55 protein-coding genes and 2 tRNA genes (2 of these 57 running past the window's edge) are annotated in these 56985 nt (G+C 54.7%); 31 read left to right on the top strand and 26 right to left on the bottom strand.

Features of this window, described 5'->3' with window-relative positions:
- Both ACOTXR_RS06385 and ACOTXR_RS06380 read left to right on the top strand, forming a co-directional pair.
- Positions 1–1331 carry the 3' portion of a fimbrial biogenesis usher protein gene (locus ACOTXR_RS06385; RefSeq protein ID WP_078309665.1) on the top strand. Its footprint begins 1090 nt before the window's first position, so only the last 1331 of its 2421 coding nucleotides appear in the window; its start codon lies off the left edge, out of view; the stop codon is at positions 1329–1331.
- The gene (locus tag ACOTXR_RS06380; RefSeq protein ID WP_032635417.1) at positions 1328–1888 is read left to right on the top strand and encodes a hypothetical protein; all 561 of its coding nucleotides are present in this window, start codon (positions 1328–1330) and stop codon (positions 1886–1888) included. The genes ACOTXR_RS06385 and ACOTXR_RS06380 overlap by 4 nt, the downstream gene beginning before the upstream one ends.
- A gap of 114 nt (positions 1889–2002) precedes the next feature.
- On the opposite strand, the gene gltD is transcribed toward ACOTXR_RS06380, so the two are convergent.
- Both gltD and gltB read right to left on the bottom strand, forming a co-directional pair.
- Positions 2003–3421: a glutamate synthase subunit GltD gene (gltD, locus tag ACOTXR_RS06375; protein WP_045134760.1), complete on the bottom strand. Its 1419-nt coding sequence runs from the start codon at positions 3419–3421 to the stop codon at positions 2003–2005.
- Between the two features lie 9 nt (positions 3422–3430).
- Complete coding sequence (gltB, locus tag ACOTXR_RS06370) at positions 3431–7891, bottom strand: glutamate synthase large subunit (RefSeq protein WP_014885411.1); 4461 nt, start codon at positions 7889–7891, stop codon at positions 3431–3433.
- Positions 7892–7962: 71 nt separating this feature from the next.
- Here gltB and ACOTXR_RS06365 point away from each other — a divergent pair, with 71 nt between their 5' ends.
- Both ACOTXR_RS06365 and ACOTXR_RS06360 read left to right on the top strand, forming a co-directional pair.
- Positions 7963–8259 (top strand): hypothetical protein, encoded by a 297-nt coding sequence (locus tag ACOTXR_RS06365; RefSeq protein WP_127341145.1) that lies wholly within the window; start codon positions 7963–7965, stop codon positions 8257–8259.
- A gap of 318 nt (positions 8260–8577) precedes the next feature.
- A complete protein-coding gene (locus ACOTXR_RS06360; RefSeq protein ID WP_139153105.1) occupies positions 8578–9519 on the top strand; it encodes a TIGR01212 family radical SAM protein in 942 nt (313 codons plus the stop codon).
- Here the strand turns inward: ACOTXR_RS06360 and ACOTXR_RS06355 are convergent.
- Positions 9499–11001 carry a helicase HerA-like C-terminal domain-containing protein gene (locus ACOTXR_RS06355; protein WP_200923721.1) on the bottom strand — a complete coding sequence of 501 codons (1503 nt, stop codon included), beginning with the start codon at positions 10999–11001 and terminating at the stop codon, positions 9499–9501. The two genes, ACOTXR_RS06360 and ACOTXR_RS06355, sit on opposite strands and share 21 nt — an antisense overlap.
- Positions 11002–11138: 137 nt before the next feature.
- On the opposite strand from ACOTXR_RS06355, the gene ACOTXR_RS06350 reads away from it, so the two are divergent.
- The gene (locus ACOTXR_RS06350; RefSeq protein WP_200923720.1) at positions 11139–12779 is read left to right on the top strand and encodes a dihydroxyacetone kinase subunit DhaK; all 1641 of its coding nucleotides are present in this window, start codon (positions 11139–11141) and stop codon (positions 12777–12779) included.
- 43 nt (positions 12780–12822) lie between these two features.
- On the opposite strand, the gene ahr is transcribed toward ACOTXR_RS06350, so the two are convergent.
- The 5 genes from ahr to pepA all read right to left on the bottom strand — a co-directional run bounded on the left by ahr (position 12823) and on the right by pepA (position 19481).
- A complete protein-coding gene (gene ahr, locus ACOTXR_RS06345; RefSeq protein ID WP_014885407.1) occupies positions 12823–13842 on the bottom strand; it encodes an NADPH-dependent aldehyde reductase Ahr in 1020 nt (339 codons plus the stop codon).
- 83 nt (positions 13843–13925) lie between these two features.
- Positions 13926–14429 (bottom strand): GNAT family N-acetyltransferase, encoded by a 504-nt coding sequence (locus tag ACOTXR_RS06340; protein ID WP_014885406.1) that lies wholly within the window; start codon positions 14427–14429, stop codon positions 13926–13928.
- A 123-nt stretch (positions 14430–14552) separates the two neighbouring features.
- Complete coding sequence (locus ACOTXR_RS06335) at positions 14553–17408, bottom strand: valine--tRNA ligase (protein ID WP_014885405.1); 2856 nt, start codon at positions 17406–17408, stop codon at positions 14553–14555.
- Positions 17408–17851, bottom strand: coding sequence for a DNA polymerase III subunit chi (gene holC / locus ACOTXR_RS06330; protein WP_014885404.1), 444 nt, complete (start codon positions 17849–17851; stop codon positions 17408–17410). Before holC ends, ACOTXR_RS06335 begins: the two co-directional genes overlap by 1 nt.
- 118 nt (positions 17852–17969) lie before the next feature.
- A complete protein-coding gene (gene pepA / locus ACOTXR_RS06325; protein ID WP_014885403.1) occupies positions 17970–19481 on the bottom strand; it encodes a leucyl aminopeptidase in 1512 nt (503 codons plus the stop codon).
- Between the two features lie 266 nt (positions 19482–19747).
- On the opposite strand from pepA, the gene lptF reads away from it, so the two are divergent.
- From lptF to mtgA, 5 genes are all read left to right on the top strand, one after another.
- Complete coding sequence (gene lptF, locus ACOTXR_RS06320) at positions 19748–20848, top strand: LPS export ABC transporter permease LptF (protein WP_014885402.1); 1101 nt, start codon at positions 19748–19750, stop codon at positions 20846–20848.
- A complete protein-coding gene (gene lptG, locus ACOTXR_RS06315; protein ID WP_014885401.1) occupies positions 20848–21930 on the top strand; it encodes an LPS export ABC transporter permease LptG in 1083 nt (360 codons plus the stop codon). Before lptF ends, lptG begins: the two co-directional genes overlap by 1 nt.
- A 135-nt stretch (positions 21931–22065) precedes the next feature.
- Entirely contained in the window at positions 22066–24399 is a 2334-nt protein-coding gene (arcB, locus tag ACOTXR_RS06310; RefSeq protein WP_014885400.1) for an aerobic respiration two-component sensor histidine kinase ArcB, read from the top strand.
- A gap of 232 nt (positions 24400–24631) precedes the next feature.
- The gene (gene elbB / locus ACOTXR_RS06305) at positions 24632–25285 is read left to right on the top strand and encodes an isoprenoid biosynthesis glyoxalase ElbB (RefSeq protein ID WP_058690887.1); all 654 of its coding nucleotides are present in this window, start codon (positions 24632–24634) and stop codon (positions 25283–25285) included.
- Positions 25282–26007 carry a monofunctional biosynthetic peptidoglycan transglycosylase gene (gene mtgA, locus ACOTXR_RS06300; RefSeq protein ID WP_058690888.1) on the top strand — a complete coding sequence of 242 codons (726 nt, stop codon included), beginning with the start codon at positions 25282–25284 and terminating at the stop codon, positions 26005–26007. Before elbB ends, mtgA begins: the two co-directional genes overlap by 4 nt.
- Positions 26008–26045: 38 nt before the next feature.
- On the opposite strand, the gene npr is transcribed toward mtgA, so the two are convergent.
- The 11 genes from npr to ACOTXR_RS06245 all read right to left on the bottom strand — a co-directional run bounded on the left by npr (position 26046) and on the right by ACOTXR_RS06245 (position 33965).
- Positions 26046–26318 carry a PTS phosphocarrier protein NPr gene (npr, locus tag ACOTXR_RS06295; protein WP_003861872.1) on the bottom strand — a complete coding sequence of 91 codons (273 nt, stop codon included), beginning with the start codon at positions 26316–26318 and terminating at the stop codon, positions 26046–26048.
- Positions 26315–27169 carry an RNase adapter RapZ gene (gene rapZ, locus ACOTXR_RS06290; RefSeq protein ID WP_014885397.1) on the bottom strand — a complete coding sequence of 285 codons (855 nt, stop codon included), beginning with the start codon at positions 27167–27169 and terminating at the stop codon, positions 26315–26317. Before rapZ ends, npr begins: the two co-directional genes overlap by 4 nt.
- Positions 27170–27214: 45 nt before the next feature.
- Positions 27215–27706: a PTS IIA-like nitrogen regulatory protein PtsN gene (ptsN, locus tag ACOTXR_RS06285; RefSeq protein WP_008501443.1), complete on the bottom strand. Its 492-nt coding sequence runs from the start codon at positions 27704–27706 to the stop codon at positions 27215–27217.
- 82 nt (positions 27707–27788) lie between these two features.
- Complete coding sequence (gene hpf, locus ACOTXR_RS06280) at positions 27789–28076, bottom strand: ribosome hibernation promoting factor (RefSeq protein WP_014171818.1); 288 nt, start codon at positions 28074–28076, stop codon at positions 27789–27791.
- Positions 28077–28098: 22 nt separating this feature from the next.
- Positions 28099–29532, bottom strand: a complete 1434-nt coding sequence (rpoN, locus tag ACOTXR_RS06275) for an RNA polymerase factor sigma-54 (RefSeq protein WP_014885396.1) — start codon at positions 29530–29532, stop codon at positions 28099–28101.
- A gap of 47 nt (positions 29533–29579) precedes the next feature.
- Positions 29580–30305 (bottom strand): LPS export ABC transporter ATP-binding protein, encoded by a 726-nt coding sequence (gene lptB, locus ACOTXR_RS06270; RefSeq protein ID WP_014885395.1) that lies wholly within the window; start codon positions 30303–30305, stop codon positions 29580–29582.
- A 6-nt stretch (positions 30306–30311) separates the two neighbouring features.
- Entirely contained in the window at positions 30312–30866 is a 555-nt protein-coding gene (gene lptA, locus ACOTXR_RS06265) for a lipopolysaccharide ABC transporter substrate-binding protein LptA (RefSeq protein WP_058690890.1), read from the bottom strand.
- Entirely contained in the window at positions 30835–31410 is a 576-nt protein-coding gene (gene lptC / locus ACOTXR_RS06260; protein WP_014885393.1) for an LPS export ABC transporter periplasmic protein LptC, read from the bottom strand. The genes lptA and lptC overlap by 32 nt, the downstream gene beginning before the upstream one ends.
- Positions 31407–31973 (bottom strand): 3-deoxy-manno-octulosonate-8-phosphatase KdsC, encoded by a 567-nt coding sequence (gene kdsC, locus ACOTXR_RS06255; protein WP_023331400.1) that lies wholly within the window; start codon positions 31971–31973, stop codon positions 31407–31409. Before kdsC ends, lptC begins: the two co-directional genes overlap by 4 nt.
- A 14-nt stretch (positions 31974–31987) precedes the next feature.
- Positions 31988–32974 (bottom strand): arabinose-5-phosphate isomerase KdsD, encoded by a 987-nt coding sequence (kdsD, locus tag ACOTXR_RS06250; RefSeq protein ID WP_014885391.1) that lies wholly within the window; start codon positions 32972–32974, stop codon positions 31988–31990.
- Positions 32975–32987: 13 nt separating this feature from the next.
- Entirely contained in the window at positions 32988–33965 is a 978-nt protein-coding gene (locus ACOTXR_RS06245; protein WP_045134767.1) for a calcium/sodium antiporter, read from the bottom strand.
- A 227-nt stretch (positions 33966–34192) separates the two neighbouring features.
- Between ACOTXR_RS06245 and mlaF the strand changes: the two genes are divergently transcribed.
- The 7 genes from mlaF (at position 34193) to murA (ending at position 38985) form a co-directional block, all read left to right on the top strand.
- Entirely contained in the window at positions 34193–35005 is an 813-nt protein-coding gene (gene mlaF, locus ACOTXR_RS06240; RefSeq protein ID WP_014885389.1) for a phospholipid ABC transporter ATP-binding protein MlaF, read from the top strand.
- 7 nt (positions 35006–35012) lie between these two features.
- Positions 35013–35795 (top strand): lipid asymmetry maintenance ABC transporter permease subunit MlaE, encoded by a 783-nt coding sequence (gene mlaE / locus ACOTXR_RS06235; RefSeq protein WP_010436044.1) that lies wholly within the window; start codon positions 35013–35015, stop codon positions 35793–35795.
- A 4-nt stretch (positions 35796–35799) separates the two neighbouring features.
- Positions 35800–36348, top strand: a complete 549-nt coding sequence (mlaD, locus tag ACOTXR_RS06230) for an outer membrane lipid asymmetry maintenance protein MlaD (RefSeq protein ID WP_014885388.1) — start codon at positions 35800–35802, stop codon at positions 36346–36348.
- A gap of 17 nt (positions 36349–36365) precedes the next feature.
- Positions 36366–37001, top strand: coding sequence for a phospholipid-binding protein MlaC (gene mlaC, locus ACOTXR_RS06225; RefSeq protein WP_014885387.1), 636 nt, complete (start codon positions 36366–36368; stop codon positions 36999–37001).
- Positions 37001–37294 (top strand): lipid asymmetry maintenance protein MlaB, encoded by a 294-nt coding sequence (gene mlaB / locus ACOTXR_RS06220; RefSeq protein WP_014885386.1) that lies wholly within the window; start codon positions 37001–37003, stop codon positions 37292–37294. The genes mlaC and mlaB overlap by 1 nt, the downstream gene beginning before the upstream one ends.
- Positions 37295–37420: 126 nt before the next feature.
- On the top strand, positions 37421–37675 hold the full coding sequence (ibaG, locus tag ACOTXR_RS06215; protein ID WP_008501458.1) for a BolA family iron metabolism protein IbaG: 255 nt from the start codon (positions 37421–37423) through the stop codon (positions 37673–37675).
- Between the two features lie 50 nt (positions 37676–37725).
- On the top strand, positions 37726–38985 hold the full coding sequence (gene murA, locus ACOTXR_RS06210) for a UDP-N-acetylglucosamine 1-carboxyvinyltransferase (RefSeq protein WP_032635434.1): 1260 nt from the start codon (positions 37726–37728) through the stop codon (positions 38983–38985).
- Positions 38986–39046: 61 nt separating this feature from the next.
- Here the strand turns inward: murA and sfsB are convergent, their stop codons facing one another.
- Together sfsB and ispB are read right to left on the bottom strand one after the other, a co-directional pair.
- Complete coding sequence (sfsB, locus tag ACOTXR_RS06205) at positions 39047–39334, bottom strand: DNA-binding transcriptional regulator SfsB (protein WP_014885384.1); 288 nt, start codon at positions 39332–39334, stop codon at positions 39047–39049.
- Positions 39335–39563: 229 nt separating this feature from the next.
- A complete protein-coding gene (gene ispB, locus ACOTXR_RS06200) occupies positions 39564–40535 on the bottom strand; it encodes an octaprenyl diphosphate synthase (protein WP_014885383.1) in 972 nt (323 codons plus the stop codon).
- A 257-nt stretch (positions 40536–40792) separates the two neighbouring features.
- On the opposite strand from ispB, the gene rplU reads away from it, so the two are divergent.
- From rplU to cgtA, 4 genes are all read left to right on the top strand, one after another.
- A complete protein-coding gene (gene rplU / locus ACOTXR_RS06195; RefSeq protein ID WP_003025032.1) occupies positions 40793–41104 on the top strand; it encodes a 50S ribosomal protein L21 in 312 nt (103 codons plus the stop codon).
- A 19-nt stretch (positions 41105–41123) separates the two neighbouring features.
- On the top strand, positions 41124–41381 hold the full coding sequence (rpmA, locus tag ACOTXR_RS06190; protein WP_004385076.1) for a 50S ribosomal protein L27: 258 nt from the start codon (positions 41124–41126) through the stop codon (positions 41379–41381).
- Positions 41382–41476: 95 nt separating this feature from the next.
- On the top strand, positions 41477–42451 hold the full coding sequence (locus ACOTXR_RS06185) for a DMT family transporter (RefSeq protein ID WP_014885382.1): 975 nt from the start codon (positions 41477–41479) through the stop codon (positions 42449–42451).
- Positions 42448–43620: an Obg family GTPase CgtA gene (gene cgtA, locus ACOTXR_RS06180; RefSeq protein WP_014885381.1), complete on the top strand. Its 1173-nt coding sequence runs from the start codon at positions 42448–42450 to the stop codon at positions 43618–43620. The genes ACOTXR_RS06185 and cgtA overlap by 4 nt, the downstream gene beginning before the upstream one ends.
- A 34-nt stretch (positions 43621–43654) precedes the next feature.
- On the opposite strand, the gene pmrB is transcribed toward cgtA, so the two are convergent.
- From pmrB to dacB, 3 genes are read right to left on the bottom strand one after another with little or no spacing between them, the layout of a single operon-like run.
- Positions 43655–44698 carry a two-component system sensor histidine kinase PmrB gene (gene pmrB / locus ACOTXR_RS06175; protein ID WP_023331397.1) on the bottom strand — a complete coding sequence of 348 codons (1044 nt, stop codon included), beginning with the start codon at positions 44696–44698 and terminating at the stop codon, positions 43655–43657.
- Positions 44695–45357: a two-component system response regulator PmrA gene (pmrA, locus tag ACOTXR_RS06170; protein ID WP_014885379.1), complete on the bottom strand. Its 663-nt coding sequence runs from the start codon at positions 45355–45357 to the stop codon at positions 44695–44697. The genes pmrB and pmrA overlap by 4 nt, the downstream gene beginning before the upstream one ends.
- A 2-nt stretch (positions 45358–45359) precedes the next feature.
- Positions 45360–46793: a serine-type D-Ala-D-Ala carboxypeptidase gene (gene dacB / locus ACOTXR_RS06165; RefSeq protein WP_014885378.1), complete on the bottom strand. Its 1434-nt coding sequence runs from the start codon at positions 46791–46793 to the stop codon at positions 45360–45362.
- Positions 46794–47021: 228 nt separating this feature from the next.
- Between dacB and greA the strand changes: the two genes are divergently transcribed.
- Positions 47022–47498 (top strand): transcription elongation factor GreA, encoded by a 477-nt coding sequence (gene greA, locus ACOTXR_RS06160; RefSeq protein WP_014171793.1) that lies wholly within the window; start codon positions 47022–47024, stop codon positions 47496–47498.
- A gap of 151 nt (positions 47499–47649) precedes the next feature.
- Here the strand turns inward: greA and yhbY are convergent, their stop codons facing one another.
- A complete protein-coding gene (yhbY, locus tag ACOTXR_RS06155) occupies positions 47650–47943 on the bottom strand; it encodes a ribosome assembly RNA-binding protein YhbY (RefSeq protein WP_003861814.1) in 294 nt (97 codons plus the stop codon).
- A gap of 127 nt (positions 47944–48070) precedes the next feature.
- On the opposite strand from yhbY, the gene rlmE reads away from it, so the two are divergent.
- The 6 genes from rlmE to ACOTXR_RS06125 all read left to right on the top strand — a co-directional run bounded on the left by rlmE (position 48071) and on the right by ACOTXR_RS06125 (position 53662).
- Entirely contained in the window at positions 48071–48697 is a 627-nt protein-coding gene (gene rlmE / locus ACOTXR_RS06150; protein WP_003861812.1) for a 23S rRNA (uridine(2552)-2'-O)-methyltransferase RlmE, read from the top strand.
- Between the two features lie 102 nt (positions 48698–48799).
- Complete coding sequence (gene ftsH / locus ACOTXR_RS06145; RefSeq protein ID WP_013098921.1) at positions 48800–50734, top strand: ATP-dependent zinc metalloprotease FtsH; 1935 nt, start codon at positions 48800–48802, stop codon at positions 50732–50734.
- A 98-nt stretch (positions 50735–50832) separates the two neighbouring features.
- Positions 50833–51681, top strand: a complete 849-nt coding sequence (gene folP, locus ACOTXR_RS06140; RefSeq protein WP_014885377.1) for a dihydropteroate synthase — start codon at positions 50833–50835, stop codon at positions 51679–51681.
- Complete coding sequence (gene glmM / locus ACOTXR_RS06135; RefSeq protein WP_058690891.1) at positions 51674–53011, top strand: phosphoglucosamine mutase; 1338 nt, start codon at positions 51674–51676, stop codon at positions 53009–53011. Before folP ends, glmM begins: the two co-directional genes overlap by 8 nt.
- A 222-nt stretch (positions 53012–53233) precedes the next feature.
- The gene (gene secG / locus ACOTXR_RS06130) at positions 53234–53566 is read left to right on the top strand and encodes a preprotein translocase subunit SecG (protein ID WP_003861803.1); all 333 of its coding nucleotides are present in this window, start codon (positions 53234–53236) and stop codon (positions 53564–53566) included.
- 9 nt (positions 53567–53575) lie between these two features.
- Positions 53576–53662 (top strand) — tRNA-Leu (locus ACOTXR_RS06125).
- Between the two features lie 179 nt (positions 53663–53841).
- On the opposite strand, the gene argG is transcribed toward ACOTXR_RS06125, so the two are convergent.
- A complete protein-coding gene (argG, locus tag ACOTXR_RS06120; RefSeq protein ID WP_014885375.1) occupies positions 53842–55188 on the bottom strand; it encodes an argininosuccinate synthase in 1347 nt (448 codons plus the stop codon).
- A 287-nt stretch (positions 55189–55475) separates the two neighbouring features.
- Between argG and ACOTXR_RS06115 the strand changes: the two genes are divergently transcribed.
- The 3 genes from ACOTXR_RS06115 to nusA form a co-directional block, all read left to right on the top strand.
- Positions 55476–55552: transfer RNA gene (locus ACOTXR_RS06115), tRNA-Met, on the top strand.
- A gap of 207 nt (positions 55553–55759) precedes the next feature.
- Complete coding sequence (gene rimP / locus ACOTXR_RS06110; RefSeq protein WP_014833432.1) at positions 55760–56212, top strand: ribosome maturation factor RimP; 453 nt, start codon at positions 55760–55762, stop codon at positions 56210–56212.
- A gap of 28 nt (positions 56213–56240) precedes the next feature.
- Positions 56241–56985: the start of a transcription termination factor NusA gene (nusA, locus tag ACOTXR_RS06105; protein WP_014885374.1), read on the top strand. It continues 758 nt past the right edge of the window; the window shows 745 of its 1503 coding nt (coding positions 1–745); the start codon lies at positions 56241–56243; its stop codon lies beyond the right edge, outside the window.

The raw sequence follows: 56985 nt of genomic DNA, 5'->3' as shown, positions 1-56985 counted from the left end.
TGAACATTTCTGACGGCTGGCGCATCTCACCGTGGATGAATCTCCTGGCTTCTGGTGCAGCTGCGGAAAACTACCAGGCAGCAGGCGGCAGAACAGAGTTCCTGATAAACGATGACTGGACTCTTTCAACGGGCGCAGCAGTCAGCAGTGCGAACTTTAGTGACAGCAGCAGCGGAGTAAAAACCGATCTGCAAAGTGATTATATCCTGAACGAGTATGTCGGTCTTTCAGGCAGTGCGACGCATTACAGCGGCGAGTACCGCGAAATGGCTGACGCAATGGATGACGATTATCAGGGATATGACAATACCTATTCTGGCAACGTTCGTTTCTCCTCCCTTCTGGCGGGGGTATTTAGCGCAGGGTTCAACTACAACCAGACCAATGGTGGTAGGGATGACTCACGTTATCTCCTGCTGTCCTGGGGCAAGACCTTTTCGTACGCGTCAGTGTCCATGAACTGGCAAAGTGCGGTCGGTAATGTCGATGACGATCAGGACAATGAGATGTTCTACGTCAACGTGAGCATCCCACTCGGTGGCAGTCAGTCGATCAGCTCCTATATGCGTAAACAGGGTGATAGCACCACCTATGGCGTGTCTAACAGCGGCTCGCTGGGAGACAATACGCACTATTACATCTCAGCCGATCGCGATCAGGATACCAAAGACAACAGCTTCAATGGCAACATCAACACTAACCTCCACTATACGCAGCTAAGCGTGGGGGGCGGAACCAGTGGTGATAATCAGCGGAACTACAGTGCGACATTGTCGGGCGGCGTGGCCATGCATAAAGAGGGCGTGACTTTCTCGCCGTATTCGATTCAGGATACCTTCGCGATTGCCAGACTGAGCGAGAAGAAGAGCGGCGTTGAAATTTCCACTCCGCAAGGCACCGTCTGGACCGATCCATGGGGCCAGGCCGTGGTGCCTTCTCTCAACGAATGGCATAACTCCCGCATAGAAATTGATGCTAACAAGCTGCCGCAGAGTATGACGCTGGCTAACGGCACGAAATATATCGCCGCAGGCCATGCTTCGGTCAGCGAGATTGATTTCAAAGTACTCAACAGCCGCCGCGTCATGCTGAGCGTAAAGCAGGCTAACGGTCAGCCCCTGAATAAAGGGATCTCGATTGTTGATGAGAAAGGTAACTATATCGTGACCACGGTTGATGATGGCCACGTCTTTATTAACGATGCCGATCAGCTAAGCGCCCTCTACGCGCTAGACGGTAACAATAACCGACTGTGTAAGATTGATTACACTCTGGCTGATAAGCGTGACGAAAATGCCTTCTACGAAGAAGTGAACGGAGTCTGCCGATGAACAGTCGACACTTATCGGGCTTAGTAGCCTTGCTGATGCTCGGTATGACAGGGGTAACCCATGCTGAAGACTGCCAGATCAGCCTCTCACAGCCGGTGGTGGATTATCACGAGATGCGTCGGGATACGATCGAAACGACGCAACAGGACTGGCACAAAATGGCCGATCGTGACATCACGGTCAACGTTTTCTGTCCTCAGACTCAGCAGATGGCGGTGTTACTGCGTGGTACAGCTGGAGATAAGGGGCGGTTTCTTTTTGGGCAGTCCGGTGGTGTCGCGGTCAAAATTGACAACATGACCGTCGATGGCAAAAGTTACAGTGTGGGTAAAACAGTTGATCAGCTAAATTTTACGCCTGAAAACGGTACGCCGACACCTCTCTACCTGCGTAATAACGAGGCGGTGATTGCGCTTGAGAATAACCAGGTTCCTTCCGGCCAGCAGATGAGTTTCAACGTAACGCTCTCACCGGTTCTCAACGATAGCGCGTTCAGCCATCTGACAGATCAAACTACGCTGGAAAGTGATTTGTCCTGGAGTTTATTGACGAAGTAACCCTTCTCTTCGCGGCACTCCTTAAAAGCGGAGCTGCATGCGGGGTAGGGTGATAATCAATGGCTGTAAACCGCATAAAAAAAGCCGGAGGGTAAATACCGTCCGGCTTTTTTCTTACACTTCCAGGTAGTTCATAATCCCGTCGGCCGCTTTACGCCCTTCGGCAATGGCTGTCACCACCAGGTCAGAACCGCGAACGATATCGCCACCCGCGAAGATTTTTGGGTTGCTGGTCTGGAAAGCGTTATCGCTGCCTTCAGGGGCGATAATACGACCCTGAGAGTCAAGCTCAACGCTGTGCTTCGCCAGCCACTCCATGCTGTGAGGACGGAAACCGAACGCCATCACCACGGCATCAGCCGGGATCACATGCTCAGAGCCTGCGACAATCTCTGCACGACGACGGCCTTTCGCATCCGGCGCACCCATCTCCGTGCGCGCCATCTTCACGCCGCTCACTTTGCCGTTAGCATTCACTTCAATACCCAGAGGCTGGATGTTGAACTGGAATTCCACGCCCTCTTCACGCGCGTTTTTCACTTCGCGTTTAGAGCCCGGCATGTTCTCTTCGTCACGGCGGTAGGCGCAGATGACGTGCGCCGCATTCTGACGAATAGAGGTACGCACGCAGTCCATCGCGGTATCACCGCCGCCCAGCACCACCACGCGTTTGCCTTCCATGCTGACGAACGGTTCGTCGGCGGTTTCGCCGTAGCCCATAATCTGCTTAGTATTGGCAATCAGGAACGGCAGGGCATCAAACACGCCCGGCGCGTCTTCGTTCTCCAGACCGCCGCGCATGGACTGATAGGTGCCCACGCCGAGGAACACCGCGTCGTAATCCTTCAGCAGATCGTCGAGCTGCACGTCGCGGCCCACTTCCACATTCAGTTTGAACTCAATGCCCATGCCGGTGAAGATTTCACGGCGACGGGTCATGACCTCTTTTTCCAGCTTGAAGGCCGGAATACCAAAGGTCAGCAGACCACCGATTTCCGGATGACGGTCAAAGACCACCGCCTTCACGCCGTTGCGGGTCAGCACGTCCGCACAGGCCAGGCCCGCCGGGCCCGCACCGATGATCGCCACGCGCTTATCGGTTTGCTTCACGCCGGTCATATCCGGACGCCAGCCCATCTCGAACGCTTTATCATTGATGTAGCGCTCAATGTTACCGATGGTCACCGCACCAAACTCGTCGTTCAGGGTACAGGAACCTTCACACAGGCGGTCCTGAGGACATACGCGGCCGCACACTTCCGGCAGGGTGTTGGTCTGGTGTGAGAGTTCGGCGGCTTCAAAAATACGCCCTTCGTTGGCCAGCTTCAGCCAGTTCGGGATGTAGTTATGGACCGGGCATTTCCATTCGCAATAAGGGTTACCGCAGGACAGGCAGCGGTCTGCCTGCGCTTTGGCCTGGCCTTCTGAAAACGGCTCGTAAATCTCAACAAATTCAATTTTACGGATCTTCAGCGGTTTCTTTGGCGGATCAACACGCTGCAGGTCGATAAACTGGTATACGTTCTGGCTCATCTGAATTCCTTACTGCGCCTGCACGCGCAGCTCTGCTGCGCTACGACTACGGTGACCCAACAGGGCTTTAACATCGCTGGACTTCGGTTTAACCAGCGCAAATTTCGCTGAGAACGCCGGCCAGTTCGCCAGGATCTCTTCGCCGCGCGAAGAACCGGTATGCTGCACGTGTTCGGTAATCAAACCGCGCAGGTGTTCTTCATGGATAGCCAGCGTATCAACGTCCAGCACTTCCACCAGTTCCGGGTTCACGCGTTTGCGGAACTCACCGTCTTCATCCAGGACGTAGGCAAAACCGCCCGTCATGCCTGCGCCAAAGTTCACGCCGGTTTTACCCAGAACGCAAACAATCCCGCCCGTCATGTATTCACAACCGTTATCGCCAATGCCTTCCACCACGGTGATGGCACCGGAGTTACGCACCGCAAAACGCTCACCCGCACGGCCCGCGGCGAACAGACGACCGCCGGTCGCGCCGTACAGACAGGTGTTACCGATGATGCTCGCTTCGTGGCTGCGGAAGGCAGAGCCGACCGGAGGGCGCACTGCCAGCAGACCACCCGCCATGCCTTTACCGACGTAGTCGTTGGCGTCACCGGTCAGGTACAGCTCAACGCCGCCTGCGTTCCACACCCCGAAGCTCTGACCCGCAGTGCCGCTGAAGTGCGCGGTAATCGGATCCGCTGCCAGCCCCTGGTCACCGTGCGTTTGCGCGATATAACCGGAGAGCGACGCGCCTACAGAACGGTCGGTGTTGCGGATATCAAACCAGAACGTCTTGCTCTGCTTCTCGTCCACATACGGTTTCGCCTGCTGCAACAGCTGCGCATTCAACACGCCATTGTCAAACGGTGGGTTGTTCTCGGTGCAGTACACCGCTTTGCCAGGGTGTGGCTGTGCGGTTTCCAGCAGCTTGCTCAACTCCAGCTTCTGCTGCTTCGCCGTGAAGCCTTCCAGCTCTTTCAGCAGGTCGGTACGGCCAATCAGATCCACCAGACGCTTCACGCCCAGCTGCGCCATCAGCTCGCGGGTTTCCCGGGCGATGAAGTCAAAGTAGTTGGTCACTTTGAACGGCAGCCCGTGATAGTGGTTCTTACGCAGCTTCTCATCCTGGGTCGCCACACCGGTTGCACAGTTGTTCAGGTGGCAAATACGCAGGTATTTACAGCCGAGCGCCACCATTGGGCCTGTACCGAAGCCGAAGCTTTCCGCACCGAGGATCGCGGCTTTGATGATGTCGAGGCCAGTTTTCAGGCCGCCGTCCACCTGAAGACGGATCTTATGACGCAGACCGTTCGCCACCAGCGCCTGCTGGGTTTCCACCAGTCCCAGCTCCCACGGGCAGCCCGCGTATTTCACGGAGGAGAGCGGGCTTGCACCGGTACCGCCGTCGTAGCCGGCGATGGTAATGAGATCCGCATAAGCTTTCGCCACGCCGGTGGCGATGGTGCCCACGCCCGGTTCGGAAACCAGCTTCACGGAGATCATCGCTTTCGGGTTGACCTGTTTCAGGTCGAAAATCAGCTGCGCTAAGTCCTCGATAGAGTAGATATCGTGGTGCGGTGGCGGGGAGATCAGCGTCACGCCCGGCACCGAGTAGCGTAGTTTGGCGATGTACGGGGTAACTTTATCCCCCGGCAGCTGACCGCCTTCGCCCGGTTTCGCACCCTGAGCGACTTTAATCTGAATCACGTCGGCGTTGACCAGGTACGCAGGCGTCACGCCAAAACGACCGGATGCTACCTGCTTGATACGGGACACTTTATTGGTGCCGTAACGCGCCGGATCTTCACCGCCTTCACCGGAGTTGGAGTTACCGCCGATGCTGTTCATGGCTTCGGCCAGCGCCTCGTGGGCTTCCGGGCTCAGTGCGCCGATGGACATTGCTGCGGTGTCGAAGCGTTTGAACAGCTCGGAAGCAGGCTCAACGTCGTCAATGCTGACCGCTTCATCACCCGGATTCAGGGCAATGAGATCGCGCAGCGTCGCCGCCGGACGGTTGTTCACCAGCTCAGCATACTGCTGATAATCGCTGTATTCACCGCTCTGCACCGCCTGCTGCAGCGTGCGCACAACGTCCGGGTTATAGGCGTGGTATTCACCACCGTGAACGTATTTCAGCAGACCGCCCTGATCCAGCGGCTTACGTGCCAGCCAGGCACGTTTGGACAGGTTCACCAGATCCTGCTGGAAGTCAGCAAAACCGGCTCCACCGATACGGCTAACCACGCCCTGGAAGCAGAGATTTGCCACGTCATCATGCAGGCCGACCGCTTCAAAGAGCTTCGAACAGCGATAAGAGGCAATGGTCGAGATGCCCATTTTGGACATGATCTTGTACAGGCCTTTGTTGATGCCGTTACGGTAGTTCAGCATCACAGTACGGTAATCTTTGTCGATCGCGCGGGTATCCACCAGACGGGCCAGCGTTTCGTAGGCCAGGTACGGGTAGATCGCCGTCGCGCCAAAGCCTAACAGCACGGCAAAGTGGTGCGGGTCGCGGGCGCTGGCGGTTTCAACAATGATGTTGGCATCGCAGCGCAGGCTCTTATCTACCAGACGCGTCTGGATAGCACCCACCGCCATTGGCGCAGGCACCGGCAGACGGTTTTTCGCGATATTGCGGTCAGACAGCACCAGCAGAACGGTACCGTTACGCACCATCTGTTCGGCTTTGTCACACAGCGCATTCACCGTCTCTTCGAGGCTCGCGTCGTTCACGTCAAACGTAATGTCGAGCGTGTCGGCGCGGTAGTGCTCCTCGGTCATGGTGGTGAGCTGTTTGAAGTCGGAGTACAGCAGGATCGGCGATTTAAAGGTCAGACGGTGCGCCTGGCCTTCGGCTTCGCAGAAGACGTTCATCTCGCGACCGATGCTGGTGGCCAGGGACATCACGTGGGCTTCACGCAGCGGATCGATTGGCGGGTTAGTAACCTGCGCGAACTGCTGGCGGAAGTAGTCATAAATGATGCGTGGCTGGCTGGAGAGCACGGCAAATGGGGTATCGTCACCCATGGAGCCGACTGCTTCCTGGCCGTTTTCACCGAGCACACGGATAACCGAGTCCAGCTCTTCCGCGCTGTAGTTAAACTGTTTCTGGAAACTTGCGAGCGTATCGTCGTCCAGCTCGCGGCTGCCCACTTCTTCGTCCGACAAATCTTCAAACGGCACCAGACGACGCACGTTCTTCTCCATCCACTCTTTGTATGGATGACGGCTCTTCAGATCGTGATCGGTTTCGGCAGAGTGCAGGATGCGCCCACCGCGGGTGTCAATAACCATCAGCTCGCCCGGACCGACGCGGCCTTTCTCGACCACTTCATCAGGCTGGTAATCCCAGATACCGACTTCAGAGGCACAGGTGATGAGCTTGTCTTTTGTGATGACGTATCGCGCCGGACGCAGACCGTTACGGTCCAGGTTGCAGGCGGCAAAACGACCGTCGGACATAACGATGCCCGCCGGGCCGTCCCACGGCTCCATGTGCATGGAGTTAAAGTCGAAGAAGGCGCGCAGCTCAGGGTCCATATCCGGGTTGTTCTGCCATGCCGGTGGCACCAGCAGACGCATGGCGCGCACGATGTCCATCCCGCCCGCCAGCAGCAGCTCCAGCATGTTGTCCATGGAGCTTGAGTCCGAGCCAGTTTCATTCACGAACGGCGCAGCGTCGTGCAGGTCAGGGATCAGTGGCGTCTGGAACTTATAAGTACGGGCGCGAGCCCACTGGCGGTTACCGGTGATGGTGTTGATCTCGCCGTTGTGCGCCAGATAGCGGAACGGCTGCGCCAGCGGCCAGCGTGGAACAGTGTTGGTGGAGAAGCGCTGGTGGAACAGGCAAATGGCCGATTCCAGACGCAGGTCCGCCAGGTCCAGGTAAAAGCGCGGCAGGTCAGCCGGCATACACAGACCTTTATAGATGTTGACCAGGTTCGAGAGGCTACAGACGTAGAACTCTTTATCGTCCTGGAGGCGTTTTTCAATGCGGCGACGGGCGATAAACAGGCGGCGTTCCATATCGCGTGGACGCCAGCCCGCAGGCGCGTTAACAAAAATCTGCTCAATACGAGGCAGTGAGGAGAGGGCGATTTCACCGAGCACCCCTTCGTTGGTTGGCACATCGCGCCAGCCGACAATCGACAGGGTTTCACGTTGAAGTTCTTCTTCAACGATGCGGCGTGAAGCGGCAGCCTTTTCAGGATCCTGGTTCAGGAACAGCATACCGACAGCGTAGTTTTTGGCTAAACGCCAGCCGCGCTCTTCCGCAACGATACGGAAGAAACGATCCGGTTTTTGCAGCAGCAGTCCACAACCGTCGCCGGTTTTACCATCAGCAAGGATGGCGCCACGGTGCTGCATACGGGCCAGTGCGTGAATAGCGGTACGCACTACCTTGTGGCTAGGTTCGCCTTCTATGTGGGCGATCAGGCCGAAACCACAGTTATCCTTCTCAAGGGATTTATCGTACAACATATCAGTGAACCTCCCCAGGCTCGTCGGGCTTCTCTCTGAACTTTACCGTGGCGCACAGGCGCAGAAAGAGCATGGCGACGGGGTTTGCGCTTCATACGCGTACCTCGCATTCGCCCTCTTTTCATCCTTTCGCGCAGGTAAACAAGTTTGAGGACTTGCTTCAGAGGGAATCTCAATTACTGCATAAATATGATGAGCAGGCCGCTCATCCAGAAAGCTTCCAGCGGATTTCCAACTTATCGGGAATTGGTACACAGGTCAAATGGCAATCTTATTTATCCAAAAATGTGCTAAAGAGTGCCTATGTATTTGTAAATAAAGGGTATTTAACTATTTTTACATTGATTAAAAGCCCTTGTAGACCGTAACGGAGTGTGATCTGTCTCACTATATGTAAGCGGTATTATCAACGTAGCGTGCTGAATAGTGGTTTTAACGCAGAACAATAATCTGGCATGGGTTATAAACCCGCATAAAGTCACTGTTTTTCAGTGCTGGCGCTATAAATGAAAAAAACAATCAGAACATAAGGAAAAGTAATCACAGGTGGTGTGAATGAAACTGCAGTAATCTTGAGTATTTATTCATATAGATAAAGGCCGTCCTGGGCGATTGATCCAGGTCATCGCCGACAGAGGCTAAAAATGGCAGGCTTGTCCCCTTTCTTCGGGACGGTCTATCAGATTATGCAGTTACAGAAATTAGTCAATATGTTTGGTGGGGATCTTTTGCAGCGCTACGGGCAAAAGGTTCACAAGCTGACGCTGCACGGCGGTTTTAGCTGTCCGAATCGCGATGGCACCATCGGGCGCGGTGGCTGCACTTTCTGTAACGTGGCCTCCTTTGCTGACGAAGCTCAGCAGCATAAATCTATTGCAGAGCAGCTCGCACATCAGGCCAGCCGGGTTAACCGCGCAAAGCAGTATCTGGCCTATTTCCAGGCGTACACCAGTACCTGGGCGGAAGTGCAGGTGCTGCGGTCCATGTATCAGCAGGCAGTCACGCAGGCGAACATTGTGGGGTTGTGCGTCGGTACGCGTCCGGACTGTGTGCCGGAGGCGGTGCTGGACTTGCTCAGCGAGTATAAGGAGCAAGGCTACGAGATCTGGCTGGAGCTGGGCCTGCAGACCGCACATGACAATACCCTGCACCGCATTAACCGTGGCCATGATTTCGCCTGCTACCAGCGAACTACGCGCCTCGCCCGCGCGCGTGGGCTGAAGGTCTGTTCGCACCTGATTGTTGGTCTCCCTGGCGAAGGGCAGCAGCACGGCCTGGAGACGCTGGAAAAAGTCGTTGAGACCGGCGTGGACGGTATCAAGCTGCATCCGCTACACATCGTTACGGGAAGCATTATGGCGAAAGCCTGGCAAGCGGGGCGGTTAAGCGGTATTGAGCTTGAGGACTATACGGTGACCGCGGGGGAGATGATTCGCCACACGCCGCCGGAGATTGTTTACCATCGCATCTCGGCCAGCGCCCGCCGTCCAACGCTTCTGGCACCGCTCTGGTGTGAGAACCGCTGGACGGGGATGGTGGAAATTGACCGCTATCTGCAGCAAAACGGCGTACAGGGTTCGGCGCTGGGGCGCCCGTGGGTTCCCCGTCTACCGGCGACGGCCGCCTAACAAACTCCCCAGCATGCCGCGTACAATCTGATTGGTGACCTGCCGCGCCGCGCTTTTCGCCATGGTTTGCACCACGCCGTCGCGTTTGCCGCCGCGCGGACCGGTGCTGCCAAACAGAATGTCTTTGAGTCCACCGAGAATGCCATCATCTACGGCGACGGACTGCCCTTTTGCGGCAGGAGCATCCTGGGACTCCGTTGTTGCCTGCACGCCTTTTTGCAGCATCTCAAACGCGGACTCGCGATCCACCTCGTCTTCGTACTTACCGTAAACCGGAGAATGGTTAATCAGGCCGTTACGTTCATCATCAGTGACGGGCCCCATACGCGAGCAGGGCGCAATCACCATCGCACGTTCCACGATGGATGGGCTGCCCTTCGCATCAAGGAACGATATCAGCGCTTCACCGGTGCCCAGCGCCTGAATGGCGGCTTCGGTATCAAAGGCTGGATTCGCACGCATGGTTTGCGCGGCGGCTTTCACCGCTTTCTGATCCTTTGGCGTGAAGGCGCGCAGGGCATGCTGGACGCGGTTGCCGAGCTGCCCGAGCACGTTATCGGGGATATCCGACGGATTTTGCAAGACAAACCAGACGCCGACGCCTTTGGAACGGATGAGGCGGATGACCTGTTCAATCTTATCCAGCAAGACCTGTGGGGCGTCGTTGAACAGCAGGTGCGCTTCGTCAAAGAAGAACACCAGCTTCGGTTTTTCCAGGTCACCCGCTTCGGGCAGCTGTTCATAAAGCTCGGAGAGCATCCACAGCAGGCTGGCGGCGTAGAGTTTCGGCATCTGGTAGAGCTTCTCTGAGCTCAGAATGTTGATGATGCCTTTTCCACTGCTGTCGGTGCGCATCCAGTCTTTGATATCCAGCATCGGTTCACCAAAGAAGTGTTCGGCACCCTGTTGTTCCAGAGTCAGTAACCCGCGTTGAATCGCGCCGACAGAAGCGCTGCTGATATTGCCGTACTGGTTCTGGAAAGATTTAGCGTTATCCCCGATGTACTGGGTAATGGCCCGCAGATCTTTGAAATCGAGCAGCAGCAGTCCCTGGTCATCGGCGATGCGGAAGATTATATTCAGTACCCCGGACTGGACATCGTTAAGGTTAAGCAGACGGGCGAGCAGCAGCGGGCCGAGGTCGGAGACGGTGGCGCGGACCGGGTGGCCTTTCTCACCGAAGATATCCCATACCACCACCGGGTTGCCATGCGGCGTCCAGTCCGTGATGCCAATATTCTTCAGCCGCTCAAGCAATTTTTCAGAGGCGATACCCTCCTGAGCCACACCGGTTAAATCGCCTTTCACGTCAGCCATAAAGACCGGCACGCCAATCTCTGAAAGCGACTCCGCCAGCTTCTGCAGGGTGACGGTTTTCCCCGTCCCGGTCGCGCCGGTGATCAGGCCGTGGCGGTTCGCCATCGCGGGCAGCAGATACAGCTCTTTTTCCAGCGTCCGGGCAATTAACAATGGTGTACTCATAATGCGCTTCCTCTCTTAGTCCTGGGTGGAGTATAGGCAACCTGACGGCAAAATGGCTGAGTAAATTGCTGACTTTGCGGCGCATTATCCAGCGCGGACTATGCTTTTGCATACGGTTAACAAAATAGTGGGAAACTATGTCCAGATTCTTCTTTAACGATCGCAAACAGCTGGTCAACGATGCCATTGAAGGCATACTGCTTTCTGCGCCACACGCGAATCTCGTCAAACTCGATATTGATCCTGCCATCAGGATTGTCGCGCGCGGTGACTGGGACAAAAGCCGCGTGGCGTTGATCTCCGGCGGCGGCTCTGGCCACGAGCCCGCGCATGCCGGGTTTGTCGGCAAAGGCATGCTGACGGCTGCCGTCTGCGGCGATCTGTTTGCCTCGCCGAGCGTGGATGCGGTGCTGAATGCCATTGTCGCGGTCACGGGCGATCGCGGCTGCCTGCTGATTGTCAAAAATTACACCGGCGATCGGCTGAACTTCGGTCTGGCGGCCGAGAAGGCCAAACGTTACGGGTTGAAGGTCGAAATGGTGATTGTGGCGGACGATATCGCGCTGCCCGACAACAAACAGCCGCGCGGTATTGCCGGTACGGCGCTGGTGCATAAGATTGCGGGCTATGCGGCGGAGCAGGGGAAATCGTTGAGTGAAGTGCGGGATATTGCGCAACAGGCCTGCGATAACCTCTGGAGTCTGGGCGTGGCGATGCAAACCTGCAACCTGCCGGGCAGTGACGATGAAGAGGGACGCATTAAGCAGGGTCATGTCGAGCTGGGGCTGGGGATCCACGGTGAGCCGGGCGCTTCCGTTGTCGACACACAAAACAGCAAAGCGATTATCGACACGCTGGTGACCCCGCTGAAAGCGCAGGCGGGTGAAGGGCGCTTTGCGGTGCTGATTAACAATCTTGGTGGCGTATCGGCGCTGGAAATGGCGTTACTGACCAAAGAGCTGGCGCACTCGGCGCTGAAAGAGAGTATTGCTTATCTTATTGGCCCGGCCCCGCTGGTAAGCGCCCTGGATATGAAGGGTTTTTCGCTGACGCTGCTGAGGCTCAACGATCTGTTCGAAAAAGCGCTTCATGAAGAGGTGGAAACGCTCGGCTGGCAGAAACCCGTGGCGTTTGCGCCACTGCGTACCGTCGCACATAGCGCCATCCATGACCGCGTGGAATACACTCCGTCGGAAAACCCACAGGTCGAAAAGTCTGTCTCCTCGGTAGCCAGGACGCTGATCCAACTGGAAAATCGTCTGAACGCGCTGGATGCCAAAGTGGGCGACGGCGATACCGGCTCCACCTTTGCGCAAGGCGCGCGGGATATTGCGCAGCGTCTGGAGGAGCATGCGCTTCCGCTTGATGATGTCTCTAAGCTTCTGCTGCTGGTAGGGGAGCGGCTGGCAACGGTGATGGGCGGATCGAGTGGCGTACTGATGTCGATCTTCTTTACGGCAGCCGGGCAAAAGCTGCATGACGGAAAATCGCTTCCGGATGCGCTGCTGAGCGGGCTGGCGCAAATGAAGCAGTATGGCGGCGCGGATCTCGGCGATCGCACCCTGATCGATGCGCTCCAACCGGCGCTGGAGGCGTTGCAGAAAAATGATCTTCAGGCAGCGGCGCAGGCAGCACAGCTGGGGGCAGAAGCAACGGCAAAAATGGAGAAGGCAGGAGCTGGGCGCTCGTCGTATGTGAACAAAGAGAACCTGGATGGCGTGATGGATCCGGGGGCGGTTGCGGTGGCAGAAGTATTTAACGTATTGGCACAGCGGTAAAAGTAGGCCGGGTAAGGCGAAGCCGCCACCCGGCAAACTCACATCAAAAATCCGCTTTCAACACCACGCGATACCGCGCTTTCCCGTCGCGTACGTGCTGGATAGCTTCGTTAATTTTCGACATCGGATAAAGCTCGGTGGTGGGCGCCACTTTGGTGCGTCCGGCGAACTTCATCAGCTTGCGCAACTCGTACGGCGTACCGGTCGCGGAACCGGATACGCTGCGATCCCCGCCGATCAGGGTAAACGCCGGAACCGGCAGAGGCTTCATTACCGCACCCACGGTGTGGAAGTTACCGCCGTAGGCCAGCGCTTCAAAGTATGGCTGCCAGTTGAGATCGACGTTGACGGTGTTGATGATCAGATCAAACTGACCCGCCAGCGCCTTCAGCGCCTCAGGATCGCGGCTGTTCACCACTTTATCCGCACCCATCGCCAGCACTTCCTGTTCTTTTGCCGGGTTCGAGCTGAACGCCGTCACTTCACAGCCCATTGCGTGCAGCAGTTTGATGGCAATATGTCCCAGGCCGCCAATACCAATGACGCCTACGCGGCTGGTCGCAGTGACGTGGTGCATCAGCAGTGGTTTAAAGACGGTGATACCGCCACACAGCAGCGGACCGGCGGATTCAATATCAATGCTCTCCGGCAGGGGGATAACCCATTGCCAGTCGGCACGCAGTTTATCGGCAAATCCGCCTTTGTTCAGAATGGTTGGCACCGCGCCTTCAAGGCAGTTGATCTGGTTGCCGCTGATACAAGCATCACAATGACCGCAGCTGCGTGCCGTCCAGCCAATACCTACGCGCTGGCCGACCTTCAGCCCTTTGTCCTGGGCGGCGCTACCGAGCGCCGCGACGCGACCAATGACTTCATGCCCGGCAATCAGTGGATAGCTCGAGAAGCCCCATTCGTTGTCGATCATCGAGAGATCCGAGTGACAGATCCCGCAGTAATCAACCTGCACTTCGACGTCTTCTGCTTTTAGTTCGCCCGCATCGTATTCGTACAGCTCAAGTTCTGCACCCGCCTGCGGTGCGGCGTAGCTTTTTATCTTCGACATCGTGTTTCCCCCGTTGTGGTGTGAACTGAGAGTGTAGAGCATTCAGTTTACGGCCGCTTAACAGAAGGGGGCAGGAACAAAATTTACAGATTTTTCAGCATTCTCACTTCGCAGTCGACGTGGCCCGTGCAGCCCAGCGGCGCATCGATATGCTCAAAGCCAAGATGTTCATACAGGCCGATGGCCTCTTTGAGGAAGGCGGTTGTTTCGAGGTAACAGCGCGTAAAACCCTGAGTACGAGCATGATCAAGGGCGAGCTGCGCCAGTTTTTTTGCCAGCCCTTGTCCGCGAGCGGACGGCAGGAAATACATTTTCTGTAGCTCACAGATGTCCGGCTCGCTGCAGCTCAGCGGCGCAACGCCGCCACCGCCTACTACCTGGCCGTCCTGCTCTATGACCCAATAGGCGTGGCCCGGTTGGCTGTAGAGCTGAAAAAGCTCGTCAAGATTGGGGTCAGCAACGGTATAGCCTTTATCCGCTGTCAGCCCATACTCCGCAGAAACGGTGCGGATAACGGTGGCAATAGCCGGATTGTCCTGCTCAGTGATCCGACGCATCGTCGTCGCGACGGGGGTAATCACGCTCATAGTATTACTCATGACAAAAATTGACACACAACTGCTGTTAATAGCACCGCAGAAAAGGGAGTGCAAGCGAGGAGTTTTCAGGAAGGGTACCCCTTACGCCCTGAAGCGTAAGGGGTAAAAGCATTACAGGGCAGCAATAACCGCCTGCTGCTCAATCAGCTTGGTCTTCGCATCCGCGAAGGCAACCAGACGCTCACGCTCTTTGGCAATGACCGCCTCCGGCGCACGGGCGACAAAGCCTTCGTTCGCCAGTTTGCTTTCGATTTTGCCAATCTCTACGTCGACTTTCGCTACTTCTTTCGCCAGACGCGCCAGCTCAGCATCTTTGTCGATCAGACCTGCCATCGGGATCAGCAGCTCGGCGCCGTCGATGATTTTGGTCACGGAAACCGGACCTTTGTCATCTGCAGGCAGCACGGTGATGCTTTCCAGACGCGCCATCGTTTTCAGGAAGGTGCTGTTCTCGTTCACGCGACGCACGGCAGCCTCGCTGCAGCCGCGCAGCAGCAGTTCCAGCGGCTTGCTCGGAGCGATGTTCATTTCTGCACGAACGTTACGCACGGCAACAATCGCCTGCTTCAGCCATTCGGTATCGGCAGCAGCGGCTTCATCAACGCGCGCAGCATCGAATTCCGGGAACGGCTGCAGCATGATGGTATCGGCATTGATACCTGCAATCACCTTCACGCGCTGCCAGATGGTCTCGGTAATGAATGGAATGACCGGATGCGCCAGGCGCAGCAGACCTTCCAGAACGGTAATCAGCGTGTTGCGCGTGCCGCGCAGCTCCGCTTCAGAACCGCCGTTCATCACCGGCTTCGCCAGCTCCAGGTACCAGTCGCAGAACTGGTTCCAGGTGAATTCATACAGAATGCCCGCTGCGATATCGAAGCGGTAGCTGTCCAGCGCCTCACGGAACGCTTTCACGGTCTGGTTGAATTCCGCCAGGATCCAGCGGTCCGCCAGGGACAGGGTCATCTCGCCGCCGTTGAAGCCGCAATCCTGATCTTCGGTGTTCATCAGCACGAAGCGGCTGGCATTCCACAGCTTGTTACAGAAGTTACGGTAACCTTCCAGACGCTTCATGTCCCAGTTGATGTCGCGGCCGGTCGAGGCCAGCGCCGCCAGGGTGAAGCGCAGGGCGTCGGTACCGTGAGACTCAATCCCGTTCGGGAACTGCTTCTCGGTGCGCTTGCGGATTTTCTCTGCCAGCTGCGGCTGCATCATGTTGCCGGTACGTTTTTCCAGCAGATCTTCCAGCGAAATACCGTCAACCATATCCAGTGGGTCGATAACGTTACCCTTGGATTTGGACATCTTCTGGCCTTCATCGTCACGGATCAGACCGGTCATATAGACGGTATGGAACGGAACCTGAGGCTTGCCGTCTTCGTCTTTGATGAAGTGCATGGTCATCATGATCATGCGCGCAATCCAGAAGAAAATGATGTCGAAACCGGACACCATCACGCTGGTTGGGTGGAACTGACGCAGCGCGTCGGTGTTCTCAGGCCAGCCAAGGGTGGAGAAGGTCCACAGCGCGGATGAGAACCAGGTATCCAGTACGTCTTCGTCCTGACGCAGCGCAACGTCAGCGCTCAGGTTGTTTTCCTGACGCACTTCGTCTTCGCTGCGGCCAACGTAGACGTTGCCTTCGTTGTCATACCACGCCGGGATGCGGTGACCCCACCACAGCTGACGGGAGATACACCAGTCCTGAATATCACGCATCCAGGAGAAGTACATGTTTTCGTACTGCTTCGGCACAAACTGGATGCTGCCGTTTTCAACCGCTTCCACCGCCGGTTTCGCCAGCACATCGGCACGGACGTACCACTGGTCGGTCAGCATTGGCTCGATAACTACGCCACCACGATCGCCGTACGGCACGGTCAGGTCGTGAGGTTTAATCTCTTCCAGCAGGCCGAGTGCGTCAACGGCAGCCACAATCGCTTTACGCGCGGCAAAACGTTCCAGTTTCTGGAATTCAGCCGGGATCTCGCTGGAGTAAACGTCAGATTCGTTGCCTTTGGTGTCGTACACTTCTGCGCTTTCACGGATATCACCGTCGAAGGTCAGAATGTTGATCATTGGCAGGGCGTGACGACGACCCACTTCATAGTCGTTGAAGTCGTGCGCCGGAGTGATTTTCACGCAGCCAGTGCCTTTTTCCATGTCGGCGTGTTCGTCGCCCACGATCGGAATACGGCGGTTTACCAGCGGCAGCACTACAAATTTGCCGATCAGATCTTTATAACGCGGATCTTCCGGGTTAACGGCCACGCCGGTATCGCCCAGCAGGGTTTCCGGACGGGTGGTGGCAACGACCAGATAATCTTTACCGTCTGCGGTTTTTGCGCCGTCGGCCAGCGGATAGCGGATGTGCCACATGGAGCCTTTAGACTCGCGGTTTTCCACTTCCAGGTCAGAGATGGCGGTACGCAGTTTCGGGTCCCAGTTCACCAGGCGCTTGCCACGGTAAATCAGGTCTTCTTTGTACAGACGGACGAAAACTTCTTTCACGGCATTGGACAGGCCTTCATCCATGGTGAAGCGCTCGCGCTCCCAGTCCACGGAGTTGCCGAGGCGGCGCATCTGACGGGTAATGGTGCCGCCGGATTCCGCTTTCCACTGCCAGATTTTGTCGATGAAGGCGTCGCGACCGTAGTCGTGGCGGGTTTTTCCTTCTTCAGCGGCAATTTTACGCTCAACCACCATCTGGGTCGCGATACCCGCGTGGTCAGTCCCCGCCTGCCACAGGGTGTTTTTACCCTGCATGCGCTGGTAGCGGATCATGGTGTCCATGATGGTCTGCTGGAAAGCATGTCCCATATGCAAACTGCCGGTGACGTTCGGCGGCGGGATCATGATGCAGAAGGACTCTTTGCTTTCGTCGCCGTTAGGCTTGAAATAGCCCTGCTGTTCCCAGTGCTCGTAAAGCGGCTGTTCGATATCGCGTGGGTTATATGTCTTTTCCATTATTTCCAGGTTGCCGTATTCAGGTTAAAACCAGCCAGGCGGTACGCTTTATAGCGTTCGCGCGCCAGTTGTTTCAAAGATTCTTCGTAAGGGACAAAGTCTACCACTTCTGTGAAAGCGGTGGCAAAATCTGCAAAGTCTGCCCGCAGGCTAATGAGAATATCGCGCGCGCTGCTGTTGCGCTTTTGTGGCCAGGCGATCTCGACCGGGGCGCCCCCGCGCGGACCTTCGCCCGACAGGTTATGCGGGACAAAACTCTCCGGTGGGCGGGCCCACAGGGCTTCATCAAGGCGAATCGCCTGCTGTTCATCTTCACAGGCAATCAGAACGCGTTTACCTGCGCGCCAACGTTCTGCGGCAATGTCACACACCAGCTGTTCGACGGCGCTGAGGCCATCCTGATGGGTGTCGTTGTCCAGAAGGTAGAACGTTGCATTCTTCATATATGGGGCTTCTTGTCGTGGATTTAAATGCAAAGCCGGGTGGCGCTACGCTTACCCGGCCTACGGTTGAGCGACGTTGTCGGCCGGGTAAGGCGAAGCCGCTACCCGGCGTTTTACATCACTCGTCGCCGTTAAAACCCGCACGATTGAGCAGGAACTGCGACAGCAGCGCCACCGGACGGCCGGTGGCGCCTTTGGCTTTACCGGAGCGCCATGCGGTACCCGCGATATCCAGGTGTGCCCAGTTATACTTGCGGGTGAAGCGGGCCAGGAAGCAGCCCGCGGTGATAGCCCCGCCAGGACGACCGCCGATGTTCGCCATATCCGCAAAGTTAGACTCCAGCTGTTCCTGATACTCGTCACCCAGAGGCAGACGCCATGCGCGATCGCCAGCCTGTTCAGATGCCCCGATAAGCTCGTGCGCCAGCGGATTGTGGTTCGACATCAGTCCGGTGATGTGGTGGCCCAATGCAATCACGCAGGCACCCGTCAATGTGGCGACGTCAATCACCGCTTCAGGCTCGAAGCGCTCAACGTAGGTCAGCACATCGCACAGCACCAGACGGCCTTCGGCATCGGTGTTCAGCACTTCAACGGTCTGGCCTGACATCGTGGTCAGCACGTCACCCGGACGATAGGCGCGTCCGCCAGGCATGTTTTCGCAGCCTGCCAGAACGCCGATCACGTTAATGGGCAGCTGGAGCTCCGCGACCATGCGCATCACGCCGTAAACCGCCGCCGCGCCGCACATGTCGTACTTCATCTCATCCATGCCTTCGGCAGGCTTGATGGAGATGCCGCCGGAGTCGAAGGTCAGGCCTTTACCGACGAGCACGACAGGGCGCGCATCTTCGGACGGGTTGCCCTTGTATTCGATGACCGACATTAAGGATTCGTTCTGCGAGCCGTTGCCGACCGCCAGATAGGAGTGCATCCCCAGCTCTTTCATCTGCTGTTCACCGATGACGCGAGTGATGACGTTTTTGCTGTAGGAGTCTGCCAGCTGGCGCGCCTGAGAGGCCAGATAGGCAGCGTTACAGATGTTCGGCGGCATGTTACCGAGGTCCTTCGCAGCTTTAATACCGGCGGCAATCGCCAGACCATGCTGAATAGCGCGTTCGCCGCTGGTCAGTTCGCGACGGGTTGGCACATTGAAGACCATTTTACGCAGCGGACGACGCGGCTCGCTTTTATTGGTCTTCAGCTGATCGAAGCTGTACAGGCTCTCTTTTGCGGTTTCGACCGCCTGACGGACTTTCCAGTAAGTGTTACGGCCTTTAACGTGCAGCTCGGTCAGGAAGCAGACGGCTTCCATTGAACCGGTATCATTCAGCGTATTAATGGTTTTCTGAATGACCTGCTTATACTGACGCTCGTCCAGCTCGCGCTCTTTGCCGCAGCCAATCAGCAGAATACGCTCTGACAGGACGTTTGGAACATGGTGCAGTAACAGCGTCTGCCCAGGTTTGCCTTCCAGTTCGCCACGGCGCAGCAGGGCGCTGATATAGCCGTCACTGATTTTATCGAGTTGCTCGGCGATCGGGGAGAGTCGGCGTGGTTCAAAGACGCCCACAACGATGCAGGCACTCCGCTGTTTCTCCGGGCTACCGCTTTTTACACTGAACTCCATGCACTACGCTCCTGAATCTTAAAGACAACAGCGGCTGCTACGGATAGAATTGAAACCTTTCGTAACTCATGTCCGCTGTTGTGGTGACTTCGTGTTAATCTTACGTTACTACGGTTTCGACACGTCAGAAAAAGTCCTGAAGCGTGAATCCGCCGGATGTTTTAATCTTAGCGATGATTTCGACGACTCAAGAGAATAAATGACGTTTAAGCCATGAAACAAGCGATTTTCCAGCAAAGAGACGGGTTTTTACGGGCGTATTTAAAGTGATAATCATAAGATATCTGGTGCGGGAGACGCTCAAAAGCCAACTGGCGATCCTCTTCATCCTGCTGCTGATTTTTTTCTGTCAGAAGCTGGTTAAGATCCTCGGTGCGGCCGTTGACGGCGAAATTCCAACGAATCTGGTGCTTTCCCTGCTTGGTTTAGGGATCCCGGAAATGGCGCAGCTGATCCTGCCGCTGAGTCTTTTCCTCGGCCTGCTCATGACGCTCGGCAAGCTGTACACCGAGAGTGAAATCACGGTGATGCATGCCTGTGGCCTGAGCAAAGCCGTACTGGTGAAAGCGGCGATGATACTGGCGCTGTTCACGGGGATCGTGGCGGCAGTGAATGTGATGTGGGCGGGCCCCATGTCTTCTCGTCATCAGGACGAAGTGCTGGCCGAAGCGAAAGCGAACCCCGGCATGGCGGCGTTAGCGCAGGGGCAGTTCCAGCAGGCGACCGACGGTAACTCTGTGCTGTTCATTGAGAGCGTTGACGGCAGTAAATTCAACGATGTATTCCTGGCCCAGCTGCGACCTAAAGGTAACGCGCGTCCATCCGTCGTGGTGGCCGATTCCGGTCAGCTGGCGCAGAGTAAAGATGGTTCGCAGATTGTCACGCTGAATAAAGGCACTCGCTTTGAAGGCACCGCGATGCTGCGCGACTTCCGTATTACGGATTTCCAGAACTATCAGGCTATTATCGGCCATCAGGCGGTGGCGCTCGATCCGACGGATACCGAGCAAATGGATATGCGTACATTGTGGAACACTGACACCGACAGAGCGCGTGCGGAGTTCCACTGGCGTATTACGCTCGTATTCACCGTGTTTATGATGGCACTGATTGTGGTTCCGCTGAGCGTGGTGAACCCGCGTCAGGGGCGCGTGCTCTCTATGCTGCCAGCGATGCTGCTTTACCTGATCTATTTCCTGCTGCAAACCTCTATTCGCTCTAACGGCGCGAAGGGTAAGCTGGATCCTATGGTCTGGACGTGGTTCGTTAACAGCTTGTACATCTTACTGGCGCTGGGATTAAACCTGTGGGATACGGTGCCAGTGCGCCGCATACGTGCCCGATTTTCGCGTAAAGGAGCCATCTAATGCAGGCGTTTGGCGTTCTTGACCGCTATATCGGTAAAACCATTTTTACCACCATCATGATGACGTTGTTCATGCTGGTGTCGCTCTCCGGCATTATCAAATTTGTCGACCAGCTGAAAAAAGCCGGGCAGGGCAGTTATGACGCGCTGGGCGCGGGGATGTACACCCTGCTCAGCGTGCCAAAAGATGTGCAGATCTTCTTTCCAATGGCGGCCCTGCTGGGGGCACTCCTCGGGTTGGGCATGCTGGCACAGCGCAGCGAGCTGGTGGTGATGCAGGCCTCAGGCTTTACCCGTATGCAGGTTGCGCTGTCGGTAATGAAAACCGCTATCCCGCTGGTGCTGTTGACCATGGCGATTGGTGAGTGGGTGGCACCGCAGGGCGAGCAGATGGCGCGTAACTATCGTGCTCAGGCGATGTACGGTGGTTCACTACTCTCGACGCAGCAAGGGCTGTGGGCGAAAGATGGTAAAAACTTCGTCTACATCGAACGGGTAAAAGGCGATGATGAACTGGGCGGCGTGAGCATCTACGCCTTCAATGACCAGCGCCGCCTGGAGTCAGTCCGACATGCCTCTTCGGCAAAGTTTGACCCCGAACATAAGCAGTGGCGTTTGTCGCAGGTGGATGAATCTGACCTGACCGATCCAAAACAGATCACCGGTTCGCAGACCGTCAGCGGCACGTGGAAGACCAACCTCACGCCGGATAAACTCGGCGTCGTGGCGCTGGATCCTGATGCGCTCTCTATCAGCGGCTTGCACAACTATGTGAAGTACCTGAAGGCGAGCGGGCAGGATGCCGGACGTTATCAGCTCAACATGTGGAGCAAGATCTTCCAGCCGATGTCCGTGGCGGTAATGATGCTGATGGCGCTGTCGTTTATCTTCGGTCCGCTGCGTAGCGTACCGATGGGCGTGCGCGTGGTGACGGGGATCAGCTTCGGCTTTGTCTTCTACGTTCTCGATCAGATCTTCGGACCGCTGACGCTGGTGTACGGTATCCCGCCGATTATTGGCGCGCTGCTGCCGAGTGCCAGTTTCTTCCTGATCAGCCTCTGGCTGCTTTTGAAACGCTCCTGACAGACCTCTCCTCGCTTCCGGTTGACCGGGAGCGAGGCTAATCTCCTGTTTCACCCCGCACTTTTTCTCACAACCTTCAACGTCCTGCCCCGAATTTGAGTATTATTGAGCGATAAAGTCGTGAAGGGATCCTCTATGAAGCAAATTCGAATGCTTGCCCAGTATTACGTCGACCTGATGATGAAGCTTGGGCTGGTGCGTTTCTCCATGCTGCTGGCGCTGGCGCTGGTCGTTCTGGCCATTGTCGTGCAAATGGCCGTCACCATGGTTCTGCATGGCCAGGTTGAGAGTATCGACGTCATCCGCTCTATCTTCTTTGGCTTGCTTATTACCCCCTGGGCCGTCTATTTCCTTTCCGTCGTGGTTGAACAGCTTGAGGAGTCTCGTCAGCGCTTGTCAAAACTGGTGGATAAACTGGAGGAGATGCGCGAGCGCGATCTGAAACTCAACGTTCAGCTTAAAGACAATATTGCGCAGCTGAATCAGGAAATTTCAGATCGTGAGAAGGCGGAGGCGGAGCGTCAGGCCACGCTGGAACAGCTGAAAGTTGAAATGAAAGAGCGCGAGGTGACGCAGATCCAGCTTGAGCAGCAATCCTCTTTCCTGCGTTCGTTCCTGGATGCTTCGCCGGATCTGGTGTTCTACCGTAACGAAGATAAAGAGTTTTCCGGCTGTAACCGGGCGATGGAACTCCTGACCGGAAAAAGCGAGAAGCAGTTGATTCATCTGAAGCCGCAGGACGTTTACTCTGAGGAGGCGGCCGCCAAGGTCATGGAAACGGACGAAAAAGTGTTCCGCCATAACGTCTCGCTGACCTACGAGCAGTGGCTGGATTATCCGGATGGCCGCAAAGCCTGCTTTGAGATCCGTAAAGTGCCCTATTATGACCGCGTAGGGAAACGCCACGGCCTGATGGGCTTCGGCCGCGATATCACCGAGCGTAAGCGCTATCAGGATGCCCTGGAGCGCGCCAGCCGCGATAAAACCACCTTTATCTCCACCATTAGCCACGAACTGCGTACGCCGCTCAATGGCATTGTGGGGCTGAGCCGTATTCTGCTGGATACCGATCTCACTGCAGAGCAGGAAAAGTACCTGAAAACAATTCATGTCTCGGCGGTTACGCTGGGTAATATCTTCAACGATATTATCGATATGGATAAGATGGAACGCCGTAAGGTTCAGCTTGATAACCAGCCGATTGATTTCACCAGTTTCCTTGCCGATCTGGAAAATCTGTCTGGTCTTCAGGCGCAGCAGAAAGGGCTGAGGTTCGTCATGGAGCCCACCCTGCCGCTGCCGCATAAAGTGGTTACCGACGGTACGCGGTTGCGCCAGATCCTGTGGAACCTGATCAGCAACGCGGTGAAATTTACCCAGAAAGGGCAGGTGGCGGTGCGTATCCGCTATGACGCAGGCGACATGCTGCACTTCGAGGTGGAGGACTCCGGGATCGGTATTCCACAGGAAGAGCAGGACAAAATTTTCGCGATGTACTACCAGGTGAAGGACAGCAACGGCGGAAAACCTGCCACCGGGACCGGTATTGGCCTGGCGGTGTCTAAACGGCTGGCGAAGAGCATGGGCGGTGATATTACCGTTGCCAGCCAGCCGGGCAAAGGATCAACCTTTACGCTGACGGTGCATGCGCCAGCGGTGGCGGAAGAAGTTGAGGATACCTTTGAAAACGACGATATGCCGCTGCCAGCCCTGCACGTCCTGCTGGTGGAAGATATTGAGCTGAACGTCATTGTGGCGCGCTCTGTGCTGGAAAAACTGGGCAACAGCGTGGATGTGGCAATGACCGGTAAAGCCGCGCTGGAGATGTTTACACCGGGCGAATATGACCTCGTTCTGCTGGATATCCAGTTGCCGGATATGACCGGGCTGGATATCTCGCGTGAACTGACGCGTCAGTACGCGGCTGACGAACTGCCGCCGCTGGTGGCGCTAACGGCAAACGTACTGAAAGACAAAAAAGAGTATCTCGACGCCGGTATGGACGATGTACTCAGCAAGCCGCTGGCGGTGCCTGCTCTGACCGCCATGATCAAGAAGTTCTGGGATACCCGTGATGAAGAGGAGAGCACCATGACGTCTGTTGATAGCGCAAAAGCCCAAACGATACTCGATACCGCGATGCTGGAGCAGTACATTGACCTGGTCGGCCCGAAACTGATTACCGACGGTCTGGCTGTGTTTGAAAAAATGATGCCGGGCTATCTGAGCGTGCTGGAGTCAAACCTGACGGCACGGGACCAGAAGGGCATCGTGGAAGAAGGGCATAAAATCAAAGGGGCCGCCGGCTCGGTCGGGTTACGCCACCTGCAGCAGCTGGGCCAACAGATTCAGTCGCCTGATTTACCCGCCTGGGAAGATAACGTGGGTGATTGGGTTGAAGAGATGAAACAAGAGTGGCAGAACGATGTGGCGGTGCTTAAAGCCTGGGTGGACGCCAGAAAAAAATGACCCCGGTTTAACCGGGGTGCGCGAATACTGCGCCAACACCAGGGAAATCGTGGCTGCGCCTGTTTTTAAACGTTATTTTCGAATGGGCGCCGCCTGAAAAATTTAGGCCGCACGCAGATAAGATAGCAAATCTTAAATGGTTTGTTACATGAATCAGTGAAATGTGTGAAGCATAGCGTTTTAATCAAAATTATTAATGTGCTTCAGCAAGTTGCAAAGAAGGATCGTCAAGATGAAAAAAATGGGTGTCGTCCTGAGCGGATGCGGTGTTTATGATGGCTCAGAGATACATGAAGCCGTAATTACCCTACTGGCTCTGGCAAAACAGGGTGCAGAGGTGATGTGTTTTGCGCCAGATAAAAATCAGGCGGATGTCATTAACCATCTGACCGGCGAGCCAATGGCCGAAACCCGTAATGTGTTGATTGAAGCCGCGCGTATTGCCCGGGGAGAAATTCGTCCGCTGGCCCAGGCAAATGCTGCTGAACTGGATGCGCTCATTGTGCCGGGTGGCTTTGGTGCCGCGAAAAATCTCAGCACTTTTGCTGCTGAAGGCGCGGCTTGCAAGGTGGACGCGGAGTTAAAAGCGCTGGCGCAGGCGATGCATGCGGCGGGTAAGCCGCTGGGCTTTATCTGCATTGCACCGGCCATGCTGCCAAACATTTTTGATTTCCCGTTACGGCTGACAATCGGGACCGATATCGATACTGCTGAGGTCATCGAGGAGATGGGGGGCGAACACGTTCCGTGCCCGGTCGACGACATTGTCGTGGATGAAGAGAACAAAATTGTCACCACGCCCGCGTACATGCTGGCGCAGAATATCGCGCAAGCGGCTGAGGGTATTGAAAAACTGGTAGCCCGGGTACTGGTGCTGACGGAATGAGCCGACAGTCTTCCGCAGGAAAATGGGTGAAATACCTTCTTTTGCGCATCCTACTCGTGCTGGCGGTGTTCTGGGGAGGCGGACTGGCCGTGTTCAGCATTTTGCCAGTAACGTTTTCAGCCGTTATGGTTGAGCGTCAGCTCAGCGCGTGGTTCTCCGGTGATTTTGGCTATGTCGCGCATTCTGACTGGGTGAGTACGGACGAGATCTCACCGTGGATGGGGCTGGCAGTCATCGCGGCGGAAGATCAGAAGTTCCCGGAGCACTGGGGGTTCGATGTGGCCGCGATTGAAAAGGCGCTTGCCCATAACGAACGCCATGAAAATCGCGTGCGCGGTGCGTCTACCCTGTCGCAACAGACGGCAAAAAATCTGTTCCTGTGGGATGGCCGAAGCTGGGTGCGAAAAGGGCTGGAAGCGGGGCTGACCCTGGGAATGGAAACAGTCTGGAGCAAAAAGCGCATTCTGACTGTCTATCTCAATATTGCCGAGTTTGGGGAGGGGGTATTTGGTGTCGAAGCTGCATCACAACGCTATTTTAATAAACCTGCCAGCAGGCTAAGCATGTCGGAGGCCGCGCTGTTAGCCGCTGTACTGCCTAATCCTCTTCGCTTTAAGGCCAGTGCCCCATCAGGCTATGTGCGAAGCCGTCAGGCGTGGATCATGCGTCAGATGCGACAGCTGGGTGGAGAGGGGTTTATGCAGCGTAATCATCTGATGTAGGGCGGGTAAGCGCAGCGCCACCCGCCAGAATGGCAGACCTAATCTTCGTCAAACCCGGCATTAAACAGCGCAATCACCGCCGCCAGCGCTTCCTCTTCCTGAGGGCCGGTGGCTTCGACCTCAATCTGGCGCCCTTTGGCAGAATCCAGCATCAGCAGGGCGATAACGCTGTTCGCTTCCGCTTCGGTGCCTTCATCATTGCGCAACAGAACTTCTGCATCAAAACCCTGCATCAGCTCAAACAGTTTCATCGCCGGGCGTGCATGCATTCCCAGCTTGTTGGTGATCTCAACGGTTTGTTTTACGGTCATGTTTTACGTTTTTCCAGCGTGCGATGACGGGACTGAACGTTCTTGCCGCGCGAGCGGAAATAGTCGGCCAGCTGTTCGGCAATGTAGACCGAACGATGTTTACCGCCGGTACAGCCAATCGCCACCGTCAGGTAGCTACGATTGTTTGTCTCCAGCATAGGTAACCATAGCTCAAGGTAGCTTCGCGTCTGGTAGATAAAATTGTGAACTTCTGTGTGCCTGTCGAGGAACGCCGCTACGGGTTTATCCAGGCCGGTCATAGGACGCAGTTTAGGATCCCAGTGCGGGTTCGGCAGGAAGCGCACGTCGAAAACATAGTCCGCATCAATCGGAATACCGTGCTTAAAGCCAAAGGATTCGAACACCATCGTCAGTTCGCGCTCGCGTTTGCCCAGCAGGCGGGTACGCAGCATTTCCGCCAGTTCATGAACGGACATCTCTGAGGTATCGACAATCAGGTCGGCGCGTGAACGCAGCGGTTCCAGCAGATCGCTCTCTTCGTCGATGGCGCTTTCCAGCGAGAGATTTTTACTGGAAAGCGGGTGCAAACGCCGGGTATCGCTGTAGCGGCGGATCAGGGTATTGCGATCGGCATCGAGAAACAGCAGCTGAGGCGAGAATGCGTCAGGCAGGTTACTCATTGCCTGCTCGAAGATTTCAGGCGACTCGGGCATGTTACGAACGTCGATACTGACGGCAGCAGAGGTTTGTCTCTCCGCCAGGGTACGCGCCAGATCGGGCAATAACACCACCGGCAGGTTATCTACGCAGTAAAAACCCATGTCTTCCAGCGCGCGCAGGGCAACGGATTTCCCCGACCCTGAACGACCGCTGACAATCATCAGCACCATGTTCCGTTTCTCCTCAGGACAACAGATGTGAAGGCCATCTCCTGGTTACGCGTCATCCTGATTGCCTTCTGCTTCAGTGATAATCTGATAAAGCTCTTCATCACTTTGGGCTGAGCGCAGTCGACGGCAGATGGTTTTATCGGCCAGACGTTTAGCGACCAGCGAAAGCGTGTGTAGATGGGTTTTGGTCTGGTCGGCAGGAACCAGCAGCGCGAAGAGGAGATCGACGGGCTGATTATCAATGGCATCAAAGGCAATTGGCGTTTCCAGTTGCACAAACACACCGACGGCACGCAGGGTGTCCTCTTCCAGTTTGCCGTGCGGGATCGCGATGCCGTTGCCGATACCGGTACTGCCCATCTTTTCACGGGTCAGGATCGCTTCGAACACCACCTGCGGCGGCAGGCCCAGCTGTTTTGCAGCCAGTTCACTGATGATCTCCAGCGCACGTTTTTTGCTCTGGCAGTGAACGGCACTGCGGGTACATTCCTGGTTAAGGACATTGCTCAGTTGAAGAGCGGAATCGTTGTTCATCATAATTTCACCTAAGCGCTAACTGTACAAATGGCCTGTTGTTTTTCACAACAGGCCGTCCTGCACCCGTTAACTGCCCGGACAATTAGTGTTGTTTCAGTTTATCTTTATGTTTATTGAGCTGTCGCGCAAGCTTATCAATCAAGCCGTCGATAGCAGCGTACATGTCTTGCCCTTCCGCACTGGCATGGAGTTCACCCCCGTTTACATGCAGGGTCGCATCCGAGATATGAGTCACTTTCTCCACTTTCAACACAACGTAGACCTGGTTGATCCTTTCGAAATACTGCTCGAGTTTCGCGAACTTAGCGTTCACAAAATCACGTAAGGCCTCAGTAATCTCGACATTGTGTCCTGTGATATTGAGCTGCATAGTGTCTTCCTTATCGGTTGTGTCACACCAGTTGTTTACGCTGGTTTGACGGCGGAATGGATAAAGACTCTCGATACTTCGCAACAGTACGACGTGCCACCATAATACCCTGATCGGACAGCATGGTGGTTAACTTACTGTCACTCAGTGGCTTCGCGGGGTTCTCCGCGGCGATCAACTTCTTCACCAGTGCGCGAATCGCCGTTGACGACGCTTCGCCGCCGCCCTCGGTACTCACGTGGCTGGAGAAGAAATACTTAAGCTCAAAAATACCGCGCGGACTGTGCAGATACTTCTGCGTGGTGACGCGGGAAATGGTTGATTCATGCATCTCGACGGCCTGAGCGATATCCGCCAGTACCATCGGTTTCATATATTCTTCGCCCTGCTCAAAGAATGCCTGCTGCTGTTCGACGATACAGCGGCTCACGCGAAGCAGGGTATCATTTCGGCTCTCCAGACTCTTGATCAACCATCGCGCTTCCTGAAGGTTGCTACGAATATATTGATTATCGGCGTCGTTGCGCGCGCTGGTGCACATGGAGGCGTACTGCTGGTTGATTTGCAGGCGAGGGATGCTGTCAGAGTTCAGTTCAACGACCCAGCGGTCGTTATGTTTTCTGACCAGCACGTCCGGGATCACGTACTCGGGTTCACTGGTCTGGATCGACTGACCAGGCCGCGGATCGAGCGACTGAATCAGATTCACCGCCTCTTTCAGCACCTCTTCTTTGAGGCGCGTAACGCGCATCAGGCTACGAAAGTCGTGGTTAGCGAGAAGATCCAGATGATCGCTGATGATTAAGCGTGCTTCGTCGAGCCATGGCGTCTCTTTGCTGAACTGAGAAAGCTGGATCAGCAGGCAGTCGCGCAGATCTTTCGCTGCCACGCCTACGGGATCGAAACGCTGAATACGTTTCAGAACGGCTTCAATCTCTTCCAGCTCAATCTCTTCATCGCCCATGCTCTCCAGAATGTCGTCCAGCGTGACGGTCAGATAGCCGGTGTCATCAACGGCGTCGACAATGGAGGTGGCAATGGCACGATCGGTATCGGAGAACGGGGTCAGCTCCACCTGCCACATCAGGTAATCCTGCAGCGACTGGGTGGTTTCGCCCTGATAAACCGGTAGCTCATCGTCCTGGTAGTCTGCACGCGTACCGGAAGGGGTGCCGGCGGTATAAATTTCATCCCAGCTGGCATCCAGAGGAAGCTCGTCCGGCATCTCTTTTTGTTCGAGCGCATCTGCGGTGTCGAGCGATTCTGTATCCTGGGACTGCTGTGTATCTACCTCATCATGAAGATCGGCTTGCTCCAGCAGGGGATTGCTGTCCAGCGCTTGCTGGAGCTCCTGCTGGAGTTCTAAGGTGGACAGTTGCAACAGACGAATTGCCTGCTGTAACTGCGGCGTCATCGCCAGTTGTTGGCTGAGCCTTAATTGCAAACCTTGCTTCATGTTCAGAGCATTTTTCTCCGGTTCGGCGTTACGTTACCTCTACCCTATCAGAGTCTGAAGTCTTCCCCAAGATAGACGCGCTTAACATGATCGTTTTCGAGGATCTGCTGCGGCGTACCGTGGGCGATCAGATTGCCCTGGCTCACAATGTACGCGCGCTCACAGACGGCAAGCGTTTCACGCACGTTGTGGTCGGTGATCAGCACGCCAAGCCCGCTGTCACGCAGATGCTCAATGATACGTTTAATGTCGATGACGGAGATTGGGTCAACACCGGCAAACGGTTCATCCAGAAGGATAAATTTAGGGTTTGCAGCCAGCGCGCGCGCAATCTCAACACGACGGCGTTCACCGCCGGACAATGCCTGACCCAGGCTGTCGCGCAGGTGCTCGATGTGAAACTCTTCCATCAGCTCGTTGGCGCGATCCTGACGCTGTTCGCTGGTCAGGTCGTCACGAATTTGCAGAACCGCCATCAGGTTATCAAAGACGCTCAGACGGCGGAAAATAGAGGCTTCCTGCGGCAGATAGCCGATGCCACGGCGCGCGCGCGCGTGCAGTGGCAGCAGGCTGATGTCTTCATCATCGATGATGATGTTGCCGGCATCACGTGGGACAATGCCAACCACCATGTAGAAGGTGGTGGTTTTACCCGCACCGTTAGGGCCAAGCAGGCCCACAATTTCGCCGGAGTTGACGGTCAGACTGACATCTTCTACGACACGGCGGCCCTTATAGGCCTTCGCGAGATTTTTTGCAGTTAATGTTGCCATAACGAATTAGTTACTCTTCTTCTGTGCCGGGGCCTGACCCTTGCCTTTATCCTGCAGCTGAGACGGAACCAGCACGGTGGTTACGCGTTTGCCTTTCTCGCTGGAGGCCTGCATTTTTTGCTCTTTCACCAGATAGGTGATCTTGTCGCCGGTAATGTTGCTGTCCAGCTGTTCCAGATACGCGTTTCCGGTCAGGATAACCAGGTCTTTCGCCAGCTCATAGTGCATATGCGAGGCGCGGCCTTTCACCGGCTTGCCGTTGTCCTGCATCTGGTAGAAGGTGGCCGGGTTGCCGTAACCATCAATGATCTCTTTGCCCTGCTCGCCACCCGGACGGGTAACGACCACTTTATCAGCGTTAATTTTGATGGTGCCCTGCGTCATCACGACGTTACCCGTGAAGGTGACGACGTTACCCTGCATATCGAGGGACTGAGTGTCAGACTCGATGTGGATCGGCTGGTCGGTATCACCCGTTAAAGCAAGCGCGGGGAGACTGGCCGCCAGCATCGCGCTGGCGATAATTACTTTAAGGCTGAGTTTGTTTGTTTTGAATTTCATAGGAGGTTCTAACCTTTTCAATCAGCTCGGCGTTCTTGCTGCGTAAGTTCCCGCGCATTCTTAAACCGCTGGAATTAAATGTTGTGCCATACAGTGTGACCAGATCCTGCGAGGTCACGTCCTGGGTTACCAGGTTGATCTGGGCATTATCGGTCGTAATTTTCCGCAGTTGCGAGTCAGCGGTCAGGGCGTTGACTTCAACGTGGCCATACAGATAAAGCATACGGTCATTTGTCAGTTTGGCCCGATCTGACTTAATTGACCACGTCGGCACTTTGTCTTTATCGAATGTGGTCATGACGGGTTGGGTAAACCACGAAACGCCCTCATCGGAAAAATATTCCACATGCTGGGCAACCAGGCGATAGTTCAGCGCACCTTCCGGGCTATAGACCACGGTGTCGCTGTGATCGCTTTTGTAGGTTGGATCGTTATTGTTGATCACTTCCTTTTGCGTATCGTCGCGATCGGCCAGGTTCACGCCAATCAATACCAGTGCGACAAGCGAAAGCAGAATGATAACCCAACGTCTGGTTTTACTCATATTGATTGCCCTTTGGCCTCATCAAGCTTGCCCTGCGCCAGCAGAAGCAGGTCGCAGACTTCACGTACGGCACCGCGGCCACCGTTGATGTGGGTAACGTAGTCAGCGCGTGGGAGCAGCAGCGGGTGAGCGTCAGCAACCGCAATGCTGAGACCGACTTCAGCCATCACTGGCCAGTCAATCAAATCGTCCCCGACATAGGCCACGTTTTCCGGCGCGATCGCCAGTTTACCCAGTAAATCGTTGAACGCTGCCATTTTATCGGATTGCCCCTGATACAGATGGGTAATCCCTAAGGTTTCACAGCGGTCTTCTACCAGTTTAGCTTTCCGCCCGGTGATGATAGCCACCTCGATACCCGAGGTGAGCGCGCAGCGAATTCCGTAGCCATCGCGGACGTTAAACGCTTTCAGCTCTTCGCCATGATTGCCCATGTAAATCAGGCCATCGGAGAGTACGCCATCGACATCAAGGATGAGCAGACGAATATTTTCCGCCTTTGCCATCATCTGGGTACTAACCGGTCCATAACAGGTTGCAAGGGATGCACCCGCATTACTCATTGTCTTATCCTTCATTACACTACGCCTGCGCGCAGCAGATCATGCATATGTACCACACCCAGCAACTGGTCGCCATCGGCAACCATAACGGAGGTGATATGGCGGGACTGCATCAGGTTCAGCACATCCACGGCCAGCGTACCCGGACGCACGCGAATCCCGCCGGGCGTCATGACATCGGCAATGCCAAGTGTACGGACATCTACACCCATGTCGAACACGCGACGCAGGTCGCCATCGGTGAAGATCCCCTGAATTTTCATCAGGTCGTCACACACGACCGTCATGCCCAGATTCTTGCGGGTGATTTCCAGCAGCGCATCACGCAGGGAGGCCTCTTTACTGACGTGAGGGATCTCATCCCCGGTGTGCATAATGTCGTTTACCCGAAGCAGCAGCTTGCGCCCCAGCGCGCCACCCGGGTGGGAAAGCGCGAAGTCCTCCGGCGTAAAACCACGCGCTTCCAGCAACGCAACGGCAAGTGCATCGCCCATGACCAGGGCCGCGGTGGTACTGGAAGTTGGCGCCAGACCGAGAGGACAGGCTTCTTTGGGTACTTTTACGCACAGGTGAATATCGGCTGCACGCGCCATGCTGCTTTCCGGGCGGCTGGTCATGCAAATCAGCGGCACCTGCAGACGCTTCAGTACCGGGATTAGCGCCAGGATTTCATTGGATTCACCGGAGTTGGACAGCGCGATGACAACATCCTGCGGCGTGACCATCCCCAGGTCGCCGTGTGCGGCTTCTCCCGGGTGGACAAAGAAGGAGGAGGTTCCGGTGCTGGCAAACGTTGCCGCCATTTTGCGGCCAATATGACCGGATTTGCCCATCCCCATCACCACGACTTTACCGGCACAGTAAAACATCTTCTCACAGGCCAGACTAAAATCCTGATTAATGTACTGATCTAACTGCGCCAGACCTTCACGTTCAATCTCCAGAACGTCTTTGCCTGCTTTCTGAAAGTCAAAACCCGGCTGCAATTCTATTTGCGACATAATGCGTTTCCGTTTACCCAGAGAGAAGAGGCGAGAGCCAGTACAGCATCGCCATCCATACGATAAATCCACCTGTCAGCAGCGCACCTGCGCCTTTGCCGATCTGTCGTTGCCGCCGCCAGCAGAGCAGGGCGAATATCACGCTGACCAGCAACATCACTCCGTAATCGCGAGAGAATGCCAGAGGGTTGAAGGGCCCTGGCGTAATCAGGGCCGGCAGACCCATCACAATCGCGATATTAAATATGTTGGAACCGATGATATTACCAATGGCAATGTCATCTTCCCCTTTACGTGCCCCCGCAATGGCGGTGGCCAGCTCCGGCAGGCTGGTGCCGATAGCAATCACCGTCAGGCCAATCGTCAGTTCACTCATGGCGTAAAAGTTCGCCAGCACCGTCGCGTTATCCACGACCATGCGCGTTGCCATCGGCATAATAATCAGCGCGACGCCAAGCCAGAGCAGAGCGACCGGCAGCGTACCTTCGCGCGGGAGTTCGGCGACCTGCTCACGCGTGAGGCTGTCATGACCCAGTTTCTCAGCCTGGCGGGCGATTTTAACACTATACAGCAGCCAAATGACGGCTAGCGCCAGCAGGAAAATGCCGTCGCTGTAGCTCAGTACGCCATCATAAAATACGCAGCCTGCCAGCAGACTTACGATTAACATTAGCGGCAATTCACGGCGCAGAACATCAGAATGCACGCGAAATGGATGGAGCAGCGCCGCCAGGCCCAGGATCAGTAAGATGTTGACGATGTTAGAGCCAATCGCGGTGCCAATTGCAAGGTCTAACTGACCGTGCAACGATGCCGAGACAGAGACGATGATTTCAGGAAGCGACGTGCCAACACTGACAACGGTCATCCCGATGACAACCGGCGGTACGCCCGTCAGGCGACACAGGATTGATGCAGCAAACACTAAACGGTCAGCACTGTAGACCACCAAAAGTAAACCAATTATTAACAGTGCTGTTGCTAAAAGCATCAAAAGTCCTTTCTTCAGGTATACTTGTCGGTCCATCGCGCGGGAATGGCTGGACTGCATACGGTCTGAGGCGTAACGAATTCCTAATTTTGACTTTATGCGCCGGAAAAGTAAAACAAATGCCAGCTTTCGCTAACCTCAATGGCTAATATTCTGTAAAAATGCTGAGTTTAGGGCTGATTCAGGCTGCACGCTTAAACGTGAGCAGGGTAAGAAAGGAACCATAAATGAGCCAAACGATGGCGAATTTAGTCGATGTCCGCGGTGTGAGTTTCTCGCGTAGTAATCGATTGATATTCGATGATATTTCGTTGACCGTACCGCGTGGCAAAATTACCGCCATCATGGGGCCGTCCGGGATCGGTAAAACGACCCTTCTGCGCCTTATTGGTGGGCAGATACCACCTGACAGCGGTGAAATCCTCTTCGATGGCGAAAACATCCCGGAGATGTCGCGCTCGCGCCTGTATACTGTCCGCAAACGTATGAGTATGCTCTTTCAGTCGGGGGCGCTGTTCACCGACATGAACGTCTTTGATAACGTGGCTTATCCGCTGCGAGAACATACCAGCCTGCCGCCTGAACTGCTGAAAAGCACGGTGATGATGAAGCTTGAAGCTGTCGGTCTGCGGGGGGCTGCCAAACTGATGCCTTCAGAACTGTCTGGCGGGATGGCGCGACGTGCCGCACTGGCGCGAGCCATTGCATTAGAACCCGATTTAATCATGTTCGACGAACCGTTTGTCGGACAGGATCCCATCACGATGGGCGTGCTGGTGAAGCTTATCTCTGAACTAAATAGCGCGCTCGGCGTAACCTGTATTGTGGTGTCTCACGATGTACCGGAAGTGTTGAGCATTGCCGATTACGCCTATATCGTGGCGGACAAAAAGATCGTCGCACACGGCAGCGCCCAGGCGCTTCAGGAAAATTGCGATCCGCGCGTGCGGCAATTCCTCGATGGTATTGCTGACGGGCCCGTACCGTTCCGCTACCCGGCGGGCGATTATCGTGACGATTTACTGGGATTAGGGAGTTAAGCCACTCATGCTGTTAAATGCGTTGGCCGCCCTTGGACACCGTGGCATAAAAACCATCAGGACGTTCGGGCGTGCCGGATTAATGTTATTCAACGCGCTGGTTGGCAAGCCGGAGTTTCGCAAGCACGCGCCTCTGCTGGTGCGGCAGCTTTATAATGTCGGTGTGCTGTCGATGCTCATCATCATTGTCTCCGGCCTGTTTATCGGTATGGTGCTGGGGCTGCAGGGCTACCTCGTTCTGACCACCTACAGTGCGGAAACCAGCCTCGGGATGCTGGTGGCGCTCTCACTGCTGCGTGAACTGGGGCCGGTTGTGGCGGCGCTGCTGTTCGCCGGTCGTGCAGGATCAGCACTCACGGCAGAAATTGGCCTGATGCGCGCCACCGAGCAACTCTCCAGCATGGAGATGATGGCGGTCGACCCGCTGCGTCGGGTCATCTCTCCGCGTTTCTGGGCGGGGGTGATCTCGTTACCGCTACTGACTATTCTGTTTGTCGCCGTGGGGATCTGGGGTGGTTCGCTGGTGGGGGTCCACTGGAAAGGCATTGATGCCGGTTTCTTCTGGTCCGCCATGCAGGATGCCATCGATCTGCGAATGGATCTGGTTAACTGCCTGATTAAAAGCGTGGTATTTGCCATTACGGTCACCTGGATCGCCTTGTTCAATGGTTATGATGCCATTCCGACGTCGGCGGGCATTAGCCGTGCAACTACACGTACTGTCGTACATTCGTCGCTGGCCGTACTGGGTCTGGATTTTGTGCTCACCGCACTGATGTTTGGGAATTGAGTTCATGCAAACGAGAAAAAATGAAATTTGGGTCGGCGTGTTTCTGCTGCTGGCGCTGCTGGCCGCACTGTTTATCTGTCTGCGAGCGGCGGATATCACCTCAGTGCGCACCGAGCCGACATACCGTGTCTATGCCACCTTCGATAATATCGGCGGCCTGAAAGCGCGCTCACCGGTGCGTATTGGTGGCGTTGTTATCGGGCGTGTATCAGACATAACGCTTGATGAGAAAACGTATCTGCCGCGCGTTGCGATGGATATCGAAGAGCGTTACAACCACATTCCGGACACCAGCTCCCTGTCAATCCGTACTTCCGGCCTGCTGGGAGAGCAATACCTGGCGCTCAACGTTGGCTTTGAAGACCCTGAGCTTGGAACGACTATCCTTAAAGACGGTAGCGTTATCCAGGATACGAAGTCCGCGATGGTGCTGGAAGATATGATTGGTCAGTTCCTTTACAACAGTAAAGGGGATGATAAAAAGTCTGACGATGCCCCTGCGCAGAGTGAAGACCATACCAACGCTGCGCCGACCCCAGGTGCGACGAATTAATTCAGGAGAAGTCATTCATGTTTAAACGACTGTTAATGGTTGCCATGCTGGTCATTGCTCCCCTGACTGCGGCTCATGCTGCGGATCAAAGCAACCCGTACAAACTGATGGACGAAGCTGCGAAGAAAACCTTCGACCGTCTCAAAAACGAACAGCCAAAAATTCGCGCGAATCCTGATTATCTGCGTGACGTGGTAGACCAGGAACTGCTGCCCTATGTGCAGATCAAATATGCTGGTGCGCTGGTGCTGGGACGTTATTACAAAGATGCGACGCCTGCGCAGCGTGAAGCCTACTTTGCTGCGTTCCGTGAATACCTGAAACAGGCGTATGGTCAGGCGCTGGCGATGTACCACGGCCAGACCTATCAGATTGCTCCCGAGCAGCCGCTGGGTGATGCCACCATTGTGCCTATCCGCGTGACGATCAACGATCCTAACGGCCGTCCACCGGTGCGCCTGGATTTCCAGTGGCGTAAAAACAGCCAGACCGGGCACTGGCAGGCCTATGACATGATTGCCGAAGGGGTAAGCATGATCACCACCAAACAGAACGAGTGGAGTGACCTGCTGCGCACCAAAGGTATTGATGGCCTGACCGCGCAACTGCAGTCTATTGCGCGTCAGAAAATTACTCTGGACGAGAAAAAGTAATGTCGCAGCAACTCAGCTGGTCGCGTGAAGGTGAGACGTTAAAGCTGTCCGGTGAACTTGATCAGGACCTGCTGAACCCACTGTGGGATAAACGCCACGACGCGATGCAGGGCGTGACGCTCATCGACTTAACCGACGTCACGCGGGTGGATACGGCAGGTGTTGCGCTGCTCGCCCATCTGGTCGCTGTGGGGAAAAAGCAGGGGACAAGCGTCAGGCTTCATGGCGCGAGCGATAATGTCGTTACCCTTGCCCAACTCTACAATTTGCCTCCGGACGTCCTGCCTCGTTAATATTTTCAGTGCGTTACTTCCGAAAGCCCTGACAGTTTCATCGTCGGGGCTTTTTGCTTGTTTAAGACGACGCCACTTTGCTCTAAGATGTTGGGCTTGTTTTCACTATCAGATGATTAAGAACCCATGGAAAATCATGAAATCCAGACAGTGCTGATGAATGCACTCTCCCTTCAGGAAGCCCACGTCACTGGCGATGGCAGTCACTTCCAGGTTATTGCTGTGGGTGAGATGTTCGACGGTATGAGCCGTGTGAAGAAACAGCAGGCTGTGTACGCGCCGCTGATGGAATATATTGCGGATAACCGCATCCACGCCCTGTCGATTAAAGCGTTCACCCCGCAAGAGTGGGCACGCGATCGCAAACTAAACGGTTTTTGAGCTGAGGGCGACAGGCCCGCAGGACGGTTGAATTTATAAGAGAGCACACAATGGATAAATTTCGTGTACAGGGGCCAACGCGTCTCCAGGGCGAAGTCACAATTTCTGGCGCGAAAAACGCCGCGCTGCCAATCCTCTTTGCTGCGCTGCTCGCGGAAGAGCCGGTAGAAATTCAGAACGTACCGAAGCTGAAAGATATCGACACCACCATGAAGCTGCTCACCCAGCTGGGCACGAAAGTTGAGCGTAACGGTTCCGTCTGGATCGATGCCAGCAACGTGAACAACTTCTCTGCGCCTTACGATCTGGTGAAAACCATGCGTGCATCCATCTGGGCACTTGGCCCGCTGGTGGCGCGTTTTGGTCAGGGTCAGGTTTCACTGCCGGGCGGTTGCGCCATCGGTGCGCGTCCGGTTGATCTGCATATCTATGGTCTGGAGAAACTGGGCGCTGAGATCAAGCTGGAAGAAGGTTACGTTAAAGCCTCCGTCAACGGTCGTCTGAAAGGCGCGCACATTGTCATGGACAAAGTGAGTGTGGGCGCAACCGTCACCATCATGTCTGCGGCAACGCTGGCAGACGGCACGACCATCATCGAAAACGCCGCGCGTGAACCTGAGATTGTGGATACTGCCAACTTCCTCGTGGCGCTGGGGGCGAAGATCTCCGGCCAGGGTACTGACCGTATCACCATCGAAGGCGTTGAGCGTCTGGGCGGCGGTGTGTATCGCGTTCTGCCCGACCGTATCGAAACTGGCACCTTCCTGGTGGCCGCAGCGATCTCTGGCGGTAAGATTGTTTGTCGCAACGCGCAGCCTGATACCCTGGATGCGGTGCTGGCGAAACTGCGTGATGCAGGCGCGGATATCGAAATCGGCGAAGACTGGATCAGCCTCGATATGCACGGTCAGCGTCCAAAAGCGGTCAATGTACGTACGGCGCCGCATCCGGCGTTCCCAACGGACATGCAGGCGCAGTTCACCCTGTTGAACCTGGTTGCCGAAGGGACAGGCTTCATCACAGAGACCATTTTCGAGAACCGCTTTATGCACGTACCGGAACTGATCCGTATGGGTGCGCATGCTGAGATCGAGAGCAATACCGTGATTTGCCACGGCGTGGAGAAACTGTCAGGTGCTCAGGTGATGGCAACCGATCTGCGTGCGTCTGCAAGCCTGGTGCTGGCGGGGTGTATTGCGGAAGGTACTACGGTGGTGGATCGTATTTACCACATCGATCGTGGTTATGAGCGTATCGAAGACAAACTGCGCGCGCTGGGTGCCAATATCGAGCGTGTGAAGGGCGAGTAATCGTTCCGGCAGCCCCCTGCCAGAGATGACCGGGGGGTTGCTGTTCCTGCTAAAAAGCGCGTTATTCCTGTGGTTCTTTCTTTAACTTTCTCTGGCGCATCATGCGCGTTCTGTCGATGAATTCATGGGTAATGGGATCGTGGTAGCGCGAGGGCCAGATCACCCACGGGTGCGTTTCCAGCGCCGTCGCGATAATTAATTCTCCCTTTGGCCAGGGGCGGGTCAGGGCGTTGGCCAGGGTGGAAGAACTCAGACCATGGCGGCGGGACTCTGCTGCCAGTGACGTCCCTCTTTTGCGCAGTGCCGCAATGATATCTGCCGTATGCCAGTCGATAAATTTCGTATCCATAACGCTGTCCTTAAGTGCGGATTCACCTACGCCGTTTCTTCTGAAACGACTGGCTTACTATACCCATTTCAAACTCTTGTTCTAAAAAGTTCGCGTTACTTGAAGGGATATTCAGAATAAGACATGCCTTTATTCATGCGGTCTCTAAACCGATGAATTTACATGAATACGGAATTTACTGGGGTGTTTTAGAACCTCCCCGCGATGGAAACGGGGAGGTGTGAAAGGATTAACGATCGCGTTGAACAGCGATGTGGGCAAGGCCAATAAGGGCATCACGCCACGGGCTGTCTGGAATAACCTGAAGGGCAGCGATGGCTTTATCAGCCTCTTCTTCGGCACGCTGACGCGTCCATTCCAGTGAACCGCAGATCGCCATAGTTTCCAGTACCGGTTCCAGAAGATGGCGACCATTTCCCTGTTCGATCGCCTCACGGATCATTTTCGCCTGGTCTTCAGTTCCGTTGCGCATCGCATGCAGCAGCGGCAGGGTCGGTTTGCCTTCGTTCAGGTCATCGCCCACGTTTTTGCCGAGCGTTTCGCCGTCCGCACTGTAGTCCAGCAAATCATCAATCAGCTGGAAGGCTGTCCCCAGATAGCGACCATAGTCCTGGAGCCCTTTTTCCTGAGCCTCAGAACAGCCAGCCAGAATGCCGGAGCACTGCGCGGCCGCTTCAAACAGGCGCGCTGTTTTGCTGTAGATGACGCGCATGTAGTTTTCTTCAGTAATATCCGGATCGTTGACGTTCATCAGCTGCAGCACTTCGCCTTCAGCGATGACGTTTACGGCTTCTGACATCACTTCCAGCACTTTCAGCGAGCCCAGGCTGGTCATCATCTGGAAGGCGCGGGTATAGATAAAATCCCCGACCAGAACGCTGGCGGCATTACCGAAGGCGGCATTGGCCGTGGCCTTACCGCGACGCATATCGGATTCATCCACAACATCGTCATGCAGAAGCGTCGCTGTGTGAATAAATTCGATCAGTGCGGCGATCGTGACGTGGGCATTTCCCTGATAGCCAACGGCTCTGGCAGCCAGAATGGCAATCATCGGGCGAATGCGTTTACCGCCGCCGCTGACAATGTAATAGCCCAACTGATTGATCAACTGAACGTCAGAGTTGAGTTGCTCCAGGATTGCTGCATTCACACCCGCCATATCTTGCGCGGTTAACTCATTGATTTTTTCTAAATTCATCGCAAAAGCCGGGCTTTTCATCCTGTTGATCCCATCTTCAATGGGGTAACGAAGGGTTTCGGTTTATCAATAGTAGTGCTGATTGTACTGAAAAAACGGCTCAGATAAACGTTACCGTACGTGTTGTGTTTTTTTTCTTCATGTATTGATGGTAGCACTTGTCAAAGGCTCGCGTTTTGCGTAATATTCGCGCCCTATTGTGAATATTTATAGCGCACTCTGAATCATACGAGGATGTGCGCGGAAGCGGAGTTTATATGTACGCGGTTTTCCAAAGTGGTGGTAAACAACACCGAGTAAGCGAAGGTCAGACCGTTCGCCTGGAAAAGCTGGACATCGCAACTGGCGAATCTGTTGAGTTCGCAGAAGTTCTGATGATCGCAAACGGTGAAGAAGTCAAAATCGGCGTTCCTTTCGTTGATGGCGGCGTTATCAAAGCTGAAGTTGTTGCTCACGGTCGTGGCGAGAAAGTTAAAATCGTTAAGTTTCGTCGTCGTAAACACTACCGTAAGCAGCAGGGCCACCGTCAGTGGTTCACTGATGTGAAAATTACTGGCATCAGCGCCTAAGACCTGAGGAGAGATTTAAATGGCACATAAAAAGGCTGGCGGCTCCACACGTAACGGTCGCGATTCAGAAGCTAAACGCCTGGGCGTTAAGCGTTTCGGTGGCGAATCCGTTCTGGCGGGTAGCATCATTGTTCGTCAACGTGGTACCAAATTCCACGCTGGCAACAACGTAGGTTGCGGTCGTGACCACACTCTGTTTGCTAAAGCAGACGGTAAAGTGAAATTTGAAGTTAAAGGCCCGAACAACCGTAAATACATCAGCATCGTTGCTGAGTAAGGTTTTCTCGGTCCGGTAACGGATTAAAGCCCCGCAACGTGTTGCGGGGCTTTTTACATTGGAAACCCGGAAAATTTTCTGTAGGGAAAACGGGCATGAAGCAGCAGGCCGGCATTGGTATTCTTTTGGCGCTCACGACCGCAATGTGCTGGGGTGCGCTGCCAATTGCAATGAAGCAAGTACTGGAAGTGATGGAGCCGCCTACGGTGGTCTTTTATCGCTTTCTGATGGCAAGCATCGGCCTCGGCGCCATTCTGGCTATCAAAGGTAAGCTTCCGCCTTTGCGACTTTTCCGCAAACCGCGCTGGCTGGTGCTGCTGGCTATCGCGACGGGCGGTCTGTTTGGTAACTTCATCCTGTTCAGCTCTTCTCTGCAGTATCTTAGCCCTACAGCGTCACAGGTGATTGGTCAGCTTTCACCTGTGGGCATGATGGTCGCCAGCGTGTTTATCCTCAAGGAGAAGATGCGTGGGACGCAGATTATCGGGGCGAGCATGTTGCTGTGTGGTCTGGTGATGTTCTTTAACACCAGCCTGATCGAAATTTTTACCCGCCTGACGGATTACACCTGGGGTGTGATTTTTGGTGTGGGAGCAGCTACGGTCTGGGTAAGCTATGGCGTCGCGCAAAAGGTGTTATTGCGGCGCCTGGCCTCACAGCAGATCCTTTTTTTGCTGTACACTTTATGTACAGTTGCATTATTGCCGTTAGCAAAGCCGGGTGTCATTACCCAGCTGAGCGACTGGCAGCTGGCGTGCCTCATTTTTTGTGGGCTTAACACGCTGGTTGGTTATGGCGCGCTTGCTGAAGCAATGGCGCGCTGGCAGGCAGCACAGGTTAGCGCATTGATCACGCTGACTCCGCTGTTTACCCTGTTATTTTCAGATTTGTTATCAATGGCCTGGCCCGATGTCTTCGTCAGACCGATGCTCAACCTGTTGGGCTATCTCGGTGCGTTTGTCGTGGTTGCGGGCGCGATGTATTCCGCCATTGGTCATCGTCTTTGGGGACGTTGGCGCAAAAATGAAGCGGTCCCCGCTCAGGCGAATGAGTTACGGAGAGTAAAATGAAGTTTGTTGATGAAGCAACGATCCTGGTTGTGGCTGGTGATGGCGGCAACGGTTGCGTGAGCTTCCGCCGTGAAAAATATATTCCTCGAGGTGGCCCGGATGGCGGCGACGGCGGGGATGGTGGTGATGTGTGGCTGGAGGCGGATGAGAACCTCAACACGCTGATCGACTACCGTTTCGAAAAATCCTTCCGCGCTGAACGTGGTCAGAACGGTCAGAGCCGCGACTGTACCGGTAAACGCGGTAAAGACGTGACCATTAAAGTGCCGGTTGGTACGCGCGTGATTGACCAGGGCACCGGTGAAACCATGGGTGACATGACCAAACACGGTCAGCGCCTGATGGTTGCAAAAGGTGGCTGGCACGGTCTGGGCAACAGCCGCTTCAAATCATCCGTTAACCGTACTCCGCGTCAGAAAACGATGGGTACGCCGGGCGATAAGCGCGATCTGCAGCTGGAGCTGATGCTCCTGGCAGACGTGGGCATGCTGGGTATGCCAAATGCCGGTAAATCGACCTTTATTCGCGCGGTTTCTGCGGCGAAACCAAAAGTGGCGGACTATCCGTTTACCACGCTGGTACCGAGCCTGGGTGTTGTCCGTATGGATAACGAGAAGAGCTTCGTTGTTGCTGACATCCCGGGTCTGATCGAAGGTGCAGCGGAAGGTGCCGGTCTCGGCATTCGCTTCCTGAAACACCTTGAGCGTTGCCGCGTACTGCTGCACCTCATTGATATCGATCCTATTGATGGTTCCGATCCGGTTGAAAATGCCCGGATCATCATCGGTGAGCTGGAAAAATACAGCGAAAAACTGGCGTCTAAACCGCGCTGGCTGGTCTTCAACAAGATCGACCTGATGGATAAAGCGGAAGCGGAAGCGAAAGCTAAAGCGATTGCTGAAGCGATGGGCTGGGAAGATAAATACTACCTGATCTCCGCGGCAAGCCAGGTTGGCGTGAAAGACCTCTGCTGGGACGTGATGACCTTTATCATCGAAAACCCGGTCGTTCAGGCTGAAGAAGCGAAACAGCCAGAAAAAGTCGAATTCATGTGGGATGACTACCACCGTCAGCAGCTCGAAGAGCTGGAAGCGGAAGAGGAAGACGACTGGGACGATGACTGGGATGAAGACGACGAAGAAGGTGTCGAGTTCATCTACAAGCACTGATATCTGTCTAAAGCCCCCATTCCGGGGGCTTTTTTTATTCCAGCGTTGAGGGGAGCCAGCAGCTTGCTATCAGGCCGCCTTCAGCACCGTTCTCCAGCGCCAGCTTACCGCGGTGGAGTTGCAGGATACGCTGTACGATACTCAGGCCCAGGCCGCTACCGCCGTAGCGCTGATCAAGCCGACGGAACGGCTCGGTGATCGACTGTCGATGTGCTTCATCGATGCCGGGCCCCTGATCGCTCACGCTGACCAGAGTACCTCCCGCAACCTCGGTTAGTGCCACGGTGATTGTTGTGCCTGGTGGACTATAACGTCCGGCATTTTCCAGCAGGTTACGCAGCATCAGTCGCAAAAGCACCGCGTCACCCTGCACCGTAAGGGTGCTTTTGGCCGGCCATATCACCGTATGTTCTTTGGCTTCATGCTCAAGACCAAGGGGCGTGATGATCGTGTCCGTCCAGTTGATGGTCTCATAGTGACCGCTCGCCATCGCCTGTCCGGCACGGGCCAGCATCAGCAGTTGTTCAACGGTATGCATGAGCTGATCGATACGGCTGATTAACGTTGTCGCCTGCGGAGAGCCTGACTGCGCCATTAACTCCAGATGAAGCCGGATCCCGGCCAGTGGCGTTCGCAGTTCGTGGGCGGCGTCTGCGGTGAAGAGACGCTCCTGCTGAATGGTACTGTCCAGCCTGGCGAGTAGCTGGTTGAGAGAGGTGGTAACGGCGCCTATTTCTTCCATGTCGGAATACATAGGCAGCGGCGTTAAGTTATCCGCCGAACGGTTAGCGAGGCTGTCGCGGAGTTTATTCAGAGGCCGGGTTATCCAGGTGACCGCCCAGAATGAAAACAGCAGAGTGAAACTGACCATCACCAGGGAAGGGACCAGAAGAGATGCAATCGCCTCGCGGATCTCTTTTTCGACATGGTTATTGCGGGCTTTTGCAGACAGCGTTTCATTCACCAGAAAGCCAATCTGCTCACGACTTTCATGCCACAACCAAATCACGCTTATCAGCTGGAAAAATAACAGAATGACCGCCAGCAACACCATTAATCGCCGACGCATGCTGTTCATTTCTGGCTCTCCAGACGATAGCCAACGCCGCGGACGGTTTTTATCCGGTCTTTGCCAAGCTTGCGACGCAGGTTATGGATGTGGACTTCCAGGGTGTTAGAGCCGGGATCGTCCTGCCAGGAGTAAATGTCCTGTTGCAGCGTTTCACGGTGCACCGTTTGCCCGCTGCGCATAATCAGGCGGGTCAGGAGGGCGAACTCTTTTGGGGTCACTTCAACGGGCTGGGACTGACGCAGTACCTGCTGGGTTTGCAGATTGAGCGTGATGTCGCCGTCCGTCAGCAGATTATCGCTGTGCCCCTGATAGCGCCGGATAAGCGCCCGCACGCGGGCCTGAAGTTCTGCGAGCGCAAAGGGCTTCACCAGATAGTCATCTGCGCCAGCATCGAGGCCGGTAATACGATCTTCAATCGCATCGCGTGCTGTCAGGATCAACACCGGGTTAGCGATGCCGCGCCGACGCCATTGGGTGAGCAGCGTCGCGCCGTCTTTGTCCGGCAAACCCAAATCGAGGATCACCAGACTGTACTCGCCGCTCTGGATCAGGGAATCCGCCTCTGCCGCGGTACCGGCACAATCCAGAGCATACCCTTCGTTGGCAAGCCCCAGCGCGAGTCCTTCCTGCAATAACAGATCATCTTCAACTATGAGTAGTTTCATCGCTAGTTATTCTGATAAATGTCTTTATAAAGCCTGCTTTCGAAGCGAACCAGCGGAATACGACGGTTGCGCTGATCGGTCGGTTCGACGGCATAGCCGGAAAGATACTGTACGAAGGCCATGCGTTGTCCGCTGGCGGTCGTGATGAACCCTGCAAGATTGTAAACGCCCTGCAGTGAACCTGTTTTAGCGGATACTTTGCCATCTACGCCGGCCGCGTGAAGCCCGGCGCGATACTGCAGAGAACCGTCATGCCCGGCAAGCGGCAGCATTGAAATAAAGTTTAGCTCAGAGTCATGTTGTGCAATGTACTGAAGCACTTGCATCATGGTTGCCGGTGCGATCAAATTATGACGCGATAATCCGGAACCATCGACAGCAATGGTATTACCTAGATCGATTCCCGCCTGTTGGCGCAGGATCTGGCGCACAGCGTCTGAGCCCGCGCGCCAGGTTCCCGGCACGCCAAAACGCGCGTGGCCGATCATGCGGAACACCGTATCAGCAATCATGTTGTCAGACTTTTTCAACATAATTCGCAGCAAATCGTGCAGCGGAGGCGACTGTTTGCTGGCGATGACCGTTCCGGGCTGGTTGACCTGCGTCTGGCGGAGCAGCGTACCGGAGTAGCTAATGCCTGCCTGCTTCAGTTCATCCTTCAGAATGGCGCCCGCGTAGCTCGCGCCATCTTGTATCGCAAAGGCCAGCGGCAGGGGATCGGCGCGCTGGGTCAGACAGCCGGTGAGCGTGAAACGGTTAAGATCGCCAGGCACCACGTCCAGTTCGCAATACTGGGCATCCGGGGAGCCTTTGGCCAGCGTACGCACCTGGCTAAACATGGTCACCGGGTAGTAGGATGCCACGCGGATAAACGCTAAATCATCCGGTTTGGGCGCGCTGTAAAGGGAAATTGAAAAGCAGTTGCGGTCAACAATCGCGGCGGCGGGTGGTGCGCTAAAGCATTGCGTCATGTCGTTCCACGGCCAGCCTGGCGCTTTATCATGGCTGGCAAAAATCGAGGTGTCGATCAGCACGTTACCCTCGATTTTCGTCACACCGGATTTTTTCAGCACCGCCACCATATTGCGGATATCCTGGCGCTTAAAGGTCGGATCGCCGCCAAAACGGGCAATAAGATCGCCCTTCAGTACACCGCCCTCAATGTTGCCTTTGCTCTCAAGCGTGGTGGTAAAACGAAAGTCAGGGCCGAGCTGAAGCAGCGCGGCGAGGGCCGTGATCACCTTTTGGGTACTGGCAGGCAGCGCCATCTGTTGACTGTGATAGTCAATCTCTGGCGTCTGCGCCCCGACCTTTTGCACCATCAATGCAAGGTTAGCACCTGCGGGTAGCTGATTAATGTACTCATCAACATTCGCGGCCTGAACGCTGAACGCTATACTGGTAGTCAATCCGATGATAAATCTGGAAAATCGCATAATCTCGCGCTAACAACCCGAAAACAAACCGTCATACTACGGTGCATAGCACTGCAAAGTAAACGATGACCCATAGTGAACTTCGCGGTAAAATGCGTATCAAATTGAAAAATTGCTGCTGACCTGGGGCGTTGCTCCCGGGTCGGTTTTCTTTTTGCTTCTTGCCCGCTTAGGGGGGCAGGGGCAGGGAACACTGCTCCCAACAGGAATGTTTAAGAGGTATAACAAATGCAAGCTATTCCGATGACCTTACGTGGTGCCGAAAAACTGCGCGAAGAGCTGGATTTCCTGAAATCCGTTCGTCGCCCTGAAATTATCGCCGCTATCGCGGATGCGCGTGAGCATGGCGACCTGAAGGAGAACGCTGAATACCACGCGGCGCGTGAGCAGCAGGGCTTCTGTGAAGGACGTATCAAAGATATCGAAGCAAAACTGTCCAATGCGCAGGTTATCGATATCACCAAGATGCCTAACAATGGGCGTGTGATCTTTGGTTCAACCGTGACCGTGCTGAACCTGGACAACGACGAAGAGCAGACCTATCGCATCGTGGGTGATGATGAAGCAGACTTCAAACAGAACCTGATTTCCGTGAACTCTCCGATTGCTCGCGGCCTGATTGGCAAAGAGCAGGATGATGTTGTTACCATTCGCACGCCCGGCGGTGAAGTGGAATACGAAATTATCAAGGTTGAATACCTGTAATTCGCATCTCTGGTAAGATGTTGATACATTGTAAAGAAAAGAAAAAGGCCGCATAGCGGCCTTTTATCAACTCAAGGAGCATGGCATTTTGCTCGCCTGCTGACAGAAATCCCTCGTTTCACACAGAAAATGTGTTCGATTCAGGATATCCTTAGCGTGGCAGCGAGATTTTACGCTCTTTAGATGGGCGGTAGAGCACCAGCGTTTTACCGATGACCTGTACATTACAGGCGCCGGTTTCGCGCACGATGGCTTCCACGATCAGGTTTTTAGTGTCTCTGTCTTCAGAGGCGATTTTCACCTTGATCAGCTCGTGGTGTTCCAGCGCTTGTTCAATCTCGGCAAGCACCCCTTCGGTCAAACCATTGTTGCCAAGCATCACTACAGGCTTGAGCGGATGTGCCAGACCTTTAAGGTGCTGTTTTTGTTTAGTACTCAGATTCATCGTATATTTTTGCTTACGTTGGGATTGAAAACGGTTCATTCTACCGCCATCTCCCTTATATCGCCAAATAGCTGCGTAGAAATTTACGTCACAGGCAAGTAACGATGAACCAGGACGGAAATGTTAAATGACAGGTAAAAAGCGTTCTGCCAGCTCCAGCCGCTGGCTTCAGGAACACTTTAGCGATAAATATGTTCAACAGGCGCAGAAAAAGGGGTTGCGTTCCCGTGCCTGGTTTAAACTTGATGAAATACAGCAAAGTGACAAACTTTTTAAGCCGGGGATGACGGTTGTTGACCTCGGTGCGGCACCTGGCGGATGGTCCCAGTATGCGGTAACGCAGATCGGCGGAACGGGCCGAATCATCGCGTGCGATCTTTTACCAATGGATCCTATCGTCGGTGTCGACTTCCTTCAGGGCGACTTTCGTGATGAATTAGTGCTTAAAGCGTTACTTGATCGTGTAGGTGACAGTAAGGTCCAGGTTGTCATGTCAGATATGGCACCAAATATGTGTGGAACACCGGCGGTGGATATCCCCCGCGCCATGTATCTGGTGGAGCTAGCGTTAGAAATGTGTCGTGATGTACTAGCGCCTGGTGGTAGTTTTGTTGTGAAGGTGTTTCAGGGCGAAGGTTTCGAGGAGTATCTTAAGGAAATTCGCTCCCTGTTTGCGAAGGTCAAAGTTCGTAAGCCGGACTCTTCCCGGGCCCGTTCCCGCGAAGTGTATATTGTAGCGACCGGGCGAAAATGATAACCGGTAGATTTCAGGCGAAAGTTTGAATGAAACTGGATATAGAGTATCCTGACGCTGTTTTTAACACAGTTGTAATATGAGGTTAATCCCTTGAGTGACATGGCGAAAAACCTAATACTCTGGCTGGTCATTGCCGTTGTGCTGATGTCAGTATTCCAGAGCTTTGGGCCCAGCGAGTCGAATGGCCGCAAGGTGGATTATTCTACCTTCCTGCAGGAGGTCAATCAGGACCAGGTTCGCGAAGCGCGTATCAACGGACGTGAGATCAACGTTACCAAGAAAGATAGTAACCGTTACACGACTTACATCCCGGTGAACGATCCTAAGCTGCTTGATAACCTTCTGACCAAAAACGTCAAAGTGGTAGGCGAGCCGCCAGAAGAACCAAGCCTGTTGGCTTCAATCTTCATTTCCTGGTTCCCGATGCTGCTTCTTATCGGCGTCTGGATCTTCTTTATGCGCCAGATGCAGGGCGGCGGTGGCAAAGGTGCCATGTCGTTCGGTAAGAGCAAGGCGCGTATGCTGACGGAAGACCAGATCAAGACTACGTTCGCTGACGTTGCCGGTTGTGACGAAGCGAAAGAAGAAGTCGGTGAACTGGTTGAATACCTGCGTGAGCCGAGCCGTTTCCAGAAACTGGGCGGTAAGATCCCGAAAGGCGTGCTGATGGTCGGCCCTCCGGGTACCGGTAAAACCCTGCTGGCGAAAGCTATCGCAGGTGAAGCGAAGGTACCTTTCTTTACTATTTCAGGTTCTGACTTCGTCGAAATGTTCGTGGGTGTCGGTGCATCTCGTGTGCGTGACATGTTCGAGCAGGCTAAGAAGGCAGCACCATGCATTATCTTCATCGATGAAATCGACGCCGTAGGCCGCCAGCGTGGCGCGGGCCTGGGCGGTGGTCACGATGAACGTGAACAGACCCTGAACCAGATGCTGGTTGAGATGGACGGCTTCGAAGGTAACGAAGGTATTATCGTTATCGCCGCAACTAACCGTCCGGACGTACTTGACCCGGCGCTGCTGCGTCCAGGCCGTTTCGACCGTCAGGTTGTGGTCGGTCTGCCAGATGTTCGTGGTCGTGAACAGATTCTGAAAGTGCACATGCGTCGCGTACCGCTGGCGCCAGATATCGACGCGGCAATTATTGCGCGTGGTACCCCGGGCTTCTCCGGTGCGGATCTGGCTAACCTGGTCAACGAAGCTGCTCTGTTCGCCGCTCGCGGTAACAAGCGCGTGGTGTCCATGGTGGAGTTCGAGAAAGCGAAAGACAAAATCATGATGGGTGCGGAACGTCGCTCCATGGTGATGACGGAAGCGCAGAAAGAGTCCACGGCATATCACGAAGCCGGTCACGCGATTATCGGCCGCCTGGTACCGGAGCACGATCCGGTACACAAAGTGACGATTATTCCGCGCGGTCGTGCGCTGGGTGTGACCTTCTTCCTGCCTGAAGGCGACGCGATCAGCGCCAGCCGTCAGAAACTGGAAAGCCAGATTTCAACCCTGTACGGTGGTCGTCTGGCGGAAGAGATCATCTACGGGCCGGAACATGTTTCTACCGGTGCGTCGAACGACATTAAAGTGGCGACAAACCTGGCACGTAACATGGTCACTCAATGGGGCTTCTCCGACAAACTCGGTCCGCTGCTTTATGCAGAGGAAGAGGGTGAAGTATTCCTGGGCCGCTCCGTGGCAAAAGCGAAACATATGTCCGATGAGACGGCTCGTATCATCGACCAGGAAGTGAAAGCGCTGATTGAACGTAACTACGGTCGCGCGCGTCAGATCCTGAACGACAATATGGACATCCTGCATTCGATGAAAGATGCGCTCATGAAATATGAGACCATCGATGCACCGCAGATTGACGACCTGATGGCTCGCCGCGAAGTGCGTCCGCCAGCAGGCTGGGAAGACCCAGGTGCTTCCAACAATTCTGACAACAATGGCACCCCGCGTGCGCCGCGTCCGGTCGATGAACCGCGTACGCCGAACCCGGGCAACACCATGTCAGAACAGTTGGGCGACAAGTAAGTCACTGCTGTTGAAGCGTTTGTCTGTACCTCAAACCCTGGAGCTTGCTCCGGGGTTTTTCTTTTTCATTTAACCATATTGATACCAGGGATTTAGCCATGAAACTCTTCGCCCAGGACTCGCATCTCGATCTCTCACATCCTCATGTGATGGGTATCCTGAATGTTACCCCTGACTCCTTCTCTGACGGCGGCACGCACAACACGCTTATCGACGCGGTTAAGCACGCGAATTTAATGATCAACGCGGGTGCTACCATCATTGATGTCGGCGGTGAATCGACGCGCCCAGGGGCAGCGGATGTGTCGGTGGAAGAAGAGCTGGCGCGCGTGGTGCCGGTCGTTGAGGCAATCGCACAACGTTTTGAGGTATGGATCTCCGTCGATACTTCCAAACCAGAAGTGATTCGTGAAGTGGCGAGAGTGGGTGCTCACATTATTAATGATATCCGCTCGCTGACTGAACCCGGTGCAATCGAAGCCGCTGCTGAGACAGGGTTGCCTGTGTGCCTGATGCACATGCAGGGGCAGCCGAAAACCATGCAGGAGGCGCCGAAGTATGACGATGTCTTTGCTGATGTGAATCGCTTCTTTATTGAGCATATTGAACGCTGTGAGCGTGCAGGCATCCCAAAAGAGAAATTGCTGCTCGACCCGGGGTTCGGTTTCGGTAAAAATCTCTCCCACAACTATGCACTGCTTGCGCGCTTATCGGAATTCCATCACTTCGGCCTGCCGCTGCTGGTGGGGATGTCGAGAAAATCGATGATTGGCCAATTGCTTAACGTAGGGCCGAGCGAGCGCCTGAGTGGTAGTCTGGCCTGCGCGGTCATTGCGGCGATGCAAGGCGCGCATATTATTCGTGTCCATGACGTCAAAGAAACAGTAGAAGCCATGCGCGTGGTGGAAGCCACACTGGCAGCGAAGGAAAACAAACGCTATGAGTAATCGTAAATATTTTGGGACCGATGGTATCCGTGGGCGTGTCGGCGATGCGCCTATCACGCCTGATTTTGTCCTTAAGCTTGGCTGGGCTGCTGGCAAGGTACTCGCACGTCATGGCTCCCGTAAGATCATTATTGGTAAAGATACCCGTATTTCAGGTTATATGCTGGAATCGGCGCTGGAAGCCGGACTGGCAGCCGCGGGGCTGTCAGCTTCCTTTACTGGCCCAATGCCAACGCCGGCTGTTGCGTATCTGACCCGTACCTTCCGCGCGGAAGCGGGAATTGTGATTTCGGCCTCCCATAACCCGTTCTATGACAACGGCATCAAGTTCTTCTCCATTGATGGCACCAAGCTGCCGGATGAAGTGGAAGAAGCCATTGAAGCCGAAATGGAAAAAGAGATCACCTGCGTGGACTCCGCAGAGCTGGGTAAAGCAAACCGTATCGTCGATGCCGCGGGTCGCTATATTGAGTTTTGCAAAGGCACCTTCCCGAACGAACTGAGCCTTGCCCACCTTAAAATTGTGGTGGACTGCGCCAACGGTGCAACCTACCACATTGCGCCAAACGTATTCCGCGAGCTGGGCGCCAAAGTGATCACCATTGGCTGCGAGCCGGATGGTCTGAACATTAACGAGCAGGTTGGTGCGACGGACGTGCGTGCCCTGCAGGCGCGCGTGCTGGCAGAGAAGGCCGACCTGGGTATTGCGCTGGATGGCGACGGCGATCGCGTGATCATGGTCGACCACGAAGGCAACAAGGTTGATGGCGATCAGATCCTCTACATCATCGCCCGCGAAGGGCTACGTCAGGGTCAACTGCGCGGTGGTGCCGTCGGCACGCTGATGAGTAACATGGGCCTGGAGCTGGCGCTGAAACAGCTGGGTATCCCGTTTGTTCGCGCGAAAGTGGGTGACCGTTACGTGCTGGAGAAGCTTCAGGAGAAAGGCTGGCGCATTGGCGCAGAAAACTCAGGCCACGTGATCCTGCTCGACAAAACCACCACCGGTGACGGCATCGTGGCTGCGCTTCAGGTCGTCGCAGCGATGGCCCGTAACCATATGAGCCTGCACGATCTCTGCAGCGGCATGAAAATGTTCCCGCAGATCCTGGTGAACGTGCGTTTCACGGCAGGTAAAGGCGATCCGCTGGAAAATGACAATGTGAAAGCGGTAATGGCTGACGTTGAAGCGGCGCTGGGAAGCCGTGGCCGCGTGCTGCTGCGTAAGTCCGGAACTGAACCACTGATTCGCGTTATGGTGGAAGGTGAGGATGAAGCGCAGGTGACTGAATTTGCCCACCGTATTGCTGATGCCGTTAAAGTTGCATAAACTTGCACGCTAACTGTTTAAAAAGGCGACTTTTGTCGCCTTTGTTTTAAGCAATTAATGGCTTTTTGCTGTTTTTTTCCGCAGTTGATACAATGGCTCAAAAATGCCCTTGCGAAGGCCATTCGCTTTGGTTAGTATTCACACCCGCTTCAGTGGGAAACAAAATCCTGCTAATTGGTCGAAGCATTGGTATGCGGCAAATCCGCAAGGAACAGGTTGATTATGTACGAAGCTCTTTTAGTTATTTTCCTTATTGTAGCCATCGCTCTCGTAGCGCTGATTATGCTGCAGCAAGGTAAAGGCGCTGATATGGGAGCCTCCTTCGGAGCAGGCGCTTCCGGTACGCTGTTCGGTTCAAGTGGTTCTGCGAACTTCATGACCCGTACGACAGCGATTCTGGCTACGCTGTTCTTCATCATCAGTCTGGTGCTGGGCAATATCAACAGCAACAAGACCAGTAAAGGAAGCGAGTGGGAAAATCTGAGCGCGCCAGCGAAAACTGAGCAGACTCAGCCAGCTGCACCGGCGAAGCCAACCAGCGATATCCCGCAGTAAGTATTCCGTACCGAGGTGGTGGAATTGGTAGACACGCTACCTTGAGGTGGTAGTGCCCTAACGGGCTTGTGGGTTCGAGTCCCATCCTCGGTACCAATATTCCAGAAGAAAGACGTCGAAAGACGTCTTTTTTTTCGTCTGTACTTTGTGTTTTCGTAGGCCCGGTAAGCGTAGCGCCACCGGGCAAAATGGCGCGTGGTGCTACGCTTACCCGCCCTACAAAAGGGCATAAAAAAAGGCACCCTAAGAGTGCCTTCTGCATTTCTGAATAGCGATTACTTCTTATCGCTGTGCTCCAGGTTTTCCACCTGCGGCAGGCCGTTACCGGAGCTTGCGGAGAGCAGACCATTCTCAACATAGTTGAACAGCTTTTCACGGGTATCGGTGATGTCCAGGTTACGCATGGTCAGCTGACCAATACGGTCATCTGGCGAGAACACCGACTCACCTTTCTCCATGGTCAGACGCTCTGCTTTATAGGTCAGGTTGTCAGACACGGTGTTCAGGATGGAGTAGTCGTTACCGCGACGCAGTTCCAGAGTGACCTCACCGGTAATGGCACTCGCCACCCAACGCTGCAGCGCATCACGCAGCATCAGCGCCTGTGGATCGAACCAGCGACCCTGATACAGCAGTTTACCCAGCTGACGACCATGAGAGTGATACTGCTCAATGGTGTCTTCGTTGTGGATCCCGGTCAGCAGACGCTCATAAGCGATATGCAGCAGCGCCATCCCCGGTGCTTCATAAATGCCACGGCTTTTCGCTTCGATAATACGGTTCTCAATCTGGTCGCTCATGCCCAGACCGTGACGGCCGCCAATGCGGTTCGCTTCCAGCATCAGCTCTACGTCATCAGAGAACGTTTTGCCGTTCAGGGCAACCGGATGACCACGCTCGAAACGTACGGTCACCTCTTCTGCCGCGATCTTCACGTTCTCATCCCAGAACTTCACGCCCATGATTGGGTTAACGATCTTCACGCTGGAGTTCAGGAATTCCAGGTCTTTCGCTTCGTGCGTTGCACCCAGCATGTTGGAGTCGGTGGAGTAGGCTTTCTCGACGGACATCTTGTAGTCAAAACCGCAGGCAATCATAAACTCGGACATTTCATGACGGCCACCCAGCTCGTCGATGAAGTCGGTATCCAGCCAGGGTTTGTAGATCTGCAGCTCGGCGTTGGTCAGCAGGCCATAACGATAGAAACGTTCGATATCGTTACCTTTATAGGTGCTGCCGTCACCCCAGATGTTCACGCCATCTTCTTTCATCGCGGCAACCAGCATCGTGCCGGTAACGGCGCGACCCAGTGGAGTGGTGTTGAAATAGGTCAGACCGCCGGTGGTGTTATGGAACGCACCACACTGAATAGCCGCAATACCTTCCGCGACGAGTTGCTTACGGCAGTCAATCAGGCGCGCGTTTTCTGCGCCATACTCTTTCGCGCGACGAGGAATAGCATCGTAGTCGTCCTCATCCGGCTGACCCAGGTTCGCAGTATATGCATACGGAACCGCTCCCTTCTGGCGCATCCACAGCAGTGCAGCGCTGGTATCCAGGCCGCCTGAGAAAGCGATGCCAATACGTTGTCCTACCGGAAGATGCTTGAGAATCGTCGTCATAGAATAAAACCCTGCTTGATTGACTGATTAGAGACCGCTTTCGCTCTCTTGTGCATTTTTATGCAAAATAAGTGAGTATTCATTTAATCATCTTTTATCGAATACCGGAAGAGACTCGTGCGTTTTTTGTAAAAAATTTGGTCTGTTTCGTCTGATGGAAGTTGGGTTGACAGGTGGGGTCAACTATCAATATACTAAACGCCGATTTTACGTCCCGTCTTCGGTACCAAATCCCAGCATTATTTGCAAATTCTGTCCAAAACGCGTAGAATTTGCCACGTTTCAGGCGCGGGGTGGAGCAGCCTGGTAGCTCGTCGGGCTCATAACCCGAAGGTCGTCGGTTCAAATCCGGCCCCCGCAACCACTTTCCCATAAAGTTCTTTTTCAAATATACTGTGAAGACTCAGAGCCTTCGTAGCTGGATTTGAAAAAATTCTTTCGGAGAGTGCTCCAGGCCACAGTTGTGGCTATAGGGTTCAGTTATCTAAAGCCCCGATTTATCGGGGTTTTTTGTTATCTGACTACAGAATAACTGGGCTTTACGCCCTTTTTTTATGTCTTGGGGGTGGGCTTGTCCACATTAGAGCAAAAATTAACAGAGATGATTACTGCACCGGTCGAAGCACTGGGCTACGAACTGGTCGGCATCGAATTCGTTCGCGGCCGTACATCGACGCTGCGCATCTATATTGATAGTGAAGATGGCATCAATGTTGATGATTGTGCTGATGTCAGCCACCAGGTGAGTGCGGTTCTTGATGTTGAAGACCCAATTACCGTTGCGTACAACCTGGAAGTTTCCTCACCTGGCCTCGATCGTCCGATGTTCACGGCCGAGCACTATGTGCGCTTTACCGGTGAAGAAGTGGCTCTCGTTCTGCGTATGGCCGTACAGAACCGCCGTAAATGGCAGGGAATTATCAAAGCCGTTGATGGTGAAATGATCACGGTGACAGTCGAAGGCAAAGATGAAGTGTTCGCGCTGAGTAATATCCAGAAGGCGAACCTGGTTCCCCACTTTTAACAGTCTGGATTGAGGTGAAAAGCCCGCGATGAACAAAGAAATTTTGGCTGTTGTTGAAGCCGTCTCCAACGAGAAATCACTGCCGCGTGAGAAGATTTTCGAAGCGCTGGAAAGTGCACTGGCTACAGCAACCAAGAAAAAATACGAACAAGAGATCGATGTTCGCGTAGAAATCGATCGTAAAAGCGGTGACTTCGATACATTCCGTCGTTGGGTAATTGTTGAAGAAGTGACCCAGCCGACCAAAGAGATCACGCTGGAAGCGGCACGTTTTGAAGACGAAAGTCTGAACGTGGGTGACTACGTTGAAGATCAGATTGAATCTGTCACCTTTGACCGTATCACTACCCAGACCGCGAAACAGGTTATCGTGCAGAAAGTGCGCGAAGCCGAGCGCGCACTGGTGGTTGACCAGTTCCGCGATCAGGAAGGCGAAATCATTACCGGCGTGGTGAAGAAAGTAAACCGCGACAACATCTCTCTGGAGATCAAATCCGAAGGGATGCCGGGTAACGCTGAAGCGGTGATCCTGCGTGAAGACATGCTGCCGCGTGAAAACTTCCGCCCGGGCGACCGTATCCGTGGTGTGCTGTACGCCGTGCGTCCTGAAGCGCGTGGTGCTCAACTGTTCGTGACCCGTTCTAAACCGGAAATGCTGGTTGAACTGTTCCGTATCGAAGTACCGGAAATCGGTGAAGAAGTCATCGAAATCAAAGCGGCGGCTCGCGATCCGGGCTCCCGTGCGAAAATTGCGGTGAAAACGAACGACAAGC

Source organism: Enterobacter cloacae complex sp. IR53030, assembly GCF_049238365.1.
Taxonomy (GTDB): Bacteria; Pseudomonadota; Gammaproteobacteria; order Enterobacterales; family Enterobacteriaceae; genus Enterobacter; species Enterobacter kobei.
The sequence above is the reverse complement of the archived record's forward strand: the minus strand, read 5'-3'. Positions and strand labels throughout refer to the sequence as shown.

Coding starts and splice junctions, on each gene's coding strand:
- ACOTXR_RS06360 (WP_139153105.1), top strand. CDS start 8,578: ATGCAGTTACAGAAATTAGTCAATATGTTTGGTGGGGATCTTTTGCAG.
- ACOTXR_RS06340 (WP_014885406.1), bottom strand. CDS start 14,429: ATGAGCGTGATTACCCCCGTCGCGACGACGATGCGTCGGATCACTGAG.
- pmrA (WP_014885379.1), bottom strand. CDS start 45,357: ATGAAACTACTCATAGTTGAAGATGATCTGTTATTGCAGGAAGGACTC.
- lptG (WP_014885401.1), top strand. CDS start 20,848: ATGCAGGCGTTTGGCGTTCTTGACCGCTATATCGGTAAAACCATTTTT.
- greA (WP_014171793.1), top strand. CDS start 47,022: ATGCAAGCTATTCCGATGACCTTACGTGGTGCCGAAAAACTGCGCGAA.
- rpoN (WP_014885396.1), bottom strand. CDS start 29,532: ATGAAGCAAGGTTTGCAATTAAGGCTCAGCCAACAACTGGCGATGACG.
- ACOTXR_RS06350 (WP_200923720.1), top strand. CDS start 11,139: ATGTCCAGATTCTTCTTTAACGATCGCAAACAGCTGGTCAACGATGCC.
- ibaG (WP_008501458.1), top strand. CDS start 37,421: ATGGAAAATCATGAAATCCAGACAGTGCTGATGAATGCACTCTCCCTT.
- sfsB (WP_014885384.1), bottom strand. CDS start 39,334: ATGGATACGAAATTTATCGACTGGCATACGGCAGATATCATTGCGGCA.
- gltB (WP_014885411.1), bottom strand. CDS start 7,891: ATGTTGTACGATAAATCCCTTGAGAAGGATAACTGTGGTTTCGGCCTG.
- lptB (WP_014885395.1), bottom strand. CDS start 30,305: ATGGCAACATTAACTGCAAAAAATCTCGCGAAGGCCTATAAGGGCCGC.
- folP (WP_014885377.1), top strand. CDS start 50,833: ATGAAACTCTTCGCCCAGGACTCGCATCTCGATCTCTCACATCCTCAT.
- mtgA (WP_058690888.1), top strand. CDS start 25,282: ATGAGCCGACAGTCTTCCGCAGGAAAATGGGTGAAATACCTTCTTTTG.
- ACOTXR_RS06245 (WP_045134767.1), bottom strand. CDS start 33,965: ATGCTTTTAGCAACAGCACTGTTAATAATTGGTTTACTTTTGGTGGTC.
- ACOTXR_RS06365 (WP_127341145.1), top strand. CDS start 7,963: ATGGCGACGGGGTTTGCGCTTCATACGCGTACCTCGCATTCGCCCTCT.
- rpmA (WP_004385076.1), top strand. CDS start 41,124: ATGGCACATAAAAAGGCTGGCGGCTCCACACGTAACGGTCGCGATTCA.
- kdsC (WP_023331400.1), bottom strand. CDS start 31,973: ATGAGTAATGCGGGTGCATCCCTTGCAACCTGTTATGGACCGGTTAGT.
- ispB (WP_014885383.1), bottom strand. CDS start 40,535: ATGAATTTAGAAAAAATCAATGAGTTAACCGCGCAAGATATGGCGGGT.
- ptsN (WP_008501443.1), bottom strand. CDS start 27,706: ATGATGAACAACGATTCCGCTCTTCAACTGAGCAATGTCCTTAACCAG.
- mlaE (WP_010436044.1), top strand. CDS start 35,013: ATGCTGTTAAATGCGTTGGCCGCCCTTGGACACCGTGGCATAAAAACC.
- pmrB (WP_023331397.1), bottom strand. CDS start 44,698: ATGAACAGCATGCGTCGGCGATTAATGGTGTTGCTGGCGGTCATTCTG.
- holC (WP_014885404.1), bottom strand. CDS start 17,851: ATGAAGAATGCAACGTTCTACCTTCTGGACAACGACACCCATCAGGAT.
- rlmE (WP_003861812.1), top strand. CDS start 48,071: ATGACAGGTAAAAAGCGTTCTGCCAGCTCCAGCCGCTGGCTTCAGGAA.
- rapZ (WP_014885397.1), bottom strand. CDS start 27,169: ATGGTGCTGATGATTGTCAGCGGTCGTTCAGGGTCGGGGAAATCCGTT.
- glmM (WP_058690891.1), top strand. CDS start 51,674: ATGAGTAATCGTAAATATTTTGGGACCGATGGTATCCGTGGGCGTGTC.
- argG (WP_014885375.1), bottom strand. CDS start 55,188: ATGACGACGATTCTCAAGCATCTTCCGGTAGGACAACGTATTGGCATC.
- arcB (WP_014885400.1), top strand. CDS start 22,066: ATGAAGCAAATTCGAATGCTTGCCCAGTATTACGTCGACCTGATGATG.
- secG (WP_003861803.1), top strand. CDS start 53,234: ATGTACGAAGCTCTTTTAGTTATTTTCCTTATTGTAGCCATCGCTCTC.
- npr (WP_003861872.1), bottom strand. CDS start 26,318: ATGACCGTAAAACAAACCGTTGAGATCACCAACAAGCTGGGAATGCAT.
- yhbY (WP_003861814.1), bottom strand. CDS start 47,943: ATGAATCTGAGTACTAAACAAAAACAGCACCTTAAAGGTCTGGCACAT.
- mlaB (WP_014885386.1), top strand. CDS start 37,001: ATGTCGCAGCAACTCAGCTGGTCGCGTGAAGGTGAGACGTTAAAGCTG.
- rplU (WP_003025032.1), top strand. CDS start 40,793: ATGTACGCGGTTTTCCAAAGTGGTGGTAAACAACACCGAGTAAGCGAA.
- ACOTXR_RS06380 (WP_032635417.1), top strand. CDS start 1,328: ATGAACAGTCGACACTTATCGGGCTTAGTAGCCTTGCTGATGCTCGGT.
- hpf (WP_014171818.1), bottom strand. CDS start 28,076: ATGCAGCTCAATATCACAGGACACAATGTCGAGATTACTGAGGCCTTA.
- murA (WP_032635434.1), top strand. CDS start 37,726: ATGGATAAATTTCGTGTACAGGGGCCAACGCGTCTCCAGGGCGAAGTC.
- ftsH (WP_013098921.1), top strand. CDS start 48,800: ATGGCGAAAAACCTAATACTCTGGCTGGTCATTGCCGTTGTGCTGATG.
- cgtA (WP_014885381.1), top strand. CDS start 42,448: ATGAAGTTTGTTGATGAAGCAACGATCCTGGTTGTGGCTGGTGATGGC.
- gltD (WP_045134760.1), bottom strand. CDS start 3,421: ATGAGCCAGAACGTATACCAGTTTATCGACCTGCAGCGTGTTGATCCG.
- lptA (WP_058690890.1), bottom strand. CDS start 30,866: ATGAAATTCAAAACAAACAAACTCAGCCTTAAAGTAATTATCGCCAGC.
- mlaF (WP_014885389.1), top strand. CDS start 34,193: ATGAGCCAAACGATGGCGAATTTAGTCGATGTCCGCGGTGTGAGTTTC.
- dacB (WP_014885378.1), bottom strand. CDS start 46,793: ATGCGATTTTCCAGATTTATCATCGGATTGACTACCAGTATAGCGTTC.
- kdsD (WP_014885391.1), bottom strand. CDS start 32,974: ATGTCGCAAATAGAATTGCAGCCGGGTTTTGACTTTCAGAAAGCAGGC.
- ahr (WP_014885407.1), bottom strand. CDS start 13,842: ATGTCGAAGATAAAAAGCTACGCCGCACCGCAGGCGGGTGCAGAACTT.
- ACOTXR_RS06355 (WP_200923721.1), bottom strand. CDS start 11,001: ATGAGTACACCATTGTTAATTGCCCGGACGCTGGAAAAAGAGCTGTAT.
- ACOTXR_RS06335 (WP_014885405.1), bottom strand. CDS start 17,408: ATGGAAAAGACATATAACCCACGCGATATCGAACAGCCGCTTTACGAG.
- pepA (WP_014885403.1), bottom strand. CDS start 19,481: ATGGAGTTCAGTGTAAAAAGCGGTAGCCCGGAGAAACAGCGGAGTGCC.
- elbB (WP_058690887.1), top strand. CDS start 24,632: ATGAAAAAAATGGGTGTCGTCCTGAGCGGATGCGGTGTTTATGATGGC.
- mlaD (WP_014885388.1), top strand. CDS start 35,800: ATGCAAACGAGAAAAAATGAAATTTGGGTCGGCGTGTTTCTGCTGCTG.
- mlaC (WP_014885387.1), top strand. CDS start 36,366: ATGTTTAAACGACTGTTAATGGTTGCCATGCTGGTCATTGCTCCCCTG.
- ACOTXR_RS06185 (WP_014885382.1), top strand. CDS start 41,477: ATGAAGCAGCAGGCCGGCATTGGTATTCTTTTGGCGCTCACGACCGCA.
- lptC (WP_014885393.1), bottom strand. CDS start 31,410: ATGAGTAAAACCAGACGTTGGGTTATCATTCTGCTTTCGCTTGTCGCA.